This window comes from Verrucomicrobiota bacterium (assembly GCA_016871495.1).
Taxonomy (GTDB): domain Bacteria; phylum Verrucomicrobiota; class Verrucomicrobiia; order Limisphaerales; family VHDF01; genus VHDF01.
Genome location: VHDF01000015.1, coordinates 1 through 57,671, shown reverse-complemented (window position 1 = coordinate 57,671; position 57,671 = coordinate 1). Strand labels below are relative to the sequence as shown.

The window sequence follows — 57,671 nt, the reverse complement described above, 5'->3', positions numbered from 1 at the left end:
CTGGAGGAACTCATCCATGGAGATGTCCTTGGTGAGTTGGGTCCGTGGAGCGAGGGCTTTGGCGTAAGCGGCGGCCCCGAGAGTGGCCCCGAGTGCTTTAAGCATCGAACGACGGGAAAGACCGCCGGAGCATCCGGACGAGTCGCCGCCGCACGAGCAGCCTGCGGATGGAGCGCCATCGGGTTTGGGATGGGTGGGAGGGGTCATGAGGTTCAGTGGCGTGGAGAGGGCGGTTGGACGGAGATTCGATCCCGGGGGGGGGAGCACTGGACGGACCAAAGGAAAGGCCGGCGCGTGAGGGTCGTGGCAATGGACGCAGTGGTTGCGCAGGCGCGGTCCGCGCTCCAGATCCCAATGGCCAGTCATGCCGCCGTGGGATCCGTGGTCGAAGTCACGTTTTTGGGGTCCGTGGCATTGTGCGCAAAGCGCCATGGTTTCGGCGAACGGGATGCGGCGTCCATCCGCCAGGCGGAGCGAGTCGTAATCGTCCGCATGATGACATGCTCAGGCAGCTGAGTGAACCGTGGCGGTAATGCAAGTTTTCGTGGGGGAAGCCCAATCCTTCGCTGGATTGTCGCGCCACGTTAGGGGGTTTGGGAGCGTGGCAGGTCCCGCACGCGACCGTGAGGGGTGTGCCGGAAGGCGAGCGGGCTTCCGTGTGGACCCTGGGCTGGGCGGGGCTTCCGGCCATGTCATCAAAGAGAAGGGGTGGTGGGGGGAGCGCGACGGACGGCGGCGGCGCACTTTTTGTAGTCCGGTTCCTTGGAAATGGGATCAAGATCACCCAAGGTGAGTTGGTTGCACAGCAGTCGTTCGTCAAAGAACGGGATGAACAGTGAACCCCGTGGGGGATGGCCTCGACCGGAGATCCAAAGCGGCAGTCGCAGTTCTCCCCGGCGTGTCTGCACGATCACCGATTCCCCATTGCCGAGCCCTCGATCTTTCGCGTCTTCGGGATGCATTTCCACGTACGCGTGGGGCATGGCGGCATGAAGTTGCGGCACCCGCCGGGTCATGCTGCCGGTGTGCCAGTGTTCGAGCACGCGACCGGTGCAGAGCCAGAAGGGGTATTGGGCGTCCGGGGATTCCGGTGGGGGTTCGTAAGGGGCGAACCAGATTTGAGCACGGTCATCCTTGGTGGTGGAATGGTAAAACTGGATGCCGGCGCCCTTTTTCACGTAGGGGTTGTCGAATTCGGAGAAGCGGAATTTGGTTTCGCGCCATGAACCGTCGGGCTGGCGGGTGACCGGCCAGCGCATGCCCCGGGACCTGACGTATTCATCGTAGGGCGCGAGATCCTTGTGTTTGGCGCGGGAAAACTGGCGGTATTCCTCGAAGATCGCTTTGTCCACGTTGATGTCGTAGTAGCGTTTCCAATCCCAGACGGGAACCTCCGCGCCCTGTTCATTCTTGAACGAGAAGAGGAATCGGCCCGATTTGTCCTTCATGCCGGGGAAGCCGAGATCGTGAAGGCGGCGTGCGACGGCGATGATTTGCCACGCGTCGTCCCGTGCTTCCCCCGGGGGTTGCACCATGCGGAACCATTGTTGGGTGCGGCGCTCGGAGTTTCCATAGAGGCCGTTTTTTTCCACCCACATGGAGGAAGGCAGGACCAAGTCGGCGAGTTCCGTGGTGGCGGTGGGATACACATCGGACACGATGAGGAACTTCCCGGGGATCCGCGCTTTCGGGTCGAAGAGCTTGGCGAGGTTGGGGAGGGATTGACCGGGGTTCGTGACTTGAACCCAGACGGTGGAAATGTCTCCACCCTGGTCGGCAGGCGTGCAGAACTTTTCCCAGAGCAGCGCGGTGTGGTGGCCAATCTTAGGGAGGATGTGGCCTTCGGGCAGGTTCCAGAGTTGCTCCGTTTCGCGCCGATGATCGGGGTTGAGGATCAATCGCCCGCCCGGCAGGAAGTGGCACAGCGTGCCGACTTCGCGAGCGGTGCCGCAGGCACTGGGCTGGCCGGTGAGGGAGGTGGGAGCATCACCGGGTCGTCCGAAGTGTCCGCTCAGAAGATGAACACCGTGGCAGAGCCGATTGACCGCGGTGCCGCGGGAATGCTGGTTGAATCCCATGCGCCAGGTGCTGGTGATGCGGAGGTCGCGCCGCGCGAAGAGATCCGCCAGGAACCGGATCTTTTCCGCGGGAACGCCTGAGAGTTTCTCGACGTGGGCGGGGGTGTAGGGTGCGAGGGCCGCACGGTAATCCGCCAACGTCATGTCTTCGCCGAGGAGTTGCACCGGGGTCGGCGCCGCGGGATCCCGGGGAGCTTTTCGGAACCGGCAATGGCGTTCGACGAAGGCCGCGTCGTGACGTCCTTCTTCGAGCAGGAGATGGGCGATGCCATTGAGGATGGCGAGATCCGTATGGGGTTTGAATTCGAGATAATGATCGCAATGCTCGGTGGTACGCGTGCGGCGGGTGGCCAGGTCAATGAGGGTGACCTTTTGGCCGCGAGCGCGACGATCCAGGACACGGCTGAAGAGAACCGGATGCATCTCCGCCATGTTGTTGCCCCACATGAGGAGGACATCGCAGTGGTCGAGATCGTCGTAACACCCCGCCGGTTCATCGACCCCGTACACGCTGAGGAATCCGGTCACGGCGCTGGCCATGCAGAGCCGGGCATTGGGATCGATGTGATTGTTTGAGAGCCCGCCCTTGATGAATTTATTGGCCGCGTAGCCTTCGGGGATGGTCCATTGTCCGCTGCCGTAAATGGCGAACTGGGCTGGAGCCTCCTGGATGCGCCGGGCGATGACCTCGATGGCTTCCTCCCAGGAAATAGGTTTGAGACGTCCGGACTTGCGCAACAGCGGTCGGGTCAGCCGGTCTTTGCCGTAGAGGGCCAACCCCACGTGGTAACCCTTGGCACAGAGCAGGCCTCGGTTGACGTCGGCGAGCGGGTCGCCCTCGATGGCGACGACTCTCCCTTCCTTGACCCCGACGCGGACATGGCAACCGGTGCCGCAAAATCGGCACGGGGCTTTGTCCCACTGGATCCCGCTTGCATCGGGAAGCGAGGACTTGGCGGAGGCTTGAGTGAGGCGCCATTGGACGGCTGTGCTGGCGGCGGCGAGGGCTGCCAGACGATGAAACTGGCGACGGTTCATCTGGGAATTCATGAGTTGCCGGAATCGGAGTTGGAATCGTTGAAACGAACGTGAACGACATCGACGAACGCCACACCAGGAAGGGCGGCGAGGCGGTCATGCCAATTCCGGCATGCTTCCTCGTCCAAGGCTTCAACCGCGAGGGGAAGCCAAGCATCCTGCCTGGAGCCCGTTGAACATTCCGGCCACTCCGCCAGGCGCGACGGGAGCCGGGAAATCTCTGGGTGATCCGGGTCCAAAGTCAGAACTAAGCCTAGGGTTATCATGGCGTTTCGATCCGAGGTGAGCGTAGACCCGGAAGCGAAGGATGGCGCACCCTCCCTTGGTATAGGGCGCGCAAAATTTGTTGCGCGGTGGTTTGGCGGGTGCGGGGGAGGGAATGATCAAGAAGCCCGATGGGGGAGCGGCGGCCACGATTCGCGCTCCAGCGCGAAGGAGGCCGGCAAGCGGGAGAGTTGCCGTGCCCAGGCACGCCACATCGTGCGCGCGCGGCGAGGATGCTCTCGAAAAATCCGAAGCGGTTGAATCAGGGCGTAGCGCAAAAAGAAAATCGGCCAGACGTGGGGCTGTCCATGCAGCGCATAGAGCGCGACCAGATTCTTCATTTTGTGAAACTCGAGTCCGGGGTCGAACGCGGAGGGGGGCGGATCGAAATGCTCCACCGCCGCGTGGCCCGACAATCGGACCTTGAATCCGAAGCGTTTCAGCCGCAGGGCGAGTTCCGCGTCCTCGTAATACATGAAGAAGTCCGGGTGAAAGCCGCCGCAGTCCAGGATTCGCTGACGTTCGGCGAACAGGGCCGATCCCCCGGCGAAATCGATTTCGACGGTTCCTTGCGCGACGGCCGTTTGCCAGGTTTCCCGGCCCAAGCCTTCCTGTCGGAAAACGGACCCCAGATGAAGCCGGCATCCGGCCGAGTGGATTTCGTGGGTGCCGCGCCGGAACATCACCGGCGCTGCCAGGCCGGTATCCGGATGACGTTCCATGCATTCCCGCAGGGCACTTAGGCAGCCGGGCCGGGTGATCATGTCGTCCTCCGTGAAATAGACCCAGTGTCCGGAGGCTGCGCGGAGTCCGAGGTTCATCCCGCCGGTGAACCCCAGATTTTCAGATGGCCGGATCATGCGGCAGGAGGGGAAGGAGGCGAGCACGTCATCGATTTCGGGCGAGCGCGGGCCTGGATTGTTGACCACGATCATTTCGTCGAGGGGGGGGGACTGCGCCTGCAAGGACTCGAGGGAAGCGCGCAGCATGGCTGGCCGCTCATAGCTCAGCACGACGGCGGAGGTGGTGCGGTTCATGGGGTTGACGGGTGACGCAGGCCGGTCCAGGCGCCCCATTCCCAAGCGCAGCGGTAAGCGGCCATGGCCGGGCCGAGGCGCACCGTATTCAGGAGGGCGCGCAAAGCGATGACAGGGGGAAGGAACCTCCGCTTCGCCTCAACCCCTTTTTCCCGCGCCAGGGCGACGGAAGCCCAGCGTCCGAGGGCGGCGACCTCCGCCAGCGATTCCACGTTGTAATGGGAACAAATGGCTTCACGAATCCAGAGGGCGCGGCACCCGAGTTTGGGGGCGAGGGTCTGATCGTCCAAGTAGCCGATGTCATCAAAGCCGCCCACCCGGTGAAAAGCGGCGGATTCGACGGCGCGAAACACCTGGCTTCCCTTTCGAAACTCTTCGTCGCCGATGACGAGCCGCTCGGTGAGAGGCAGACCGGCTTGCCGCTGCCAGCAGCGGCTCGAGCGGTTTTCCGGATTCGCGACATGTTCGATGGCATGCGCTGTGCCGACCGTTTCAGCGGAGAAGATGGGGGTGACGAGATGCCGGACATAATCCTGGTCGAAGATCATGTCGGCATCGAGAAAAAGCAGGGCCTTCCCGGCGGCGATGCGGGCGCCGGCGGCGAGGGCCCTGGCCTTGCCCGAGTGAAGTTGGGACAGCACACGAACCCCCGATTGAAGGGCGCGTTGCGCGGTATCATCGGTCGAGCCGTCATCGATCACGATGATTTCGATATGGGGATAGGATTGGGCAAGAAGGGACTGAAGGCATTTCTCGACGTGGCGTGATTCGTTGCGAGCTGCGATGAGCACGCTGGCAAGTTTGGCGTCGCGGGCGGAAGAGCCGTGGTCAGTTGGCATCGTGGGGGCGGAGCCCGGCGGCCAATCTAGAAAGCAGGCTTCAGGTTTAGAAGGGCGAAATCAACGGAGAGCCATCGTGAGGGATTGTTTCTTGTGGCAGCCTTGGAAGAGATCTCAGGAGTTCAAGAGCGTTGGCTTGGTTCGAAATCGACCTGGAGTCTGAGACTTGGCTTGTGCGCAAGAGTTGCGCAGTGCGGGGGTGTCGGTTGAGCATAACTTGCGCGGGGAGCAGGAGGTAGGATCGCATGGACCTGGGGTGGATGCGGTTGGGGTTCGCCACCGATTCAATCTACGAAACGATGGACTTCGACGGAATCCTGTGACGGTCATGTGCAACGTGTTTTCAACAAGGGTTTTGCATAGAGATTGATAAGGATTGGAAGGCGTGGGGGGAGAAGGTGGTTTTAAAGATTCCAATTCAAAGAGGACTTGTGGCACGGCGAATGCGAGAGGTGTAACCAAACCCGTGATGTATTCGTCACGAGGAGTAGTTCTGTGCCGGTAGTCGTTCGAATCAAAACACAATGAAGATCAAGTCTATGAAACTCTTGCATGAATTCACCACCATGGCTGCGATGATGGTCTTGGGCATCGGCCTGAGCGCTGTGCCGGTTTCGGCTCAGGACCAGCAACCACAGCGCCAGCCTGGGCAGGGTCGTGGCAATTTCGATCCCGAGCAAATGCGCCAGCGCATGATGGACCGTTATCGGGAGCAGATGGAGGTTCCGGATGACGCCGAATGGAAGTTGATTTCCGAGCGGATTGCCAAGGTTGCGGAATTGCGGATCAGCAACAGTGGCATGGGCGCGATGTTTGGGGGGCGGGGCGGTGCGCGGAGTGGCGATGGTGGCGGCGATGGGGGTGGCCGGCGATGGGGCGGTGGGAATCCCGAGTCGGATGCGCTGCGGGCCGCTCTTGAAGCCAAGGCTCCGGCTCAGGAGATCAAGAACCTGCTCGCCAAACTGCGCGAGGCAAGGAAGGCCAATGAAGCCAAGCTGGAAGCGGCGCAAGAGGAACTGAAGAAAGTTCTGAATGTGCGTCAAGAAGCGGTGGCGGTCATGAACGGATTGCTCCGTTAATCCGCCTCGTTCGCCTTTCCCATGCCTCTGCCTGACATCGAGAGTGCGGAGTTGCGAGCGCTCCTGGAGCGTTTGGTCGCCGGACGGCAGTTGACGGAGCCGGACGCGCGGGCCTTCGCCCTGAGCTCCGTGCGGTCTGGCCGGGGCCTGGCGGCGACCGAGGAAAGCGTCCTCCGCTGGCTGGCGGACGAATACGAGCTCGAGTTCACGACGCTGGAAGATGTGGAGCCGGACAAACAGGTCCTCTCCCTTTTCCCGGCCCGGCTGTTGCTGAAGGAAGAGCTGCTTCCGCTGAGGCGCGTGGATGGGTGGGTGGAGATTGCCACAAGCCGTCTGTTTGCCACCGAGGGGTTGGACGCGCTCAAGACGATGACCGGGCTTCGGCTCGAGCCGGTGCTGGCGCCGCGGGAAGCGGTGCAGCGCGAAATGAAGAAGCGCCTCGGTGTCGGGGCGGACACCATTGACACCCTGGATGTGGCCGCCGGACTCGAGGTGGTGCGCGAAGGGGAAGAAGAGGGCACGAATCTCGACAACGCTGCCGAGGACGCCTCCATCATCCGTTTCGTCAACCAGGTGTTGAAAGACGCGATTGAGTTGAGAGCGTCCGACGTTCACCTCGAACCTTTCGAGCACGAACTTCGCATTCGCTATCGCATTGACGGTGTGCTGCAGGAGGTTCCGGTGCCGGCGCAGATCAAGCGCTTCCAGCCGGCCATTGTGTCACGCGTCAAGATTCTCAGTCATCTCAACATTGCCGAGAAACGGCTCCCACAGGACGGCCGCATCAAGGTCCGCATCGACGAGGCTGAAGTGGATATTCGCGTGTCGGTGATTCCGATGCTTCATGGCGAGGCGGTGGTGATGCGTTTGTTGAGGCAGAATTCAACGCTGCGAGGCATGAATGAATTGGGGCTGGACGCGAGGCCGCTCCGGAGTTTTCGCCGTGTGTTGGGATTGCCGCACGGCATCGTGCTCGTGACGGGGCCGACGGGGAGCGGCAAGACCTCCACGCTTTACACGGCGCTGAACGAGATCAACGACGCGGTCCGGAAGATCATCACCATCGAGGATCCGATCGAGTATCAACTGCGCGGCATCAATCAGATTCAGGTCTCGGAGAAAGCGGGTCTTACTTTTGCGCGCGGGCTGAGGGCGGTCTTGCGCCACGATCCTGACGTGGTGTTGATCGGTGAAATTCGCGATCGGGAAACGGCTCAGATTGCGGTGCAAGCTTCGCTCACAGGTCATTTGGTGTTTTCGACCTTGCACACGAATGACGCACCGGGTGCGTTGACCCGGTTGGTGGACATGGGGGTCGAGCCTTACCTGGTGGCTTCGTCGCTGGAGGCGGTGCTCGCCCAGCGCCTGGTTCGCGTTTTGTGTCCGCATTGCAAGGTGGCGGACTGCTCCCCGACGACGGCGTCGTTCAAAATCTCCGCGGGTTTGGCGGCTGAGGCTGCCGTTTTCAAGGCGGTGGGTTGTCGCGAATGTCGCAACACCGGTTATCACGGGCGGCGCGCGATCTTTGAATGGATGGATGCGGGGTTCGAGGTGAGGCAATTGATTTTGAAGAACGCCTCGAGCGGCGAGATTCGGGAAGCCGCGGTGCGATCGGGCATGCGGACGCTGGCCGAGGATGGATGGCGGCTGGTGGGCCTGGGGCACACCACGCCTGAGGAGGTCCTGCGGGTTACGAAAGATCAATCCGTTGGGGACGCCTCGGGGGACACAAGCCCCATGCTGGCGGTCGCGGAATCCGAAGCGAACGCTTAGGCGCCCTCGTTATGCCGTATTTCGCCTACAAAGGACTGGCTGAGAACGGGTCCACCCGTGAAGGGGAACTGGAGGCAGGCGGACGCCAGGAGGCCTTCAAACAGCTTGAGGCGATGGGGCTGCGGCCTCTCAAGCTGGCGGAGCGATCCGCCATGGGCAAGGCTGCGGCCAAGTCGGGGGCATTGCCGGCGGGCGGGCGGGGACCCGAGAAGCGGACGGCCCCGGCTGCAGATCCGGCTCCGGCCTTGAAGCCCGGGTCGTTCAGCCTGGGAAGCCAGAAGATTACGGCGAGGGTTTTGGAGAATTTCACCCGGTTGCTTTCGAGCTTGCTGGCGGCGGGAGTGCCTTTGAGCCGGGCGTTGGTGATTTTGCAGCGCGAGGCGGCTTCACCGACTGCGGGCGCCCAGTGGAAAGAGATTCATGATTCCGTGGTGGACGGCGTCTCGCTGACCGACTCGATGGCCAAGGCGCCCGGGGTATTCCCGCGGGTTTATGTGGCGATGGTGGAGGCCGGGGAGACGGGTGGATTTTTGGACGTCGTGCTGGGGCAGATCGCGGATTTTCAAGCGCGCGAGAAGGAGATGCGCGGCAAGGTGATGACCGCCTTGTTGTATCCCACCATTTTGCTCGTGCTCGCGCTGGCGGTTTTGATCTTTCTGCTCGTCTTTTTCATTCCGCGCTTTCAGACCATCTTTGCGGGTTTTGGCGCCAAGCTGCCGTTATTGACGCAGTTGATCGTGTCCGTCAGCGAGTTCATGCGCGGCTACGGGTTGTTCATCGCTTTGGGCCTGGCCTTGGTCGGCTACCTCGTTCGCAGCTGGTTTCTTTCCGAGCGGGGGCGGCGCGTTTGGGAGGGGGCCATCTTGAGAATACCGGTGATCGGGAGTCTGGTCGCTCAGTTTGCGATGGCGCGATTTTGCCGGATGCTGGGCACGCTGCTTGGCGCCGGGGTGCCGTTGATCGGGGGGTTGAACGTGGCACGCCGGTCGATCGGGAATCAAATACTGGTCGATGCCGTCGCGGCGTCCATCGACAGTGTGAAGGAGGGGAAATCGCTCGCCGGCAGTTTGGGCCAATGCCGCGTCTTGTTCAATGGCTCGACGCTGGAAATGATTTCGGTGGCGGAGGAGAGCGCGAAGCTGGACCATGAACTGGTGAGGCTGGCCCAGGTTACGGAGGGCGATCTGGACCGGCAGTTGAAGTCGGCGGTCGCCTTGGCTGAGCCCCTCATGCTTTTTTTCATCGCGGGTTTCATCGGGATTATTTTTATCGGCATGGTGATCCCGATCTTCAGCCTGCAGGACCATGTGAAGTGAACTTTTCGATTATGCGCCTATCCTCCAAACCCCGTCTTCAGACGGACCGTGCGTCTCGCGCCGGATTCACCCTCATTGAACTGCTGCTGGTGCTTGTCATTTTGGGCGTGCTGGCGGCGATTGTGGTTCCGAAGTTTTCGGGACGCACAGAACAAGCGCGTGTCACGGCCGCGAAATCGCAGATTGCCACGTTTGGCACAGCCTTGGACGCCTTCGAGGTTGATAACGGCTATTATCCCAAGGGGAAAAACGGCTTGCAGGAGCTGGTGACGGCGCCGCGCGACGCACAAAGCTGGAAGGGGCCCTATCTCAAGAACGAAATTCCCGTGGATCCGTGGGGCGCCGCGTATGTCTATGAGTGCCCCGGCAGGAACAATCCCACTTCTTATGACTTGATGTCGCCCGGTCCGGACGGCAAGGCGGGCAGTGAAGATGACATTACCAACTGGAGCAGCTCCAAGTCGCGTTGAGCGGCGGGCGGGCGCGGCGTTCACCCTGATCGAATTGATCCTGGTGATGGCGCTGTTGACCGTGGTGACTTCGCTCGCCGCTCCGCAATTGGCCCGGTTTTTCAAGGGGCGTGGACCGGACTCCGAAGCCCGGCGGTTTCTTTCCCTCACACGTTACGCGCAGAGCCGGGCGACGGGGGAAGGAGTGCCGATGGTGCTGTGGATGGACGAAAAAGAGCGGCGCTATGGATTGACCAGGCAGAGCGGATTCGAGCGGCGCGAGGATGAGAGCGCGGTGGAATATGAATTGGGGAAGGACGTTGTGATGGAAGTCGAGCGGTTAGGTCGGAGCGGCTTCCAGGCGCCGGTAAGCCGGTCAAGCCGGGAATCGGCCCGGCCCGTGATGGGATTACTTCCGGCCATGGTATTCACGCCCGACGGATTCATTGCGATGTCGAGTCCGGAGAGCGTGGTGTTTCGCGAAGGCGAGAACAGTGAAGTGCGAATCGGGCTGACCCGCAGTAGCCTGAGTTATGAAATTCAAACCAACCAGATGCAGCGGATCCGGCTTCGGCGTTGAGAGACGAGCGAGCGCGGGATTCACGCTGGCCGAGGTGCTGGCCGCGTTGCTGTTCATGGCGATCGTCATTCCGGTCGCTGTGCAGGCCGTTCGCGTCGCCGGTCTGGCGGGCCAGGTGGGGGAGAGGCGCTCGGCGGCCGCCCGCATTGGCGACCGATTGCTTCAGGAAATGATCGCCACGCGCGAACTTTTATCCGCAACTCAGAGCGGGATGGTGCGGGAGGGCGGTCGTGAGTACCGGTGGCGATTGCGAACCGAGCCCTGGCCGTTCGAGAACTTGACCGAAGTGACCCTGCAGGTGTTTTTCGACGCCCAGGGACAGGAGTATGACGCCACGCTGACGACGCTGGTTGATCCGGAAACATTCCTGGGGGTGACGACCTCCAGCCGAGGAGGGACACTGTGAAAGCGGGGATTCGACCGCAAGCCAGCGGGCGGGGGCGGGCGGCTTTTACGCTCCTGGAATTGTTGCTGGCCCTGGCCGTGTTCGCGGTCGTGCTCGTCGCGATCAATGGCGTGTATTTTGCGACCCTGCGATTGCGGAACAAGGCGGCGGAGGCGGCCCAACGAGCGTTGCCCCTCGAACAGACGATCGCGTTGATCCGGCGAGACCTTTCCGGGTTGATGCTGCCGGGAGGCGTGTTGTCGGGCACGTTCCAAACCCTCACGACCTCGAGTGGAAGTCTGATGGACGCCGCGGGCCGCCGCGTGACGCCCGACCTTTACACCACCACGGGTTCGATCGACGAGTGGAGTCCGTACGGCGAGGTCCAGAAGGTCGCGTATTTTTTAGCGAACCCGACCCCTCCGGCACCGGGCTTTGATTTGGTGCGGGTGACCAGCAGAAACCTGCTGCCGGTGACCACGGAAGACCTGGAGACGGCGGTCTTGCTTGAGAATGTGGAGCATGCGGTCGCGCTGTTTTACAACGGATACGAATGGTCCGAGGTTTGGGACACGACGCAGAGCACCAATCTTCCCCTCGGCGTGAAAGTCAGAATCTTCCTGCGCCCCGAAGAAGAACGGGGCCGGCCGGTGGCCGAACCCATCGAGGTGGTCTCCGCCATCCTGGTGCAATCGACGACGAATACCACCAGCTCCGCGGGGGGAGGGGGATCATGAAGCGTTTGCATACTCCCTTCCAAACGATGGCGGGGGCAGGGCGGGGAAGCGCCGGGTATTCGCAGCGCGGTTCGGTGTTGATTCTAGTGCTCTGGGTTGCGTTCGGGTTGGTCAGTCTCGCGTTGTATTTCGCCCAATCGACGAGCCATGAGCTGAAGGCGGCGGATCAGCGCGTGGCGGGTCTTCAAGCCGAGTATGCGATTCAGGGCGGTTTGCGTTACCTTCAGCACTACTTGGTGCAATATGGGACGAACGGATTGCTGCCGGACCCGCGGGATTGTCGTCCGGAGGAAGTTCCGGTTGGCGATTCGTTGTTTTGGTTCATCGGGCGTGGAGATCGTCCTCGGCGCCTGGATGAGCCGGTGTTTGGGGTGGTGGATGAAGCGTCGAAGCTGAACCTGAATACCGCCACCGCGGCGATGCTGGAAGCACTGCCGGGCATGACGCCCCAGTTGGCTGGCGCGATCGTGGATTGGCGGGACGCCGATTCGGAGCCCTCGGAAAACGGGGCTGAAAACGAAGTGTATGCGCGGTTTCAGCCTCCCCGCCGGTGCAAAAATGCCCCCTTTGAATCGCTGGAGGAACTCCGCCTCGTGGCGGGAGCCGAACTGGAGGTTCTTTTTGGAGAGGACCTTAATTTGAATGGAGTCCTGGATCCCAATGAGGACGATGGGGATCAGTCGCCTCCCTACGACAATCGCGACGGAAGGCTCGACGCCGGGTTGTTCGAGTATGTGACCGTGTCTTCGAACGAGCCGCTGACCCTGCCGGATGGAAGCCGCCGCATCCATCTCAACACGGGCCGGCAGGAATTGACGCGGTTGTTGACGGAAAAGTTTGGGGAGGATCGCGGGCGTGAACTGCAAGCCGCGCTCGCCGGGGGAGGCAACTTCAATAGCGTGCTCGAATTCTACGTGCGCAGTCGCATGACCGCCGACGAATTCGCCCAGATTCAAACCAATTTAACCGTGGCGACGGGAAATGGAGCCACCGGGCTGATCAACGTGAACACGGCGAGCGAGGCCGTGTTGAGTTGCGTGCCAGGCATCGGACCCGAGAAAGCGCCCGGGTTGGTGGCCTTTCGCATGGCCAATCCGAATCGATTGAATTCCATGGCCTGGGTGACCGAGGTTTTGGATGAACAGGGCGCGATTCGAGCCGGACGCTTTTTGACCGGGGAAAGCCATCAATTCAGTGTCGATATTGCCGCCGTGGGGCGTCACGCCCGGGGATATCGAAGGATTCGTTACGTGCTCGACAACAGTGGCAGCGAGCCCAGGGTAATGTATCAGCGGGACTTGACCTCATTGGGTTGGGCGCTAGGCGTGGAGACCCGCGAACGATTGCACAACCAACGACAGGCAAGACGATGACGAAGTCGATGACAACAAGGGCCCATCCATTGCTGGGACTGGACCTGGACCACGGAAGACTCGGCGCAGTCGTGATCCGGCGGTCGGGCTCCACGCTGGAGATCCGGGAGCAAGGCGGAGGACCGCTGGCCATGGATTTGCTGAAGAACGAGCCTGAGCTGGTGGGACGGGAGATTCGCAAGGTGCTCGATGCCGCCGGGGTGAAGGAGCGCCGATGCGTGGTGAACCTGCCTGCCTCCTGGGTGCTGGCTCTGCACACTCGGGTTCCTGACATCGAGGAAGGAGACGTGGCGGAGTTCCTGGCCCTCGAGGCCGAGCGGAGCTTCGCGAGGGATGTTTCAGAACTGGTCGTGGCGTCCTCAAGGATGTCGGCAGGGCCGGGGGCCAAGTTTGCCACCCAGTTCGGTGTTCCACGAGAGTATGTCGCGAAACTGGAGGCCTGCTTGGAGGCGGCGGGGCTCAAGCCCGAGGGATTCCGACCCTCGCTCACGGCCTTGCCGGAAGTGGTCCCCGCCGACGGCAGTGGACAGATCACCATCCTGCTGCATGATCAGCGTGCGGAGGTTCTGGTGGGAGCTGCCGGCGGCATTGTCGCCCTGCGCGTTTTGGACGGGTTGGTGGATGAGGAAGGTGGCCGGCGGCGGTGGCAAGCCGAACTTCTCGCCCGGGAATTGCGGATCACCCTCCGCGCATTGCCCGAAGAATTGCGGTCTCGGCTGAACACACTTCGCTTGACGGGAAAGGCTCCGGGGGGCCGCGAACTCGCGGATGAATTGCCCGCAGCCGTTCAGTCTTTGGGACTGCGCGTCGCTTACGAGGAATTCCAGGGCGGATCCCTTCATGGGTTGAAACTCTCGTCCAGGCCGCCGATGACACCTGAGCTTGCCCTGGCCGGCCAGTATCTCGCCGGAATGGAGGGGCAACTCGAGTTTCTGCCTCCGCGGGCGACTTGGATGCAAAAGTGGGCGGCGCGCTATTCCGGCAAGCGTCTGGCGGGTGTGGGTGCGGCAGGCGCCGCCTTGTTGGTTCTCGCGCTCGTGGCTTTTGGAGCACAGTATCTGCAATGGCAGTCGCTGCAATCCGAATGGAATGCAATGAAGTCCCGCGTGGGTGGCATCGAGGAGACGCAGACCGTGATCCGCAAATTCCGTCCGTGGTTCAGCGCGCAGCCCGATCATCTGGCGGTCATGAAGAGGCTGGCGGAATCGTTTCCGGACGAGGGCAGCGTCTCCGCCAAGAGCATCGACATTCAGAATGCGCAGCGCGTGACGGTGGCCGGCACCGCGAAGGACCATGCTTCTTTGCTCAAAACGATTGAAAAACTCCGTGGCATGAAAGACGTGGCCCAGGTACAAGTCGGTCAAATTGGAGGCAAAGCACCGATGCAATTCACCTTTACCTTCCAGTGGGGGGAGGCCTCGACACCATGACTCCCTCTCAACGACAACAGTTCCTAGCCGTCGGCGCTATCGCCGTGGTCGCCCTGTTTGCGGCCGACAAGCTGGTCCTTTCGCCCCTGGCCGCGACCTGGAAGAAGCGGACGGAAGAGATCGATGGACTTCGGAAGTCCATTGCGAATGGCTCGATGCTGATCGAACGGGAGCAGGAAACGAATCGCCGTTGGAATGAAATGCGGAAGAACACGCTTCCAGCGAATGTTTCCCAAGCCGAGCAGGAGTTGCTGAAGTCCCTCTATCAGTGGTCAGATGAAACCTCCGTGGGCATCTCCCTTCACCCGCAATGGAAACGCGGAGCCTCTGAGGATTACTCGAGCTTGGAATGCCGGATCGACGCGGCGGGATCGCTTTCCTCGTTGACGAAGTTCATCCATGAGGTCGAGCGATCTCCCATGGCGTTGCGCATCGAATCGCTTGAATTGACCTCGCGTGATCCCGAAGGCAGCCAAATCGCCCTTGCCCTGGTGGTGAGCGGACTGCGCCTCGCACCTCTGGAACGAAAGCCTTGAACATGACGTTTTGCCACCCTTTGTCGAAACGGGCTCTCCCGGCCACCAGGCGATCTTCGATCCCAATTCGGGGATGCCCGATCCGGATTCTTTTGCTGCCCCTGTTGTCCATTCTTCTCGGGGGTTTGGAATCGAACGCGGCTGCCGCAGAGTCCGAGGCTCCAGGCGCACTCCAGGTCGTAGAAGCCGGGTCCACGAATCTCGAATCTGGGCGGAGATCACGAGATCGGGACCGAGACCGTGGACGCGACCGTCGAGCGGGTGCCGAGCCTTCCACCACCCATGCCGTCTCTTCCGAGGCGACCTCCGCGACGAATGGTTCTGCCGGCCTCGACGCCTTCAAGATCCTCCTTGGAAAAAATATTTTTAACGCCAATCGCGGACCCCGTGCCGGACGTTCCACGAACGGCCCCGCGCGGCGGACACCGGTCGTTGAGACGTTTTCCCTCGGGGGCACGATGAGCTACGACAAGGGTCCCGTGGCGTTTTTCGTGAGTGCCGCGTCCTCCTATCGCAAGCCCGCGAAGGTGGGCGATTCGATCGCTGGATTTAGGGTCAAAGCGATCGAGCCTTCGGGGGTCAAGTTGGAAAAGGACGGGGCCGGTTTTGAGATGAAAGTGGGTGAACAGATGAAGCGGGAAGATCAGGGGGCATGGTCCAAGCCATCCCAGGCGGAGGTGGTCCCGGTGTCCTCCGACGCTCCCGCGGCCCCCGCGTCGAGTGGGGGAGAAAACGACATTTTGAAACGGTTGCTTGAGAAACGACAAAAGGAATTGAACCCATGAAAACCACGATGCTGATGCTTGTGTGCGGACTGATGGCACTGCCGCAGGCTGTCCGAAGCCAGGAATCCGAACCGTCTGTCCGCGGCGCCCGCCCCTCGGCGGTTCGCGAGGGGGCGGCGGAGGGCAATGAAGCACGCGACCGGCGAGTGCCCAGGCGCGGTAACACCCTCGAGCCTGAGCGCGCGGGGGCCGCCGAGACCAAGGAGGCCGAGAAGGCGGAGCTTCGCCTTAATTTTCGAGGCGTTCCGCTCGACATGGTGTTGAACTATTTGAGCGAGGCCGCGGGCTTCATCATCGTGCTGGATACGCAGGTCAAGGGGAACGTGGACATCTGGAGCCATCAACCCCTGACCCGCACGGAAGCGATCGAACTCCTGGCCAAGGTGCTCGACAAGAACGGCTATGCGGTCATGCGCGAGGGGCGCACTTTGACTGTTTTGTCGAAGGACGACGCCAAGAAGAAGAATGTGCCGGTCAAGTCGGGCAGCAATCCGGACTCGATACCCAAGAACGAGGAAATGGTGACGCAAATCCTTCCGGTGCGCTACATCAGCGCCCCGCAATTGTTGCGCGACCTGCAAACTTTGATGCCGGCCACCGCGTCAGTGGCTTCCAACGAAGGCGGCAACGCGATTCTGATCACCGACACCCAGGTCAATATCCGCCGCGTCGCCGAGATCATCGCCGCGCTCGATACTTCGGTCGCAGGAGCTTCCACGATTCGAGTCTTTCCGTTGCGTTATGCCGATGCCAAGGCCCTGGCAAGCACGATTCGGGATCTGTTCCAGGACAACAGCACGACGGGCAATCGCGGCGGGGGAGCCGGAGGATTTGGCGGCTTTGGAGGTTTCGGGGGCCGGGCCGGGTTAGCTGGTTTGGCTGGTTTTGGAGGAGGAGGTGGTGCTGGTGGCGGCGGCGGGGGTGGGGGAGGCCGCGGTGGCAACAGCACGGCGCAAACGTCCGCCAAGCGGGTCGTCGCGGTCGCGGACGAACACAGCAACGCCCTCATTGTGAACGCTTCCGAGGAGTTCATGCAGACCATCGAGGAATTGATCCGGTCGGTGGACACGGATGTTCAAGACCTCACGGAGTTAAGGGTGTTCACTCTGAAGCACTCCGACCCGGCCGAAATGGCGGAACTCTTGTCGGAACTCTTTCCCGACACGGCGACCACGCAGGATACGAGAGGGGGCGGATTTACTTTCGGCGGGGGTAGGGGCGGGTTTCCGTTTGGCGGCGGTGGGGGCGGAGGTCGCGGCAACAACACCGCGTCGGGCGACAGCGAACGGAAGAAACGCCAGGGACGAGTGCTGGCCGTGGCGGACCCACGCACCTCCTCGGTGGTGGTGAGCGCGGCCAAGGAGTTGATGCCGCAGATTTCTGAGATGATCGAACAATTGGATATGAATCCGGCCCGGAAACAAAAAGTGTTCGTTTACTCGCTCGACAACGCCGATTCGACGGAAGTGGAAACGGTTCTGCGAAACCTCTTTGAGTCGCAGAATTCCCGCAACACCAGCCTGAACAGCCAGCAGAATAACGCGTTGCAGAACCGGCTGCAAAACACCAGCCGACAACAAGGGAACGCGTTCGGATCGGGATTCGGAGGCGGGGGCGGAGGCGGGTTTGGGGGGGGTGGGGGCGGCGGTGGAGGCGGGTTCCGCTGAGGGCCCGAGGAGAATGATTCGCGAAAGGATTTTTGATCATGAAGCCTAATAGCAGATCGGGGATGCGGATGGTGTTGCTGGCCGTGGTACTGGCCACGTTTACCGTCGACGCTCTTGCTCAACAACGCGCGACCACGAGAGCCACCACCGGGGGAGCACGGGCCGGGGGAGGTGGTTTAGGGGGGGCGCGAGATTATCAAAACAGCACGATGGTGGGTGACGCGATGATCACCTCGGATCCGGAGACGCGGCAGTTAATCATCGTCACCGACGACGAAACAAACGAACGCATCAAGACCGTCATCAAGAGTCTCGATCGTCCGAAGCCGCAAGTGCTCATCAAGGTGGTGTTCGCCCAGGTCACCCACGGCGACAACCTGGATTTCGGCGTGGAAGGAAGCATCACCCACAAGCCTCGATCCGGCATGACCAATAACGCGCTGTCCAACTTCGGATTGGGCGCCGCGCAGCAAGCCTTTGGAGGAGGCACTTACGGAGTTCTAAAAGACGATTTGGAAGTGGTGTTGCGCGGCCTGTCGGTCGCCGGGAAAACAGAAATTCTCTCACGCCCGTCCATCCTGGCCCGGAACAACCAGCAAGCGACGATCATCGTGGGCCAGGAGGTGCCCTTCATCACGAACTCGCGCATCACCGATCAAGGACAGACGGTCAACACCGTGCAATACCAGGACATTGGCATCATCCTCCGCGTCACCCCCTTCATCACATCCGATGGGCTGGTGGAAATGATCCTGACTCCGGAGATTTCCTCGTTGAGCGACCGCACGGTTCCGATTTCGGACACCGTCAATTCGCCCGTCATCGACAAGCGATCCGCCGACACCGTCGTCGTGACTCCGCACGGGAGCACGGTCGTCATCGGAGGATTGATTGAGAAACAGAAGACCGACCAGGATCGCAAGGTCCCTTTGATCGGCGACATCCCGCTCCTGGGCTACGCGTTCAAGCGCAAAGTGAAGGCGGACACTCGCACGGAACTGCTGATCTTCCTGACGCCCTTTGTGATTCAACATCCGTCCGAGCTCGCGAAGATGTCGCAGGTGGAGAGCTCGAATTTGAAGATGACACCGGAATCGTTCAAAGATGAGGAAGTGAACCGGTTTTTCGACGGCCAATCCCCCATTCCCGGGCAGGAAACCACGAAAGCCGCCCAGAAAGCAAAGCAGAACGCCGCAAAAAAATCCGGCAAGAACTCCGGCGGCAAGACACAGCCAACACCGCCGCAATAGCGGGTCCGGCCAGCCATGACTCCGCGCGGAAATTGGGTTTATGTGATGCTGGCCGCTGTGTGGGCGGTCGTGCTCGCCTGGCAATGGGGCGAGCACCGACGTGTCGGAGAGGGGGCGCGCCAGTCCCTGATCAGCCGCGGCCGCGACATCACCTCCACCTTGGGCATCGTGATCCGCTCCGAACGGCGTTGGGGCGGGCTTGTGTCCAAGGAGCGCATGGAATCCGCCTTGCGGGATCTTTTGCAGCGAGGCGATCTCCGCTCCATCACGCTGCTCAACACCAACGGGGAAAGCGTGGTGACTGCGGGTCGGGCCGATCTTGACGAGGCCGCGCAGCACGCGGCGGCCGGCGTGACTTGGCAGGGTGACAATCTCGTCCTCGCCAATCTGGTGGATCTCGGAGTGACTCCCGGCTCTGAAACGAATCAGCAACGGCAGGCCATCGTCGTTGCCGACTTTCCCACCGCGCCTCCATTTGGACCCGACTCCGGCACCGCGAGAGCTTCGCGGAGCCAGACGGAAGACGAGCCTGGGCGCGTGGCTGCTCCCTCGGTCACGAACGCACCCAACCCGCGGCCTTTCCGGGATCGGAATCGAGGGCGCGGCGGGCGGCCTCCGTGGATGTCCGAGGAGGAGTATCGGAATCTCATTGCCAAGCAGGGGCTGCATAGCTTCGTGATCGTGCTGCCCACGGATTCGGTGCGGGAGGCGGTCGCGGCCGATCTCCGATTGCGATTCATGATTGCGGCCTTGGCGGCCGCGGCTTGCGCCGGACTCGGACTGGCGTGGGGCAATGTGTTGCGGTCCGCCGATCTGGAGATTCGCCTGGCCAAGGCAGGCGAGATGAATTCACAGCTCAAACAACTCAATGTGGCCGCCGCCGGGCTCGCCCATGAGACGCGCAATCCCCTGAACATCATTCGAGGTCTCGCCCAGTTGATCGTCCGTGAACGCGCGGCGCCCTCGGAAATCCTCGAACGCGCCTCCGCCATCGTGGAGGAGTCGGACCGCGTGACGGCGCAGTTGAACGAGTTCATCAATTATTCGCGGCCTCGCGAAGTGCGGCTGGGTCCGGTGCGGCTTTCGGCTGTGACCGCCGATGTGGCGCGTGCTTTGGCCTTCGATATCGAGGAAAAAAAGGCCCGCTTGGCCATGGCTTGCGATGATCTCGTGGTGGAAGCGGACGAGCCGTTGCTGAGGCAGACCCTCTTCAATCTTTTGCTCAACGCCTTGCAGGCCATCGGCGAAGGCGGCGAGATCGAAGTGCGGGTGAGCCGGACGAACGGGCACGCGGCGATGGAGATTCAGGACGACGGTCCGGGTGTGCCCGACGATCGCAAGCAGGATATTTTCAGGCCCTATTTCACAACCCATCGTGAAGGGACGGGTCTAGGTCTGGCCGTGGTGAAGCAAATCGTCGCCGCCCACGGCTGGGACATCGAATGTACCGACCGCAAGCCGCGGGGCGCGATCTTCCGCATTTCACACCTGAAGGCGCTGGCACGCGGCTGAAGCTGACCTGGCTGACTACGCGAATCGCTCCTCTTTCCAAGGATCGGCGGTGTTCGAATATCCCCGCACTTCCCAGAAGCCGAGCAAGTCGCGGTCGAGGAAGACAATCTCCCGGACCCACTTCGCGCCTTTCCACGCATACCGTTTCGGAATGATCACCCGGACGGGTCCGCCATGTTCTTTGGAGATTGGTTTTTCGTTCCAGGTGTGGGCGAGGAGCACGTCGTCGTCCAGGCACACCTCAAGCGGATTGTTCGTGGAATAGCCGTCGTGGGATTTGAAGAACACGTGGGTGGCGGTCGATTTTGGCTGCACCAGTTCGGCCAGGGTGAAGAAGGAAACTCCCTTCCACGCCATGTCGAACTGGCTCCAGGTGGTGACGCAATGAAAGTCGCTGACGTCTTCGAACTGGGGCAGCGCCATGAACCGTTCCCAATCGAGGGTGACGGGCGTTTCGACGTGTCCGTGGATTCTCAATTCCCAGGATTCGGGGGGGATGACGGGATGCACCCCGAGATCGAGGACGGGGAAGTTGTGGACCTGGCGCTGTCCCGGGGGCAGGCGGTCGATGGAGCGGGGTTGCGGTTTGGCTTGGCCGCTCATTTTCCGCGCCCACCGTTCCTTGGCGGCGATGTAGCTTTCTTTCATGCGCGAGCGCCTGCGGCGGGGGCGTGAAGGTATTCGAGTTCGGCGGCGGGATCGATGGACCAGCGCCGGGCCACGGCCCGCAGGTCGTCATTGAGACACCAGCGATCGGCTTCGGCTTCACCGGTGTGGGAGAGGCTCGCGCCTTTCAGTGCCATGCAACCCTTATTGTTTCCGATCTCGGCAATGAAATCGCGCTCGGTTTCGGTCAAGGACACCTGAGGAAGGGCGGCGAATTCGTCGAGTTTCGATTCGATGGTCTTGGCGGAGCCTTCGGTCTCTTGGATGAAGGTGGGGACGACGCTCCGGACGTTGGGATGGGCGAGGTTCCACAAACAGGCCAGCTGAAGGAGGGACAAGTTGTGCCGTTGAGCGACATCGCGCATGCGCTCGATCTTGGCAGTCCCTGCCTCGACCCATCCTGCGGGGCGAAAGGCCCGGTGGTCCTGATGTCCGAACTTATGGCCGGGTTTGACGTCGTCGTGAAAGAGTCCGCCATGATCGACCACGCGCGTGAGGATGTTGATTTCATGCTGGACCGCTGCGGGCAGGCAGAGACGGCCGGGCCAGGGTTCGAGCGGGTTCAAAATAATCATGGCCCAGTCGAGGAGTGGGGCGAAGCGTTCGAAGCAGAGAATCATGTCGAGGGTGAACCCGTTGGCGGGGCCGGGAGCGATTCCCAGCATATCCGTGAGGCCGGCCTCGCGAAGCTGTTCCATCCCTTTCCAGACCGCATCGTGGCTGTAGCCGGTGGAATCAGGATTGTGGAGCAGAATGGTGTCAAAGCGGCTGGCGCGGCAGCGTTCGAGGGACTTCTCGGTGGCCATGCGCAGATAGTCCGCGTAGTCGCGCGGGGAACGCAGGCTCGGGTGGGTGAAGCGGGGGAAACCTTTGGAACCGTCCCGTTTCCCCGAGTAGAAGTCGTGTCCTACCGCCCCGACGAGGCAGTAGGAATCCCGGGGAAGGCCGTCCAGGGCTCGTCCAATCATGGCATCCGCGGCGCCGTTGCCATAGACGTCCGCGGTGACAAAAGTGCGGACCCCGCGCCGGTAGGCGTGCTGGATGACTTGGATGAAGCGTTCTTCGGAAAGCGGCTCGCCAAAGTGCATGTAGCGTCCGCCACTCCAGGTTCCGTAGGCAGTTCTGGTGATGTCCATAAGTCGTGTCGGGGCACATTCCAACCGGCAAACCCCGCGCGAAACAATCCTGGAAATTGGTTTTGATTTGGCAAGAGTTGACTTGGAAGAAATTCTCGGGAGCGGGGAAGGGGCATGGTGGCGGAGTTCCTGACCCCTGGTTGATCAGAGATTTCATTCGAAGCGGGAGGCGGTCGAAGGGTTTCTTTTTCGACCCGTGAGATTGCTTTCGCTCCCTCCGGTGTTTGCCTTGCAAAGCGCATGCGAAAACGGTCCCTTCATCTTGGGTGGGAGGGGGGGATGATGATGAATCAAACCCCGTTTCAGGCCCTTCGCGATTGGCCAATGCTGGCGAGGCGATATGCCCTCGCGCGACTGGGTTTCATGACGGTCGCGGTCCGGCGCGCTCTATATCCGATTCCTCAGAGGACGCGGCTCGTTCACCTCCCTTGTCCAGTGGCAGACGGATTACCTGCCGGTCTACGGCGTGTGGGCGGTGGTGGTGGTCTTCCTCTTTCCTCTGCTCTTTCGATACCGATGAAGTACGGGAAAAGAATTCAGCGCGATCTGGTCGTCGATTCGATCGCTACCTGCGGTTTCCTGGCGTTTGTTTCGTGAATCTCAAACAAATAACCCCGGCTCGCTTGAAGCAAGCGGCGATTCGGAAGGAATGATGGCGTGATCACGATTTCAGCGCCTCGCGGATCTGCTGGATGACCGCATTATCAGGATCTTGAGCGCCCCGCAGGTATAGAATGCTGGCGGCCAGGAAGGGGTTTCTCCATCGCGGCGCGATGTGCGGGTAGTCCTCCAAAAAGGCCGAACAGAACTTGTAATCGTGAGCGTCGGTTCCTTTGGCGAAAAGAAATCGCCGGGCTGTGGCGGCGAACGCTCCCGGGTCATGGCCGGCCTCAAGCCAGGAATGCAATCGGATGGCGGCGCCCGGCTGCCGAATCGGCCCCTCGAAGAGTTTGTGCAAGGCTTCGGGTCCGGATTCCTCGAGAGGTTCCACGGGCAACTGGTCGAGCGCGACGGTGCTCTTTTTCGGCTGCCCTCGGAAGAGCGGGATGAACGAGGCGTTTTGCAGGAGCATGAACCGGCGCGTTTCATCATGGGAAACGCGGTTCCAGGCATAGCGCGCCGCGTTGGTCGTCGTCCAGGCATGCATCGACACCAAGCCCGGCTCGCGCAGGAGAAGTTCCGCCGTGGCCGCATGCAGTCCGTCAAAAATCGAGGCCGGACTCGATCCCTGGCGCAACGACTGGATCACGATTTCGCCGAGGTCGATGGCGGACGCGTCGCGACACGCGGCAAGAATGCGGCGAGACGTGTCGTCGTTGGGCCGTCCTGCGAGCCACGGATCCGGGATGTCCTTGAGACGTTCGCGGTTGCGTCGCCCAGGCCGGTCTGCCGGCAGGTCGGATTTGGAGGGGTTCGGATCGCGGTCGGTATCGAGCAATCCGTAGACGATGCCGCGGAGCACGGGTTCGGCGTGCCGCCAGCCGATGACGTCGAGCACCCGGAAAGCGTTCGAAATGTAGATTTGTTTGTGACCGATTTCGCGGAAGTCGCGGAGCCCAAAGCGGCAAAGCAAATCGAAGATCTCGTGCGCGCCGGCGGTACGGGCCAGGGCGGTGATCGCGGCATCGGCGGCGGATTCATCCCATCGCTCCATCGCTTCGATGAAGGCGGACCTGGCGAGGTGCGAAGGGGGAAGCTTGGATTCCTCGACGGCGCCCAACGCCCAATCTCCTTCCCGCTCGTCTGCCTCCTGCGACAATTTGAATCGATGCAACGCCCAAAGGATGGGGTGCCAGCGGTCTGTTTCCCCTGATTCCAAACTGGCCAGATGGGCGGAGTTGACCACGAGCACCGCGTGGAATTTGAAGCCAATGGGGCGGGGTTGGACCTGGCGGATTCCCGCGAGGAACAGACCCGCCAGCAGATCTCGATAAGCGAGTCCGCGCCGGATGCGATGAACGGCTTCGCCCAGGATGCGTTCACGGGGAGTGTTCTCGATCCAGTGCACGACGGGTTCGAGATCGGGATGAAACCGGACCCATGCTTGGGGCAGCCGGGCTTCCTTCGCGCAGACACGCGGGAGGTTGGGCCAGAGTTTGGGATCTCCCAGAGCGGCGGCGGAGAAGGCGGTGCCAAGAAATCGGCGTCGATTCATGGGACGGGTTCGACTGCGGATGATCGACGAAGTCCTCGCCAAGGCAAGGCGAAAGGAGCCACCGCGGGGGGCGCGGTGCATCCGCAAGTTGTCGGGGCGCGCCGGAACTCACTCAAAACATGGCCATGAATCAAAAAAAGCCGCCCGGGTTGAGCCGGGCGGCTTGTTGAACTGAACAAGCGGGCGCGCGTGAACTACTTTTTCTTGGCGGGCTTGGCTTTGCGTTTTTCTTCGATCGCGGCCTGCGCCGCCGCCAGGCGGGCTACCGGAACGCGGTAAGGTGAGCAACTCACGTAAGTGAGGCCGGCCCGGTGGCAGAACTTCACGGAATCGGGATCGCCGCCATGTTCGCCGCAAATGCCGAGTTTGATGCCGGGACGGGTCGCGTTGCCCTTCTCGGCCGCGATCCGCACCAACTGGCCGACACCGGTCTGGTCGATGGAGGCGAAAGGATTCTTTTTCACAATCTCGCTCTCGGTGTAAGCGCCAAGGAACGAGCCGGAATCGTCGCGCGACATGCCCAGGCAGGTTTGCGTGAGGTCGTTCGTGCCGAAGCTGAAGAATTCCGCGGTTTGGGCGATCTCATCCGCCGTCAGGGCGCCGCGGGGGATTTCGATCATGGTGCCAACAGAGTAGGCGATTTTGACTTTCTTTTCCTTCTGCACCTGGGCGGCGACTTCGTGGACGAGGGCGACTTGCAGATCGAGCTCCTTCTTGAAGCCGACGAGCGGAATCATGATCTCCGGCTTCGCCTTGTGGCCGTCCTTGTTCGCTTGGGCGGCGGCTTCGAGAACGGCACGGGCCTGCATGCGGGTGATTTCCGGATACTTGATGCCAAGCCGGCATCCGCGGAAACCAAGCATTGGATTGAATTCGTGCAATTCGTGGACACGACTCATGATTTTTTCCACGGCAATGCCCAGTTTCTTGGCCAGGTCGAGCTGCTGCTCCTTTGAGTGGGGCAGGAATTCGTGGAGGGGCGGATCGAGGAAACGGATGGTCGCCGGGTAACCCTTCAACGCCTTGAAGATGCCGTAGAAGTCCTCCCGTTGGTAAGGGAGCAGCTTGGCCAGGGCGGTTTCGCGGGCTTCGAGCGTGTCCGCGAGGATCATCTCGCGCATGGCGTCGATGCGGTCGCCTTCAAAGAACATGTGTTCCGTGCGGGTCAGGCCGATGCCTTGGGCGCCGAACGCGATGGCTTGCGCGGTTTGTTCCGGCGTGTCGGCGTTGGTGCGAACACTCAGGCGCGTCGCTTTCTTGCACCACGCCATCAGCTGGGTGTAGTTCTTGTATTTCTCGGTGGCCTGCGAGGCTTTGTCCCCGTTGAGCAGGCCGGAGATGATCTCGGAAGGAGCCGTCTTGATTTGACCGGCATAGACCAGTCCGGAGGTGCCATCGATGGAAAGGAAGTCGCCTTCCTTGAAGGTTTTTCCATCGATCGTCGCGACCTTGCGGTCGTAGTCGATTTGGACGGCGGCTGCGCCGCAAACGCAAACTTTGCCCATCTGGCGGGCGACCAGCGCGGCGTGGGAACTGACCCCGCCGCGGGCGGTGAGGATGCCTTCGGCCGCAATCATTCCGCGAAGGTCCTCCGGCGAAGTTTCCACGCGAACCAGGAGCACCTTTTCGCTCTTGTCGGCGGCCTGGACGGCGCGCTCAGCGTTGAAGTAAATCTTGCCCGTGGCCGCGCCGGGACCGGCTGGAAGCCCGGTGGCGATGACCTTGGCTTTCTTGACTTCGGCGAGGTCGAAGATGGGCGCCAGCAACTGTTCCAGCTGGTCGGCGGGATTGCGCAGCACGGCCGTTTCCCAATCGATCAATTTTTCCCGCACCATGTCGGCGGCGAACTTGAGCGCGGCGGCGGCGGTTCGCTTGCCGTTGCGTGTCTGGAGCATGAACAACTTGCCGTCTTGAACGGTGAACTCGATGTCCTGCACGTCCTTGAAATGTTTCTCGAGGAGTTTGCGGACGTTGAGCAACTCGGCGTAGCTCTTGGGCATGACATCCCGGAGCTTGAGCACGGGTTCGGGTGTGCGCACGCCGGCGACGACGTCCTCACCCTGGGCGTTGACCAGAAACTCGCCGTAGAACTCGTTCGTGCCATTGGCGGGGTTCCGGGTGAAGGCCACGCCGGAACCGGAGGTGTCGCCGGTGTTGCCGAAGACCATGGCCTGAACGTTGACGGCGGTTCCCCATTCGGTCGGGATGTTGTATTTGCGCCGGTACACGATGGCCCGGTCGTTCATCCATGAACTAAAGACCGCGCCGGCCGCTCCTCGCAGTTGGTCCCAGGGATCGTTGGGAAAAACCTTGCCGGTGCGTTCCTTCACCAGAGCTTTGAACCGCTTGACGAGTTCCTGCTGATCGGCGGCGGTCAGTTTGGAATCCTCGATGTCCGCGTGGTAAACTTCGTGTTTGTAACCGTGGATCTCGGTTTCGAACGGCTCGTGATCTTCGCCTTCGCGTTTTTGCACGCCGAGGACGACGTCGCCGTACATTTGGATGAACCGGCGGTAACAATCCCAGGCGAAGCGCTCGTTGCCGGTCGCTTGGGCCAAAGCGAGCACGGTTTGGTCGTTCAACCCGAGATTGAGAATGGTGTCCATCATGCCCGGCATGGAATCGCGGGCGCCGGAGCGGACGGCGACGAGCAGGGGGATGCCGGTGGTCGCGCCGAAGCGGGTGCCCATGATTTTTTCCATATTGGCGACGCCTGCCTCCATTTGTTTCTGGAGTTCGGGCGGATAAGTTCGCTTGTGGGCGTAGTAGTAGGTGCAGACCTCGGTGGTGATCGTGAAGCCCGAAGGCACGGGCAGACCGATGCGGGTCATTTCGGCGAGATTGGCCCCTTTGCCGCCGAGCAAGGCTTTCATGCTGCCATCGCCATCGGCCTTTTTATTGCCCCACGTGTAAACGAATTTTGATTTTGCCATAAATTGTTCTTCTGGATCGTATTCGGGAGTGAAATGCCGCGAAAAATCGAGGCGGCAAGATAGCAACGGCGGGGGGGATGTCAACGGTTAGTCGGGTCGGTTTCGCGCGCTCAAAATACAGGCAACACGCTTGCGCTGAGACCGTTTTCAGAGCGTAATTCTTCCCGCTCCAGGGTTGGTCACGGCCCGGAGTTTGTCATGCAACGTCTCGCCCTGATCAACGTGGTGGGTTTGACCCCGCATTGTCTGGAACAACATGCTCCCAGGCTGGCCGCTTTTGCCCGAAAGGGGAGGCTGCACTCGATTCGCGCCGCTTTCCCCGCCGTCACCTGCACCGCCCAAGCCAATTACCTGACCGGGAAGCGGCCGTCCGAACATGGCATCGTCGCCAACGGATGGTACGACCGAGATCTCGCCGAGGTCCACTTTTGGAAGCAGTCCAATCACCTCGTGCAAGCTCCCAAGGTTTGGGAGATTGGACGCGGTCGCGCCGCCGGGATGACCTGCGCCAAGTTGTTTTGGTGGTACAACATGTTTTCCAGCGCCGACTGGTCCATCACGCCTCGACCCATGTATCCCGCCGACGGGCGAAAGGTGTTCGATGTTTACGCGTGGCCGGAAGCGTTGCGGTCCTCGGTCAAGGCGCAGTTGGGAGAATTTCCGTTCCCTTGTTTTTGGGGTCCGTCAGCGGGAGTGGATTCACCGGCGGGCAGAGCCGACGCGGTCTCACGCTGGATCGCGGCTTCGGCGAAGTGGGTGGAGGAAGAACATCAACCCACGCTTTCACTCATCTATCTTCCGCACCTCGATTACAACTTTCAACGCTGGGGTCCGAGGGATGCTCGCGTTGCCCGGGACATCGCGGAAATCGACGCGATGGCGGGTGATCTCATCGATTTCTTCGAGGAGCGGCAGGTGCAGCCTTTGGTGGTTTCCGAATACGGAATCACCGCGGTGGACCATCCCGTTCATCTCAATCGCGTCTTGCGCGAAAAGGGATGGCTGGTGGTGAAAGAAGAATTGGGGCTGGAACTGCTCAACACCGGTGCAAGCCGCGCTTTCGCGGTGGCGGATCATCAAGTGGCTCATGTCTACTGCAACGATCCCCGCGTGAAGGACGATGTCGCCCGGGTGTTGCGGTCCGTTCCGGGCGTGGACCAGTTGCTGGAAGGTGACGCCAAGCGCGCCTGGGGTGTTGATCATGCGCGGGCGGGAGACTTGATCGCCATCGCCGCTCCCAACGCGTGGTTTACCTATTACTATTGGATGGAGGATCGAGTCGCCCCGGATTTCGCACGCTGCGTCGATATCCACCGCAAACCCGGCTATGATCCTGTGGAGTTGTTCCTGGATCCCAAGATTCCGGCGGTGAAAGCGAGGATCGCCTGGCGGTTGCTGCAAAAGAAACTCGGTTTCCGGATGCTGATGGACGTCATTCCGTTGGATGCCGGGTTGGTGGGAGGATCCCATGGACGTCCGGTGGATGATCCGATCGACGGGCCTGTGCTGATTGTGCCGGACCGGAAGGAGGAGCGGGAGACCTTGGAATCGACGGACATTGCAGGGATTCTGTTGAAAAGGATGGACCTGTAAACCTTGGAACGGCAGTTGTCCTCATGACAACCGCAACGCGGTTGTGGCTTGACCCCGCCAAACGGAAATAAGATTTCGTCACAACCCCGTTGGGGTTGGTTTCCATGGGCGAACTGTGACCCAAGGTAGCTCGTTCCTCGCAACCTTGAGCTTCGAGACGGAATCCCTTTGGGATTCCCGGCGGGACGAGTTTGAGTCGCGTTAAGTCGGGCGGTCCGCATGAGATTTTGCGAAACGCGGCGGACAGTTTGAGCCTCCCCCTCTGTCCGGGTGGGGTTAGAATTCGGGTCTCCACCACCTTTTTCCGAGAGCTCGCGGGACAGGATTCCCGCCTTGGGCGGCCTCTGAGACCCTCTCAGCCGGGAAGACTCCAAGGATCGCCTCAAAAGGGCGTTTGTCCTGCGGCAGAGACCCGGAACGTTCAGGCTTCGCTTCCAGCCGTGAATAGCAAATTCCTATTCGTCAAATACAGAGATATGACCTCGATTTCGGTGCATCCCGATGTTGCCGGTGATGCAGGTAGGGCGCGTCCGTCCCGGCGCGCCGCCGGAGCATGATGTTTTGCATCCCGTGGGCGGCGGGCTGGGACAGGCCCGCCCTACCAACAACATCAGGATACACGGCCTCGATTTGATTGGAGTAGAATTAGCTTGCAATCGTGGGAGTTCCAATGTAGCGGCCACATGATTCCCGCAACCGTAATCAAACGTCCTATGAAAGTCCAAACCTCGAAGGCTGGCTTTACCTTGATCGAGCTGCTGGTGGTTATCGGCATTATTGCCATCCTGGCCAGCATGCTCCTACCCACACTTGGCCGGGTTAAAGAAAAGGCCCGGCTCACGGGCTGTTTGAACAATTTGAGACAATTCGGCTTGGCGGTCATTTTCTTCGCAGATGACAATGATGAACGAGTTCCGCACATGCAGAATTGGCTCGATAAGGACAACAATAGGAAACTGACAGAGGGACAACTTTTCAAGTACCTGACCACGACGAACGTTTACCTCTGCCCGACCGATAGGATTCATTTAAAGAGGCCCGGTCCATGGTCAGATCGCCGGGACTTTAGCTATGCGATCAGTGGCCCAGGCACGGACATCACCGCCTACAACGGGAAGCTTTCGGCTTGGGTTGAACCGCTCAAGTCAATGATCTTCATGGAGGAAGCCTTGGACGCTCCCCTCAACGACGGTCATGTCTGGCCCAATGAAGTGGACGTGCTGGCAACACGCCACCAGGGAAAAGGACAAGGTTGGGGGGTGTTGGGCGGACCCGGGAAGCGCGAGCAGGCCGGCCTCGGTAACATCCTCATGGGTGACTCTCGAGTTGAAACCTGGAACAAGAGGAAGTTCCTGACGTATGGCTATATGAAACCCATGAGCCGCCTTTGGAAGCCCTTCGGCGACGTAACCCAACCGAGTCCGCCTTAAGCAGAAGGCTCACGAGCCATCTCGAAGATTTGTTCCCAATGCCGGATCAGCGGATTCGAGTGGTTTGGCCCTGCCGGGATCGTTGGATCCGGTCCATCGCATTCATGTGGTTGTTGCGCGCATATGCGGAGTTGTCCACCTGGATGACGAGCGTGGAGCCGGCCTTCGGTCGCGGTGGCCGCAGCGCCACCGTATTGCTCGCGTAACACAGGCACTCGTGGAAGGCCGCGCCCGTCGCATACCATTCCCGCGCCAGCGCGTGTTCACCCGGGATGTAGGTCACGATGTGGCCCAGCCACCGGATCACGCGCGCGCGGATGCGCTCCTTGAGCCGCGTGCGTATGTTTTCGAACTGGTAAAGGTCGTCGCCCCAAGGAATCCACCAGCACTTCTTCAACAGCCACGCAATCGCATTCTCCGGCCACTTCACGATCCGGCGCTGGCGCGTCTTCGCCATGCTGCGGTCGAGCGTGATGGTGCCTTCCGTCAGGTCAACGCGGTCCCACGTCAGTCGGGTCGCCTTCAACCGCGTGGCGGTGGTGGTGACCATGTTCGCTGCCTCGATGTCCAGTTCCGCCTTCAATCCCAAAGGGATTGTGTCCTCCAGCCCAAGGTTGCGAGGAACGAGCTACCTTGGGTCGCCGTTTGAAATGAATTCAACCGCAACGCGGTTGTGGCTTTACCCCGCCAAACGGAAATAGGATTTTGTCACAACCCCGTTGGGGTTGGTTTCCATTGTCGAACTGTGACCCAAGGTAGCTCGTTCCTCGCAACCTTGGGCTTCGGGACGGAATCCCGTTGGGATTCCTGGCGGGACGAGTTTGAGTTGCGTTAAGTCGGTTGCGACGGGTTGAACTTTCGAGCGTCAGTTGCCCTTAAACCTCCCGACTTACTTAATGCTGAAGTTTCTCACCCTTCCGCACCTCGGCCCGGCGGAGTCTTTTTGCTGGAAACGGCAATGGATCCGCATCGATCTATCGCCAGATCTTGGCGTCAGACGCTTTTCTCAAGTTTCGCTGCTGAATTGCCGGTTCCAGGAAAAAGGATAGCCCTGGTGCTTCGTCGTGTCTTTCTCATCCAGGCCTTGCTGAGCTTCACCAGGTTCAACTGCCGATTTAAGGATTAAGGGTGAATTGCGGGCTGATTTCGGTGCATTCGAAAGGTTCCGCTCGGAGCGCAGCGTTCACGCCGCATTGAACGGTGCTGTGAAGACGTGCGTGAAACGACGCCGGGTGAGACTGGCCCGGAAATCTCACGGCTTCTGCGCGCCCAGAAATCCCCGGGCTATGGCTTTTCGATGAAGCCGTGGTAAAGACCCATATAGTAGGGGAGGAGGAACACCGTGCCGGAGGCGAGTTCGTGGGCCGAGCCTCCGTAATCCAGTTGCCACGGATCGGTGTTCCAATGGTTGAAGTGGCGGTTTTCCACCGGCAGAACTTTCCCGTTCCCGCGGAAACCGCGGGTGCGTTTGCGCGGTTCGTAGATGTCCACGGATCGCTGGGGTTCGAGCCATTGCAAGTCCAGGCGATGGCTGTTTTTGTGAGGCCAGTTCAGCCGGTCCAGGGGAAATCCGTACAACGTTGCCATGGAGTCTTGGTGCCATCCGTCCCAGGGCGCCAGCGGATAGGATCCAAAGGGATTGTCAATCTTGGCGCCTGCGGCATGGCCCGCGTAGGCGAAGTGGAAAAAGGGATTCATTTCCGGTTGTTCCAAAGCCCAGGAACCATAGAACGCGAAAATCAGTTTTTCCCTTAGCGCCGCGTTCTTCGAATAGCGGAACAGCGAGTAAAAAGACATGAAGGCCATTTCATCATCCGATTGATTTCCGGAACCCGTGCCCATTTGGATTTTTGGCACGACCGCGTTTTGGTCGTAGTGATGCCGCTCGATCAACATTTTCGAAGTTTCACCGTACTTGGCGTCGCCCGTCACGTGCTCGGCCACGGCCAGGTACGACAGCATGCTCAACGAATTCAGCCCCCGTTCAATCATCCAATCCTTGTTGTGATTGAGCTGTTCGGGGCTGAACACGCCCCAGCGGGTTGGTTGTCCGTCATGATCCACCAAGTTGAATCCGTGCCGGACGAGGTGATCGGTCAGGTCGCGAACCACTTCGCGAACGCGCGCTTTTTCGGATTCGGTATCGGCGCAGAAATCGTAATAGAGCGGGTAGAAGAAGTAGTGTCCGTCCAATTCGTCGCTGCTGGTGTCGCCTTTCCAGAACCATTGACCATCGGCACTGCGCGGCCAGCGGGGAGCGTATACTTTCCAGAGCCGGTCATGGCGCTGCTTCATTTCTCGATCGGCCTCAAGGCGTCCGGCATTGGGGTCGGGCAGGGAGGTCGAGCGCACGGTTCGAGCGACGTAGCCGTGTGGTGGCGCATGGGGGCCTCCCTGCGTGACCTTTTGCAGGAAGCGAAGCGCAGTGAAGGCTTTTCCGGCGCGTGCTTTGGATTGGGGATCCTTCGTCGCCGCATACGCGAAGCATTGGCCGGCGCCGTACATCGAGGTCCAAAGCCCGTCATTGTCACTGTCGTCGGGATGGGCGCTCGATTTATCGGCTGGACGTTGGAGTCTCGCTTCGGCCACGTAGCCGAGCGGGGTTCGCTTGACGTACTTCTCGATCTCGCTTTCGTAGTGCTCCGCTTTCTCGGCGAGCGTCATGGAACGCCGGGCGATGGCGCCAAGGCCGGACTCGGTGGCCATCCAGGCAGTCCCGTTCGAGTCCACGACCACCTGTCGAACGTGGTCGTGAGGAAGCCAGCGGGGACCTTGCCGGTAATGAAAACCGGATTCGTCCAGACGAATGACGCCGAGCCTGGTGGCGAACCAGGCCTCACTCGCCGGGCCGAAAGCGATTCCGGTGAACTGATTCCAGGGCAGCCCTTCAGCGGGAGTGAGAAACTCCCAGCCTTCATCGGTTGCTCGGGCGATCCCCGCCGAGGTGCAGAACCAAAGGCGTTGTTTGCCATCGAATCCCACGCCGAGCGTTTCGTCCGTGCCCCACGCGCGCTTGCCCGCATCCAGGGCGGTCATCGGTTTCCAATCCGAACCCACGCGCTTGAAGAGTCCGCGGCTGGTGGCGGCATGGAGCGTGTTGCCAGGTCCGAGGGCGATCTGGTGAAGGGTCGAAGGACCCGGCAATGGGATGAGCTCGGAACCTCCTGCTTGATGGACTTGGATCGAGTCGGCGGTGGCGATCAAGGTTGATTCGCCTTGGCGCAACAACTGGCGCACCTGTCCCCATGGGACCCCGACGGTGAGGGGTTGGTGATCGGGGCCGGGAAATCGAAAGCGATCGGGCTCGGTGTTGGCGCAGGACGCGATTTCTGACCAGCGATCCTGAGTCTGTTGCCACCAGCGTCCCGACGCGAACACACGCAGGCTCGCGGACGGCGGCGCATCGAGGCATTGGATGGGGCCGGAAGGTTTGCCAGGGTCCGGTTGATGATGCAGAGCGATCTCCTGTCGGAATCGCTGCGGAGCTGGCGAAGGTTGGGCGCCGAAAGCGTTGGTGACCCAGGAAATGTTGGCCAAACTGAGAGCCAGGGACAGCCATCCAGCCCGCATGATGCACGCTCGATTGGACGGCAACCGGATCATGCTGGAGTTGTCGCGGTACGGGCGGGGCTGATGGCGAGGGTGCATGCCGAAAGTGTTCCAGGAAACGGCAGAGGGGCAAATCTTTACTGGTGAAAACGCCGTTTGATTTCACCTCCCGGTCGATGGCCGTCGGGCACTATCGTTTTGAATGATCGAGGGTAACCGTGGATTTGGCTCGGGCGAGATCGAGCAGGCGGGCAGGCGTGACCCATCTCGACCAATTGAGAAAATCCGGGGCCTCTTTATCCTGACGAGGGGCGTGGGCGAGTTCGACGCGTTCGGCGCGAGCACCGAGGGCGATGGCGAAGCATGCGACCTCGGTCATGGCGGAGGGCGCAGCCAGGGTGACGGGGAGTCCGCGCGTATCCGCCAAAGCCTGGATCGCCTGCAGTCCGCGCCGCACATCCCACACTTGCATGCCGGCGAGTGTCTGTCCGACCAGCATGAATCGTCGCCGGGTTTGGGTGATGAATCGAGCATCCGAGGCAAGCGCCGTCATCCCGACGCCGCGAGGTGCGAGGAGCATGAGCGCCGAGTTGGATTGGCGCAGCGTGCTGGCCAGGTTGGCGAGGTTGGTCGTGGCGGTGGTTGGGGTTGGAAACCATTTTAATTCCTCTTCGCACGCACGAGGAAAGTTGGAGCCCATCGCGGCCATGCGATGGTTCCAGAGTTCGGAGTCGGCGATCTCAACGACGACGTTGTCCACCCGGCTTTGTGTCGGAAGCAGGCGATAAAGCCGCAAGGGAAGCCCGGGTTGAGAAACGAATTCATAAACGGATAATTCCAGGCCCAGCGAAGTGTGGGCAGACTGCTGCAAGAGTCTGGCTTGCGGCGGCGTGGAGTCTTCCGGCCAGCCCCCGAAAGTTTTATGGCGGAGGGTATCCACGAGCGATTCGTGGGATGAGGTTGTCGTTTCCGGGGCAAGCCGCGGGAAATGTTCGTAGCTCCGACTCGTAATCTCGTCCGACGGAATGCGGTCCAACACTTTCAATTGCTGTCCGGTAAACAGCGGCTCCCCCACGTCTTTCACCACGGGAGCACGGTGCTTCAGGAATCGATTGAACCAGCGCAGGACCGGCACTTGAAGGTCCTGGTTATCCTTGTGGGGGCCTTCGGTGATGAGGAGTCCGAGCCGGTCGGTGGCACGGTGGAGATCATAGATGCGGCGGACGCGCTCGTGGATCCGGACGACACCGTCGAGAGGAAAGATGGTGTCTTTGTCGGTGTTCCCGATGAGGAGGGGGCGGGGCGCGACCAGGGCGGCGACGCGGTCGAAGTCCCATCGGTAGGTGTTGACGTGGAACATGCAGTCGCAATGGCCTTCCACGGTGCCGTCCACGACGTGGTTTTCGAGGTCGGTCATGCCGGCGACGGGACAGGCGGCCCGGATGCGGTCATCGAGGGCGGAGATCCACCAGGAGTAGGCGCCGCCGCCGCTTCGGCCCGTAACGCCGATGCGGCGGGCATCCACTTCCGGCCGGGATTCGAGGTAGTCCAGCGCGCGGATGCAGTTCCAGGCCTCGGCGCCGGCGGAGGTGTAGCCGCGGGAGTTCCACCACCACATGCCCTCGCGATAGGTTCCGTGGTGGATGCCTTCGATTTCACCGAGTTGCACGGTATCCAGGACGAGGCAGGCGTATCCGTTGCGGGCGAAGCCGACGCCGTGGTGTTGATAGCCCACTTTGTTGCCGAAGCTGACGCCGTTGGTTTTCACGACCGAATGGCCGCAGACGTAAAGGATGGCGGGGACCGGTTGGTCGGTTGGCCGGGGGAGGTAAAGATTGGCGGTGACGTACAGCCCGGGCAGGGATTGGAAGTGAAACTTTTCGACGATGAAATCGGACTCCTCGAGCTTTCCGGTCACGGTCGCGTGAAGTGCGGTTTTGGGCGGCTGTGGATCCAGTCCGAGCATCTCGAAGAGTTGGGTCCGGTACGAGGCTTTGCGCCTTTCCCAATCTTCCAGCGATTGAATTTCGGCCAGGGAGAGTGAAGCGAGGTGTCGGGCCTCGGCGTTCAGCACTTCGTGGATGCGTTGATCGCCGGGGCCTTCAGGCCTGGGCCATTTTCCAAAGGGATTATGAAAAGCGGCTGCGTGGTGGGTTTCTGTGGCGGCGAAAACCAGAGTGGCGGCAAGCCATGGGACGGGGATTCTCACGCGGGTGCTGGGTTGGGACCTTTCTCACTGGCGGTGGAGGCCAGATTGAAGCAGAGGATGCCGGCCACGACTTTGCCGCCGTCGTGAATTGGTTGCAGGCGCAGGGAACATACGGCGTCGGGCCTGTCCTGGCATGTGAGGACCATGCCCTGGAGCGTGGTGGCCTGCCCTTTGCGCAGGGCTTGGGCGACCGGATGTGAACTCCAATCGACCGGAGCGGCTTGGTTCGCGGCGGGGCGAAGGATTGTGGCAAGCCTTCGTCCGATCCATTGTTCATGAGTGAATCCGGTCCAATGCTGCGCGGCTTGGTTGATGCGCAGAACGACTCCCGTGGCGCTGATGACCACCACGGCTTCCACGATCGAGTTGATGATGAGTTCGTTGTGGCGTTGGAACCGTTCCAGTGAGGCGAAGGCCCATTGACGTTCAAGATTCTCGACTTCCAATGCAGCATTGGACTTGGCGATTTCGGCGGTGCGTTCGAAGACTTTCCGCTCCAACTTTTCATTCATTTGTGCGAGGGAAGCAGCTTGCTCGCGCCGCAGGCGAAAATCATCGCGGATGAGCCAGAAGGCAGAGGCAAGGAGCCCGACATTCAGAACGAAACCGATGACCAGGGAGCGGCGAGTGGCGGTGGCATCGGCGTGAGCTTGCTGGTCGAGTTTCAAGAGCCGCTGGTTTTCAGCAGTGATGAGGTTGGAAATGCTGCGGCGCAGGTCGAGGATCAGTTCGAACGAGGGCGAGGCGCGGAGCCGTGCACGTGCGGGGTCGAATCCTTGCTCGACGCGCAGGGCGTGGATGAAGGCCGCCTCCTGAAGGACGGCCGAAACGAGTTGCTCGATCCGAGGCCATTGGCTGGAGGCAGGTGCGGGGGGGGGGCGCCAGGCTTCGCGCCACCTGAAGATGCTCTCGGGCACGATGGGTCTCGCGCTGCCAGCGTTCGGTGTCGGCAGACTCGCCCCCAAGAAGATGATTGCGAAGCGCAGTTTCGCTGGACTCCAGAGCGGCCAGGAGGCTGGTGACTTCGAGCACGAGCGCGTAGGTGTGGCGCACTTCATCGGCGGTGGCCCGGCTTTGGCGGGAGTTTTGGATGGCTGCCCAGCACGCCCAGGCTGAGATCGCCAGAGCGAGGAAAAAGCCGAGTGCGATGCGGCCCTCGATCGATCGACGCGGGGTGGTGAATGGAGAAGGGTTGGCGCGGGGGTCAGGGTGGTCAGCCACGTCCCGAACGGTAACAATCGCCCGCGACGAGTTCAAGGCCACGCCGAAGTTCGCCGCCGACCGGGAATTTTGGGAACCTGCATGGCTCGTGGCCTCGCACGATGAGAAAGGCGCCACTCCGCCCTGCCCGACCGTGTATCCCGATGTTGTTGGTAGGGCGGGCCTGTCCCAGCCCGCCGCCCACGGGATGCAAAACATCATGCTCCGGCGGCGCGCCGGGACGGACGCGCCCTACCTGCATCACCGGCAACATCGGGATGCACCGCCTGCCCGACGGGGGGAGTTCATCGTTGACGCTTGGGGGTCGGTAGATAACATGCCGCGCTCCGTGGAAACGGAGCCAATGAACCTGAACTCGAAATTATGTCTGTGAAAGTTGCAATCAATGGTTTCGGCCGTATCGGGCGGCTCGTTTTTCGCGCCATGGTCGAACAAGGGCTGGTCGGAAAAGGCGTGGATGTCGTGGCGGTGGGCGATATCGTCCCGGCCGACAACCTGGCCTATCTCCTCAAATATGATTCCACGCAGGGCCGCTTCAACGGCACGGTGGCCTCGAAGAAATCCGCGGCGGACAAGGCGGAAGACGATGTGCTGGTGGTGAATGGCGTGGATATTTGTGTCGTGAGCGCAAAGTCGCCCGCCGAATTGCCTTGGAAGGCCATGGGGGTTGACGTGGTGATTGAATCCACCGGTTTATTCACCGAAGCCGAGAAAGCGAAAGGCCACCTGGCTGCGGGAGCCAGGAAGGTGATCATTACCGCGCCGGCGAAAGGTGATGACCTGACGGTGGTCATGGGGGTGAATCACGAAAAGTACGACCCGAAATCACACCACATCATCTCCAATGCCAGTTGCACGACGAACTGCTTGGCTCCGCTCGTCCATGTTCTCCTCAAAGAGGGCTTTGGCATCGAGGAAGGGCTGATGACCACCGTTCATAGTTACACCGCGACGCAAAAGACGGTGGACGGCCCGAGCAAGAAGGATTGGAAAGGCGGGCGCACAGCGGCCATCAACATGATTCCCTCGACCACGGGAGCGGCACGGGCCGTGGGTTTGGTATGTCCGGAAGTGAAGGGCAAGTTGACGGGCATGGCGTTTCGCGTGCCGACCCCGACGGTTTCGGTGGTCGACTTGACGGTGCGGACCGTGAAGCCGACTTCCTACGCCGAAATCAGCGCTGCCATGAAGAGGGCGAGCGAGACCTACTTGAAGGGTATTCTGGATTACACGGCGGACGAGGTGGTGAGCACGGACTTCGTTCACTGCACGTCCTCCTCCATTTACGACGCCGGGTCCGGCATCGAACTCAACAGCCGCTTCTTCAAGCTGGTAAGTTGGTACGACAATGAATGGGGTTACAGCTATCGTGTGGGTGACCTGCTCAAATACATGATCGAGAAAGGGCTTTAATGCCCTGAACTCTCCCCGGGCGGCGCTCCTGACGAGCGCCGCCTTTTTACTGGGGATGAGCTCTCCCACCTTCAGGACTGACGATATGAAAATCGCCAAAGTCACTTATTATCTCGATGTCATATCCTCCTGGTGCCATTGGGCGGAGCCTGCTTGGTCGGCGTTGAAATCGCGGCATGCCTCGGAGGTGGAGTTTGAATAGAAGATTGCCTTGATGGACGCTTCCAGCATGCCGAACAGCCAGGCGGAGGAAGAATGGTACTACCGACGCAGCGGCACGATCATGAGGTCGCCTTATCGGCTGAACGCCCATTGGTTCGTCCCTGGATTGCAGGAATACCTGGCGCCGAATGCCGTGGCGGAAGCCGCCAGGTCGATGGGGGTCACCGATGACTCCGTGCGCATCGTGATTGCTCGGGCGGGCATGATCGAAGGGTTGAAGTTCGCCGAATGGGAGGTGGCGGTGCAGGCGGCTGTGCGGGGGTGTTCCCTGAATGCCGGCACGTTGCGATCACTCGCTCAGTCGCAGACGATTCTCGACCGCATGCGAGCCACCACCGCCGAGTTTCAGGCTTTCAAGATGACCTCGCGCCCTTCGTTCCTGCTGGAAAGCAACATTGGCGACCGGGTGGTGTTCTCGGGCCTGGCCACGATTGAGCCCTTGGAGTCAGCATTGTCCGCGCTCCTCAGGGATGCCAAGGCTTACGCCTCCTACGCGGCGCATCATGTCAGTCCGCCGGAATGACGGTCAGGGTGGTGTCCCCAAATCACCGATGAGTCCCGCCTCTCGCAGTTGTTCCAGAAAAACTCCGGTTCGCTGCGGAAAGTATTCCCGGGTCAGGCGAAGGATTTCGGGGCTCCAGTGAGTGCCTCGTTGATAGAGTTCGTAGGGGCCGGTCTTGTAGGGGTGAATGTCTCGACGATAGGCTCCCCAGCGGGCCGATTCTGCGACGATGGGCTGGCGAAGAAGGTCTGCCCAATATTGATAACGGGCGGCGGCTCGGTCGGGACGCAACGCGCCTCCCCGATTCACGAGATGATGGCGAGCCCGCTTTCCCAGGATGTCGCGAAATTCCGGGTAAGTCTTCAACCGGTGAAACAGCCGGGTGGGGCTTAAGTCGTCGTCGGACGACAGCGTGTTGTCGCGGACCTGCTCCAAAGTGCGTTCGCCGTCCCAGACGAGGAAGAGGAATTTTCCGGAAGGCTTGCGGCGAACGGCGTACCAGTTGGAAACGCGGTCCCAATCACCATTGGCGCCGTAGTAGTTCAGAAGCATGTAATCCGCGAAAGCCTGAACATCGAGCAAGCGCTCGATCTCGCTTAGCGCGGCGGGACTCGCCGGACCATTGGCCGCGGCGAAGAGGGATTTCCAGGCCTGGTCATCCCCTTCGAGCAGGTTCTCTCCATTGCGCGATTCATAGTCGCTTTTCTTCCCTCCCCAAACGCTGGCTGCGTAGGCATGGTCCGGGCGCTCCGTGAGATTGTACAGGCCCCAGTACAGTCCGTTCAGATAGAGATGGACGAAATGGCCCCGGGATGCGGCGAGTCCCATCTCACGGGCCGTGTCGCGCATCCATTGGTCGCGGATGTAATCACCGCGTGCGCGTTCCACTCCGCTCCAATGGAGCCATGTGTTGTTGCACCCGGCGCGAAGGATGAGGGAGTTGAACGTGGTGGGATTTTGGGGCCCGAACAGCGGATACTGCCACTGGGCGGGACCATACTTCGATTTGAAAAAAATACGGAAGGCGTGCTTGGGAGATTCTTCCGGACGCCGATTCCAGCCTCCCTGGATCCGAGCACCGGCCTCCACTCGCGACGGAGGGGAGCCGTTGGCGGGGAAATACTCAAGGGAACAAGGCCGTTCCCACGCTTCGCCGTATTCCATGGGATGGGCGTAGAGTCCCCGGTCGGCACCGAAAAGATCCTGAGGGTCGAACGAGAGGGAAACGGTGGGAAGACGGCGCAGGCCGTCGAGGAAATCGGCCCGGACCTCTGGATCAGCAAGAATCTCGGAGGCCAGACGATAGGACGATCGAACAGGCTGTCCATTTCTCACTCCCCAGGTGGAAGGCGATCCCGATCCGGTTTGATGCTCGACCTGGTCGAGCCGGATGTAACTGCGGGTTATCACCGGAGAAACCCTTTGTCCTTCGCGGAATACGGCGAAGCGCAGGATGGTGGTGTCCTGAAGGGTGAATGGAGAGTGATAAGGTGTCCCGTGGACGTCCGAGGGAATGCTTCCATCGCGAGTGGAGCGGATCGTCGTGCCACGCTCCGGTTCGTCCAGCGTGACGCGGATTGAATGTGTGAAGAGAGCGGACTCCGTCGCAACAGGGACTCCTGCCCTTGCCAGTGAAACGAAAACGAGCCCCAGGAACAACGACCAGGCCGACCATGCGGGTAGGGCGGGGCGGCCTCTCTGTAAAGGGGGCGACTCGGAAAAAGGACGAGTCGAACCTGAAGGAGCCAGCTTGATGAACATGCTCACGCGATCATTTCGATGCGGCTGTCCCGTCGTGAATCCATCCTCGCAGCCGATAATAGTTCCAGGAAAGGTGTTCGTGGAGCACGGTGGCCAAGAGCTGCATCTTGAGTCCGCTGGGAACGATGCGGGTGGGGGATTTCACGAGGTCTCCGCGATGGGCCTCCTGGAAATCGCAAGGGACAGGAAGGACGTTGAGTCCGGCGCTTTTGAAGACCGCCACCGCCCGTCTCATATGGGTGGCGGAAGTGATGAGCGCGATGCGTTCCGCCTTCAGTTCCGAGGCCAGAGCGGAGATCGCCCGTGCCTCTTCGAAAGTGTTCCGGCAGGGAGGTCCGAAACGGATCTCGACGCCGGGTGGCGTGACTTTCCATTGCTCCACCCATTCTTTCACCAGGGCACCTTCGGCCTTGCCTCGGCCGCGTTCGAAAGAGCCCATGAAGACGAGGGTCTTGGGCGGGTTCCGGCGGACGAATTCGATGGCCGTGAGAGCGCGATCGGCGGCCCCCGCGAGTTCGAATCCAAAAATGTCCCCGTCGGAAGCATTGAGCACACCCCCAAGCATGACGACAAGGTCCATGGGTGGAATCTGGTTCCAGTCGGGTTTGGGGGCGAAATTTTCGAGGCGACCGGCAGCCCAGTCGGGAAAGCGGCTCGCCCCGCCGACCCAGAGGAGCGCAGCCAGCAGAGCATGAAAACCCGCACCGCGGAATTGCTTTCTTTTGAGTTTCAGCGCGAATCCGAGCAGGAGAAGCATCCAGACGAACCCCAGGGGGTGGATGAGGTTTTCGATTTCCTGGAGCAGCACCTTTGGCATGGTCGGAAATGAATAGGCGTCGCTGCCGGGATCAGGCCCGAGGGGCTTACATTTTCAACCGGCCACGAATCTCCCTTGAGGAGATCATCACCAGGACGATGATCACCTTTTGCACCTGCGCTTTTCTACCCGGACTTTCATGATCTCGTTCCGGGGAAAGGCCTCCTCAACCGCGGTGCTGGGCCGGGCGAGCCGGCCCGCTTCGAGTGCCCTGAGCACTGCAGCCTGTCCGGCTTCGGTCGGTTCCCACCCAGGCGTTCCATCAGAGCCATCGCCGACCTCGGTGCTCCGCCGGGAGCTTCCTGGTCGGGCGCACTTGCCTTCGGGCACGGCCTTCGACAAGACCACCTGTCGCTTCGTGGTCACGGTCATCGTCGTCACAATCGTCAGTTTATCCCGCGGTCGGATGCGGTCAAGTTCAGCTCGCCGCCAAGTCCCGGTACAACATTGTCCTGGAGACTCGCAGTGTCTGGTCGTTGACGCCGATCGATCCCGGTCCGTGGTTGGGAGTTCGAGCGGTTCTGCGCTGACACCTGCTGCGGTCAACATTCGGCGTGGAGCCATCTGACTGCCTTGGCACCCGAGATCAGTGCGATGGGGCAGCGCGCGTTTATTGAGACCAACATGCTGGATGATGGAGTCCTTCACAGAGTATCGGAAATGGAAGGGCTTGGGCTTGCAGAGGCCGCCGCGGAGTCAACATGAGAACTGCGGTGCCTCCCGATGTTGCCGGTGATGCAGGTAGGGCGCGTCCGTCCTGGCGCGCCGCCGGAGCATGATGTTTTGCATCCAGTGGGCGGCGGGCTGGGACAGGCCCGCCCTACCAACAACATCGGGATACACGGTGAGAACTGCTGCAGTGCATCCAGAGGTTGTCGGTGACCGGGTTGTCGTGGTCACGCAGACAGCCCTGTCTGCTGTTTCGCAGGCTGCCCAGCCTGCGGGCGGCGAAGGAAATCAGGCGCGTGGAGAGCATGGAAGGGCCTCGTTCCTCACCCGCCGGGCCGACTGGCCGTCGGCGATACAGCAGGCTGGGCAGCCTGCGCCACACGAAAGACCACTTCGGGATGCACGGGGACTGCTGGGATCATCCGCATCACTATTGCGGAGTGGCGGCTTCGAGTCCATACTGTCCCATCATCATACTTTTATGACCACATCCCGCACCGCTTCCCTTGCCCTGAATCGTCGCCAAGCTTTGAAGCTTGCTGCCGCCGGGTCGCTGGCCCTGGCCTCGACGTTGGATTCCTCTGGAGCCAGTGCGTCCACCTTTGCCCTGCCTGCGCTTCCGTATCCGCACGACGCGCTCGAGCCTCACATCGACATCATGACGATGCAGATTCATCATGGGAAGCATCACCAGGCATTTCTCAACAATCTCAACAAGGCTTTCGCCGACCATCCTTCGCTCGCCGCCCGATCGGTCGAGGACTGGGTCAAGCACCTGGATCAGGCTCCCGACGCGGTTCGGACCGTCCTTCGCAACAGCGGGGGAGGTCACCTCAATCACACACAGTTTTGGACCGTCATGAAGAGGAACGGTGGAGGCAAGGTCCCCGACGCGCTGGCGCGCGCGATCGATCGCGATCTCGGGGGCATGGAGAAGTTCAAGGAGGGGTTTACGAATGCCGCCACCAAGGTGTTCGGGAGCGGTTGGGCTTGGTTGTCCATGACTCCGGAGAAGAAGCTCGTCATCGAGTCCACTCCGAATCAGGACTCACCTTGGATGAAGAATCATGCGCCTTTACTGGGACTGGATGTTTGGGAACACGCCTACTATTTGAAGTATCAAAACCGGCGTCCGGAGTACATCGCGGCGTTTTACCAAGTGATCCACTGGGAGGAAGTGGCGGCCCGGTTCGCGCGTGCCATGGGTTGAGCATGGGAATCCGGTTCGTCGCCGATTCGGAGGAACAAGTCCAGGATGGAACTCGTGGCTTTGGTGCAAGGTCCCCGAGATTGATGCGAATGCGGAGGACCAACCCGGATCAAAGTTCTCTGAGGACGCTGAAGAAAAAGGAAGGTTCAGTGGGTGGAAGCACGATCTCGAGGCCGCCGGTTTCCGCCGCGGTGATTTCGCGCACCAATTGATAAGGGCCTTCGACCTTCGCGCTGCCGAGGATCTTGAATTTCTGTCCTTGGTGGGCGGGCCAGGCCAGCTGAACGCCGCCGGAGGTCAGCGAGAGTCCATAGACTTCGAAGCGTTCCCCCAGCGTTTCTCCGCCCAGATTCCGCGCGATATCCCAGAAGGCCCCTTTATTGACGACCGTCCCGTTGGTGGAAAGCAGCCGGGTGGTCCAGGATAACTTGGTAAAATCGATGGCCAAGGATTCCGAAACACCGTCGATTGAACCGGACTGGTTGATGGAGGAAAGGCGGGCGTTCTCGAGGATAAGTTGGTAAACGACGAGCAGCGGCGCTCCACTCCGGGGTTGGGCCAGGTCGATCTTGACGGTGGCGAATGTTTCCCCGGAGGCACAAGCTTTGTGGAGCAGGGGAGAAGAACGGTCCAAAGGCTTGGACAAGGAAGCGGAGGTGGCTTGCACCCGTGGGCTTCCTTGAGGCCGGTAAAGGATGAGGCTCGAAGCGTCAAAACCGCTCCAATCGAGGTGGGTCGAGGTCTTGACTTCGCCGGCGATGGTTCCGACTCGCATGAATCCCTGCAACTGGGCGAAGAGGGGATGGCAGGAAACCCAGAGGATGCTCAGAACCGCGGCATAGCGAAACCACTGGGCTGAAGGGTGGCGCAAGCAGGGCAGGGCGCATTGTGGATTCATACGGCTGGAACCAAAGTGCATTCGAAATTCGTCCGTGATGGCGACCGGCGCGATTCGCCGACGATGCTCAAAGCGGGCGGTTTTCGGTGACATGCCAGCCCGCGCTGACGGAGTTCAAGAGTTTGCCATCCGCGCCATAGGCTTTGTAATCCCAGCGCACGACGTTGTATTTGAGTGAGAACGACTCCCGGGGCGTGCCACCACCGCTTTGGCCGGAAGAACCCACGGATTCAATCGTGACCCCTTCGAGGGTCACCACATAAATATCACGCCTGCCGGTGGCTGCACGCTCAGCCACCCGGAGGACAACACTCTTGATTGCCTTGCCGCTGGCGCCATTCAGCATCAGAGGCACCGTGGCGATATCAAGGGATTTCCCAAAAGCGAATCGGAAGGTGCCCCGAGTCTGGAAATCCAACTGATAGGAGTCCGCAACAATGTGCTTTTCATAGGACTTTTCTTTCGCGTCACCATCTACCCCGTCTATTTGGAGGAAGAGCTCCGCGGCTTTAATTGACGAAACGCTGAGGCCCGAGGTGAAGGCGAAAATCAAGATAAGTCGTTTGATCATGTAATGGAAAATGCGACCACTTGGCGAGGTGGTCAAGTGAACTCCGATCATCGACCGTCCCTAGGAAACGGCACGAGGCTTGGACTCGGTCGAGGGGACGGCTCCCTGGTTTTTTTTTTCAATCCAAGCAACGCTCTGATCGAGCGGAGAGCACCCAGAGCGCCTCGAGTGTCGCCATGAACACAAAGGGTGTCCGCACGGATACGGATCATCGCTCCATCGAAAGTGCGGACTTGGTATTTCCTCGTGATGTCGATCGCCTGAGCGACGATATCTCTGGCGTCGTGAAGAATGGCTTTGGGTTCGGTTCGAGAGAGAAGGTGTCCGCTGGATCGATAAACACGGTCCGCAAAAGCCTCGGCCTGGAATGGATGGCCTGCGCGGCGGGCCGATTTTTCCACGCGTCCGCCTGCGAGGCCGTAGACCACGAGTCCGGGCCAGTATTTCCGCATGATTTCAATGTAATGCCGGGCGAGTGCGGGCGAATGTTCTGTGGCGAGATAGAGCGCGCCGTGCAATTTGACGTGATGCGGCCGAACCTTGAGCCGAAGTGCGAGCTGATTGAAGGCGCTCACTTGGTGGAGGAGGATCATTTCAAGTTCGGACTCCGTGACGGGCGCGGCCTGGCGTCCGAAGCCAGCGCCTTGGGCAATTCCCGGGTGGGCTCCGGCTTTGACGCCCAGTTTTCCTGCCTGGTTCAAGCAGAAGCTCATGGACTTGATGGTTCCGGCGTGGCCGCCGCTGGCGATATTGCAAGCCGTGACGAGCCGGAGCAGGGCGACCGTGCGGCGCGGGGATTCGCCTTCACCCAGATCACAATTAAGTTCCATACGTCGCTTCGATGAATCGGATGCACCGGCCAGGCCGGATTTGGGCCAGACGAGCGAGGCCCTCGTCCGTGATGACCGCGATTTTGGAATATCCACCGAGGGTGGGTCCATCTCGCATCACTACCACTGGAAGTCCGGACGTCGGGACTTGGACCGTCCCGAGCACCATGGGTTCGCTGGGAACGTTCGAAGTTGAGTTGGGGTGCGAACCCAGCAGGGGCGCGACGGGCAGAGGCTCGCCTTCGAGGCGATAGCCGACGCGATTCGATTGAGGTGAAACCCGCCAGGGGTAGTTCAACAAATGTTGGCGGGCTTGTGGCGCAAAAGAAGCCCAATCAGGACCGGGAACCACCTGGATATCGGAACATTCATGCCGATTCATCTCGTGCGTAGGAACCCGGCGTGAGGTCACGGAAACTTCCAGCCATGGCGAGGTGGGGGTACGCAGGCAAAGCACGTCCCCCGAAGTGAGATTTGTGCCGAGACCCGACCGAGTTTCGGTGCTCGCGCTGCCAAGAAAGGAGGTGACGGCCAATTCGCCCCGAACCGCGAGGTAGGCCCAGACTCCGGCCTGATTCTGGGGAAACGACAGGATCGTCCCGAGACCCAGGAGGCGGGCGGTCCAACTCGCGATCGCACAACCTTGTTCCGCCCCGGCCAGCCCGATCCAGGCGGCTTGCAGGAGCTCCAACTTGGCGCCTTGAAAAGCCATCTCGAGCACAGGATGGGTGTCGGGATTGCCGACCAACCGGTTGGCCCAGCGCGCGGCATGAGGGTCCATTGCGCCGCTGGCAGGCACGCCGAATCGTTTCCATCCAGGACGTCCCTGATCCTGCACCGTCAGACCAAGGCCGGGTTGGAGGACTCGAAGAATCGGGGTGAATTCGGAGGACACGCAGAGACGAGGTCAAGCGATCGGACGCCTTGGTGGATCCAGGTTCCGTTCACCCGGGGGATAAGACGAAGCGGACGACATCGCCCGGGTGAAACAGGAATGCTTCGTCGGGACGACCCGGATCTTGGAGGAGGTTCTTGTTGAAGACGGGGACCGTGGTGTGTCCCAGAATGTTCCATCCACCCGGCGAGTCCGACGGATAGACTCCTGCGTGAGATCCGCCGATGGCCACGGAGCCGGCGGGGATGCGTGGACGCGGGGTCTCGAGCCGCGGGGCATGCAAAGCGGCTGGGAGTCCATGAAGGTAAGCAAAGCCTGGCGAGAATCCCAAGCATTCGACTTGATAGGTGGCACCTGCATGAAGCTCGATCACTTCCTGCACGGTGCGGCCGCACCACCGGGCGACGCGTTCGAGGTCGGGTCCATCGTAGCGACAGGGGATGAGGTGCCGGGTGAGAGGACGGAGGGGCGGCTCGGCTGCAAGAGGCCGGCTGGCCCAGAGCTGTTGGGCGCGTCCCATCGGGTCTTCTGTGCCGGGAGGGAATTCCAGAAGCAGGCTTTGGAAGGAGGGAACGGCCTCGACCAATTCAGTGGCTGGCAAGCGGGAGAGAGCCTGAACCCAGCCGTCTCTTTGCCGGCACTGCGGACCCGACAGGGGTGCGGACCATCGGAGAAGAATGGCATGAGGACCGTAACGCAGCCATTGGCAATCCGGGAGCGCTTGAGCGGGCATGCCGCACCTCACGTTCAACGTTTAGGCCAGTCGAGATGACGATGGAGAAAGTCGTATGTAGCCTGGCCGTTGATGGTGTGGGGACCGTTGAAGAACTCGATTTCCGTTTTTCCCGGAAGACCGAGTTTGGCGAACAGGCGGCGGACTTTGGCGTACTCGTGGGCGACCCATTCGTCGGGAGCGACTCCATCGTCGTGTCCGCGCTCGACCATGAAGGGACGAGGCGCGATCAGTCCCGCCATTTCGGCGTAATTGAACGTGTTGCCGAGATCAAACTCCGGCATCTCGTATTCGATGGTGTAGAGGTAGCTGTAGCCCGACTCGATCGTGGCGTTCTTCTTGATCCACTCGTTGAAGTCGGCGGAGCATATGGAAAGGCAGTAGCGCTCCGCGACGGCGGGGACGCGCATGGCGGTTTTTCCTCCGTAGGACAGGCCGTAGAAGCCGATGCGTTTGGAGTCCACGAACGGCAGCGATTCAAGCCAGTCGAGGATGCGCTCGTGCTGGGCGATGATGACAGAAAAGAGGGACTTCCGGAGCGGGTTGGCCATCCGTTGCAGCACGCGAAAGCGATCCATGCCCCGATAGGGATTGTGCGGCGCAAAGACGATGAAGCCGCGTTCTGCCAGCTTGGCGGCGTAGGATTTGTAGGCGTCATAGCCGGGTTTTCCCGCCGGGTTAACGGTGTCCACCGGCACCCCTTCCAGGCCATGCTGGCAGACGACGACAGGCCGTTTTTCTCCGGGTTTGAGATCCGTGGGCAGCAGCAGCAAACCCCAGGCGAAGACGTCGGGCCAAACGTCGAGCATGACATCGTAGCTGGCCCAACGGGCGTTGGCTTCCGAGAGGCGCGAGCGAGGATTGGCGGGGAGCGATGCGGGCGGGAATTTGCCGATGACTTCGTTCCAGAATCGATCGCGATGAGGCGCCGCCTTCTCAGACCAATCGGGCTCGGCTTTGAGCTGGCTCCAGAAATTGCTTTGGCGCGTCCGCTCCGAGATGAGCAGAAGGTGTTGAGTGTGATCCACCAATTCCTCGAGGGTGCGCTGCTGGCGGTCGTAAATGATCTCGGAGGCGATGGGACGGCTTTGCGTCAGCGGTCCGGCCGGTCGCAGCGCGGGAATGCCGAGGGCGGTGAGGAATTCGCGCAGAGCCGGCTCGGTGCCGGGACGGGCGGACGATGGATCGGGTGGAATGACGAGCGTTAGCCCCCAAGGCTTGCCGCCGATTTGTGGCACAAGCGTGCTGGCGCGCTGGACCTCCGTCTGGACCTCGTTGACCGGGATGGGGGAAAGTTTGCCGGGGGCCGCGCCGCTTCGGCCCGGTCGAGCCGGCGGAGGTCCGGCAACGACAGGGCCGGGGACGGCTTCGATGATGACGTGGCGCGGGGCCGCCATGGCGGCGAGTTCCGCGTCGGGAAACTCTTCCAGCCCCCCCCAAATGTTTCGATAGATCGGCTCTTCCCAGACTTTGTTCCGGGGTCCGAAATGACCGCTGACCCCGATGACGTCGAGGCGGGGGTCGAGGGCTCCGGTGTGCAAGGCGATCAGGCCGCCTTCTCCCCAGCCCCAAACACCCAGCTTGAGATTGGCATTGCGTTTAAAGCGCTCCATCCAGTCGAGCAAAGAGCGAACTTTTTGAACTTCGTAGCCCACCGGGTGCCGTCCCATTTGGTACGCTTGCCGGTAGAGCCATTCACGATGCGGCTGGTTGGTGAATCGATGGATGGCGCGGTTGCCCGAGTGGATATCGGAACGATCGACGAGCGCGGGGACGACGACGAGGCATCCGCTTTCGGCGAGACGGCGGGCAATCTGATGTTCCAAGGGAACGGAGGAGCCGAGCCCGGCAAGGCTTTCCGGGGTTTGATCGGCGTCGGGCAGGACCACGACGGCGGCGCGAGGTGTGGTCTTGGGTTGCAGGAGAAGTCCTTCCCCGTAAACGCGGCTAAACACCTGCCATCGGACCGCGTAGATGGCGCAGCCTTCCGATTCGGCCCATTTGGAGGACAGTTCGGTGCTTCCGACATAGTCGAGCGCCATCATGGGCAGGCGTGGATCCATGGCGCCGATGTAACGGGCCAGGCGCTCGCGATTGGGGGCGATGGATTGGTCGAAAGCCTGGGCGGACGAAAGGTTTCTTTTCCAGAGCGTGGACCGACGCTCATGGCTCAGGTCGATTTCGCGCAGCAGGAACTTCCGGATGCCATCTACCATGAGTGCGGAAAGATCACCGCTGGCGGTGAGGTCGTCGGTGCCGGGGAGTTTGGGTCCGGGTTGAGCGGCATGAAGACCCAGCGTCCAGGCCATGATGAGGACGGCGAGGGACGGGCCGATCCGTCGGAAGTTGGTGTGCATGCTTCTTCTTCCCTCAAAGGCCGCCTTCGATTCAAGGCAACAATCCAGAAAGGGGCGGAGTGGATCGCGGACCCTTTCGATTCCTTGACGACCCCAGCCCGGAACATGAAACCGGCCTCTCGACGAAGCGGATCGCTCCAAGGCTGCACGCATTGCGTGCGCGCCGCGGTTTGCCCTTCCACGGGTGCGGGAGCCTGCCCGGTGATTTTGAGGAACGTATGCTTCCGCTGCGAACTCCCGGCTCCATCGTACGAATACTTGGTCTCCGTGGTTTCAGCGTCGGGGTGCGAAACCGTGGGTGGTGGATTTCCGGCGGAAGACTTTGTCCGAGGAACACGCGTAAAGATAGCTGTGACCTGCCCCAGCGAAAGCGCAGCTCACCGTTCCCTTGGCCTGCGGACGCGGCACGACGCCTCCCAAACGACCGTTGTCCTCGAAGATTTGGATGCCCAGGTGAGAGGTGACAAAAGCGCGCTGATAAACGTCCGTGATCATTCCGTCCCCCCCGCTGTCCGGCTTGCCTTCCGGGGTTTGCAATCCGCCGTGCCGATCGCCCGAAGTGATTTTGCCCGACTCATCGAGATGAAAGATCCACAGGAAAGTGCCGCCGTATTCGCTCACATAAAGTCGAGTTTCATCACGCGAGAGGGCGATGCCGTTGGGACGGTTGATGCCGCCGAAGGCGGGGCGGGGACGGGACATGCGTCGCGCTCCCGTGGGGACGGTCACGACCTGACCAGCCCCGGTGTCTGTGAAGTAGATCCAGCCCCGGCTCGAAACCGCGAGATCGTTGGGCTGGACGTCGGTGGCCAGGTCGGTGACGTGATGGGACACCGGGTCGATGCTGGAGACCCTCTTCACATTGTTGGTCCCTTGTCCTTGAACGCAGGCGTAGAGAAGTCCGTCCGCCCCGAATTTGAGTCCACTGATCTTGAGTCCGCTTTGCAGCCAGGGAAACGGGGTTCCTCCGGCGGCGGCGACTTTGTAAACGATGCCTTTGGGGAGGTCGGAAAAATAGAAGTTGCCCTGGGGATCCGAGCAGGCTGCGTCGGTGAATGCATAGCCCTGTCCGACAAGTTCCCATCCCTCGCCGGAGGCGGGGTTGGGGAAGAGGTTGGTGGCGAGAGAGGTGCCGGGTTGGGGGCGGTGCATTTCCGGGTGCCAGAGCCAGCGCAGTGAATCGGGGAGAATGACTCCGCCGTGCTTTCCGTTGTGAGCGCCATCACCGAACACCAGCTTCGTTTCGTAGCCGGCGAAGCTGAGCGAGGTGAACATCTCCTGGTTGGCCAGCGGCCAGTCTCCGTGTTGGTTGTTGAGGTCGTTCGAGCCGTCTTGGAGAAACACGCGGAGTGGCTTGCGAGCGGTTTTGCGGATGAGGGCAGGATAAACATGCCCTCCGCGAATGTTCACAAAACTGCCGATATGCGAGAGCACTTTGGAGAAGTAGTCGGGACGTTCCCAGGCGGCCGTGAAGGCGCAGATGCCGCCGCTGCTCATGCCGGAAAGGGCGCGCAACCGGGCCTCGGAAGTGAGGTTCAACTTGAACTTCGCCGTCACGTGAGGAATGAGCTCCTCGATGAGGAATCGGGCGTAGTTGCTTCCGAGGGAATCGTACTCGAGGGAACGGTTGCTGCGGGAGCGCCATCCGTCGGGCTCACCCGCTTTTTCGTGGCCCGGGTTGATGAAGATTCCGATCGTCACCGGGATTTCCCCCCGGGCGATGAGATTGTCAAAGACGATCGGCACGCGCATGAGGCCGGATTCGGAGATATAGGCGTGTCCATCCTGAAAGACCATCAGGGCTGCCGGAGTGCGCCCGTCATATTGCGCGGGGATGTAGAGCCACCCGTCCCGATGCGTTCCCGGGAAGACCTTGGATTCATTGAAGGAAAACGATTCGACGCGTCCGGCCCGGGCGAACGTGTGGCGCGACAAGGAATCGGATCCGAGCTCATAGTGGTCGGCGGCGAAGGTCGAGGTCGAAACGATGGAGGACACCGTGAGGAGTGCGGGCAGAATCAGGCGCGATTTCATGGGGTGCGGCATAGTGATCCAGAGGCGGGAGCCGAGTCAAAGGCTTACCGGGCAATGGGAAGCCGCCGGCGCGAGGGCGTGCGCCCAGGCCACCGGCGGCTCTTGAGGGCGTGTCGGTGCACGCCCTAGGTAGGAGGATAAAGGCTAGAACGAATAGGCTACGCCTGCAATCAACTTCAGATCGTTCTTTTTGCGACCCGGAGCGGGCTCATTGTCATAAGTGTCATTGAGCGTCACGCGTAGCGAGAGATTGGTGGTGATTTTGGTGTCCACACCGATTTCGGCGTTGATGATGTAGTTGTTGAGGTTATCGACCTGGGGGAGCCACTCGGCTGATTGCCAGAGTTTGGCGCGGTCGTTGATCTTGTAATCGAAGCGCTCGGCGACGCGGAGCGAAAGGTAATTCTTGGTCGTCGATCCCACTTTTTCGGAGATGAAGCCCGGACCGACTTCGCCGGAGAGCGTCATGCGGTCGTTCTTGATGAAGTAGTAACCGGCACCTGGAGAAAGAGTGAAACGATATTCCACGTCGGCGATGGAATCGTGCAGTCCGTCCGCGCGCAGGTACCCGAAGACCATGTCGGAAAACAGGCGGTTGAATTGGGTGAAGGCGTGGAACACTTCGGTGTTCTTGACGCTTTGATTTTCGCCGTAAGCACCGTCGGCGCCGAGTTGCCAGACATTCTTGTCCCACTTGCGGGTGCCTTGAATGCCGGTGCTGAAGAGCAGGGTGTCGCTGTTGCCTTTGGTCACGGTGGCGCCGATGGCCGCCGAGCTGTCCCATTTCTTCGTGGCCTCTTGGGCCATGGCCGGCACGGCCATCGCCGTCGCGAGAATGATGGATGTGAGGATGCCGGTGATGTTCATAAATGGATGCGCTAAGATCAAAGCCGATTGGACGTGTCTGGGAATCCCATTCCGGGCACAACAGGAGCCTGAGTGAGGGAACCCGACGCGGAGCCGGGGGAAAGTGGATGAGGTGCGAAAGTGGTGCAAGGGGAATTTTTCAGCTCATTCCGGTGCCCGTGCAACCACAGGTTGTCGGTGATGCGCGCGGCAGCGCCGAGGCGCGGCCTTCACCTCGACATTGCACACAAACTGAATACCTAAACACGCGAAGGGTTTTGGGTCAAAGTGAGCGCGATGAAAACATTGCGCGTTGGAGGACAAATTCTCGGGGTGGAGTTTCTCGAAGAACTCAAGCATTTCTGTGAACAGGAGCCTTCACCTTCGCGGACGAGGGTGGCCCGACATGTTTGCCAGGAACTCAACTGGCGTGGTCGGGAGGACGAGCCGAAGCTGCACCGAGCGCGAGATTTGCTGCGCAGGCTGGATCGTGCCGGCCATGTGAAACTGCCCCCGGCGCGGGGGCCTCGAGCCGGGCAACCGCGGCGGCTGGCCTCCTGCGGTGAGCCGTTGCCTGCGTTGGGGCCCGTGCCTGGCCGGGTGGATGAGGTGGAGGGGCTTTATCTGTATCGGATCGAAGGTTGGGAGGACCCCTTGAGCCCGCTGTGGAATGAGATCATCGTGCAGCAGCATCCGCTCAAGGACGCTCCGCTGGTGGGCTGTCAAATGCGCTACTTGATGGGATCGGCTCACGGCTGGCTGGGCGCGATCGGGTTTGGTCCCCCAGCCTGGCATCTGGGGCCGCGCGATCTGTGGATTGGGTGGAGCAGCCGGGCGCGGAGAGCGAATTTACAGAGCGTGATTGGACTGTCGCGGCTGTTGATTCGCCAGGAGGTGCGGTGCTCCAACCTGGCCAGCAAAGTGATGGCGCTGGCCTTGAAGCGGGTCGGCGCGGATTGGCAGGAGCGCTATGGGCACACTCCCTTGCTGGTGGAGAGTTTCATCGATCGTCATCAGTTCACGGGCCAGAGTTACCGGGCGGCCAACTGGCAGCTCATCGGCACCAGTCAAGGGCGGGGGCGCAAGGGACCCCAGGAAGCCAATCCCCACAAGGCCAAAGACATTTATGTCTACGCGCTGGATGGCCGAGCGCGCGAGCAGTTGCAAAGGGAGCCCGTCGAGAGGATCCCCGCCCGCGCGTGGCGCGAAGAACTGGAGTCCGCAGACTGGGCGGAGGCGGAGATGGCGGGGTTGGATTTGGGAGATCAACGTCTGGAGGCACGGGCGGTGAAGGTGCTGCAAGGCCGGTGGGATCATCCGGAGAAAAGCTACGCGCAAAGTTTCGGAGGGTGGAGTCAAGTTCAGGGCGCGTATCGGCTGGTCACGCACGCCTGCGGACAAATCGATTTGGACGCTTTGCTGGCGGGCCACAAGGCGCGCACGGCGGAACGGATGGCGGCGGAGCCCTTGGTGCTGCTGGCGCAGGACACCACCAGTTTGAACTACAGCGGGCTCAAACAAACCGAGGGACTCGGACCGATCAATCATGAGGGGAGCCTGGGGTTGCACTTGCACTCGACGCTGGTGATGGACCGCGCCGGCGTTCCCCTGGGGGTGGTGGATGCCCAGTGCTGGGGCCGGGAGCCTCAGGAGGAGGGCGTGGGCCGCAACGCCAAATCGCTGGATCAAAAAGAGAGCGCCCGCTGGGTCAAGAGCCTGAACCGGGCCGCCGACCTCGCCCGTCGCATGCCCCAAACCACCGTGGTGGAAATGGGAGACCGGGAGTCGGACATCTACGAACTGTTCGATCAAGCGCTCATCGGGCCGGAGAATCTGCATGTGGTGGTTCGAGCACAGCACAACCGCGCGCTCGAACCTCAAGCCCGGCTCTGGGAGCACATGGGCCGGCAACCGGTGCGCGGACACCTGCATCTGCGGGTGCCCCGCCGGGCCGGACGGCGCGCCCGCCAAGCGATGCTTGAGGTGAGGTGGGGTGAGGTCACGATCTGCGCGTCGGACGTGCGCCTGAAGAGGCATTGGCCGGGATTGAAACTCCACGCGGTTTGGGTCAGGGAAGTCGATCCCCCGGAAGGAGAAGAGCCGTTGGAGTGGATGCTGCTGACGGACCTGCCGGTCAACCACTGGGAGCAGGCGGTGGAAAAAGTGCAGTGGTATTGCCTGCGGTGGCGGATCGAAGAATGGCACCGCGTCCTCAAGACCGGCTGTCGGGTCGAAAAACGGGAGTTTGGCACAGCCTTGAATTTGCGGCGCGCTTTGGCGTTTGATCTGATCGTGGCTTGGCGAACGTTGATGTTGACGAAAATGAACCGGGAAAACCCGAACCTTCCCGCCACGACGGTGTTTTCAGAGGAAGAGCTGACGATCCTGAGCTGCTATAAAAAAAGCGGAGGACGCGACTCAGCCGGATGTAAGACAAGCGACCCATTGGCTGGCAAAGCTGGGGGGAGCGCTGCTCCGCAAAGGCGACGGTGAGCCCGGTGCCGAGGTGATCGCCCAGGGATTTGCCAACTTGGCCCTCCTGCTGGCTCACAAGCGCCGCCAGCAAAATGACCCGTGAATACTCTCCAAACGATGTGTGTAATGTTGAGGTGAACGGCGCGGTCCGGCGGAGGAGCGCGGCTGTGTCCGAAGGATCAGCCGCAGCAAGGTTGTCTTGCATAAGCTCGTCGATTGTTCCTCCCGCGTCGCAACCGCGACCCGCTGCGGCTGGCTTTCAGCACAGCCGCGGTCCGACAACTTGCGGCTGCACCGCGGAAGATGACGCAGCGGGATTTGGGCTTGTGTCCTCCCCGGGACACCCCTTTAGAATGGAAGCACCCTGTGAGACATGACGCAGGTTCCGTCTTTGCCGGGACGGTGGGTTGAGTGGCACAAAGCGAAGCACTTATGAAGAGCACGAAGATGCGAGCCGTTGGGGTGGTGCCTTCCCGCAAGGAAGTTCGCCTGATTGACCACGCCCATCCTCAAGTTCTCAGCGGCCACGAAGTCAAAGTACGCGCGTTGGAGGTGGGCATCTGCGGAACGGACCGCGAGATTTGCACCTTCGTTTACGGATCCCCTCCTCACGGCCATGATTATCTCGTGCTAGGGCATGAGTCATTGGGTTGCGTCTTGGAAGTGGGCGACCAAGTCACCCGCTTCAAGCCGGGCGATTTGGTGGTGCCGTCCGTTCGCCGGCCTTGCGAGCACATCCATTGCCTTTCGTGCCAAAATGACCGCCAGGATTTTTGCTGGACGGGGGACTTTACCGAGCGGGGCATCAAGATGACGCATGGGTTCATGACCGAGTTTTACGTCGATTATGAGAAGTACTTCACGTATGCCCCTCCGGAATTGAGGGAGGTTGCGGTTTTGGTTGAGCCTTTGACGGTGGCCGAGAAGGGCATGGAACAACTTTGGAAGGTGCAGGAACGGTTGCCTTGGCTGCCGTCGGGAGCGCCTTCATCGGCCCGGGGCCTGGGCAAGAATGCGGTGGTGCTGGGAGCCGGACCGGTGGGCATTCTCGGCGCCATGCTGTTCAAGTCGCAAGGATTCAACACCACCGTCTATTCGCGATCGAGGAAGCCGAATCGGAAGGCGGAGCTTGTGGAGTCGTTCGGTGTCCCCTACCTCTCGTCGGAGGAGGTTTCGGTGGAAGAACTGGCGGAGCGAGTCGGGAACATCGACGTGGTGTATGAAGCGGTGGGCAAGGCGGACATCTCGTTCAATGTTTTGCGGGTGTTGGGCATGAATGGGGCGTTCATTTTTACGGGAATCCCGGGGCCACACGCACCGATTCCGGTGCAGGGCGACGCCACGATGAAGAACATCGTTTTGAAAAACCAAGTGATGATTGGGACCGTCAACGCGGACCGGGCAGCCTTTGAATCCGCCATCGCGAATCTAGGGATCTTCATGAAACGGTGGCCGGATTCGGTCAGGGCGGTGATCACGGGTCGTCACGGGATCGACGATTTCGAGAAGCTCCTCCTCGGCAAAGCGGTCGGGATCAAAAACATCATCTGTTTGGACTAAGCCCCACTCAACCCCATGCGGCGAAACCTAAAATCTAAACGGGGATGGATCGACGTCACGTTTCCGGTGCGTTCCGGCATGGTGCATTGGCCGGACAATCCTCCCGTCGAGGTCGAGCGGATGCTCAGCATGGAGCAAGGCGCGGTTTGCAACGTGTCGATCATGTCGATGGGTTGCCATACCGGAACCCACATGGATGGCCCCAGGCACTTCATTCGGGACGGGCGCGGGTTGGACGCGCTGCCGTTTGAGGCGACGATGGGCCCTTGCCGGGTGATCGCCATCCACGATCCGGAGAGCATCAAACCCGGGCATTTGGCGCCCCATCGGTTGAAGAAAGGCGAACGCATCCTTTTCAAAACGGCGAACACCCGAAGGTCGTGGAAGACGGACGATTTCGACAAAGACTTCGTATACCTCTCGAAAGAAGCGGCGCAATACCTGGTGGACCGGGGGGTGAGGACCGTGGGTGTGGATTATCTTTCGGTGGGAGGATTCTACAAGGATGGCGTGGAGACGCATCAGATTCTCCTCGGCGCTGAGGTCTGGATTATCGAAGGGCTTGATCTCTCCAAGATCAATCCGGGCCGATACGATTTGATCTGCCTGCCGATGTTGATCGCGAAGAGTGACGGCGCACCGGCCCGGGCGTTGCTGCGCCCGCGAAAGGAGCGATCCTCAGCACGTGGATTGCCTCGAGCCTCCCACTGAAGCGCACACGACGCACTCCTCTAGCCTGCCTATTTCATGCACGGGACGCCCGGTGAGGACACCGGGCCATAAGCATTAACCTAATGACTTGTCCTTACCGGACTACGCTGGTAACGTTTGGCGCATGCCTAACGACGCCTTGCCAGA

The 57,671-nt window shown here is 60.9% G+C and carries 45 protein-coding genes and 2 pseudogenes (1 of these 47 running past the window's edge); 23 read left to right on the top strand and 24 right to left on the bottom strand.

From position 1 onward, the window contains the following. The 4 genes from FJ404_05320 to FJ404_05305 all read right to left on the bottom strand — a co-directional run. Positions 1-207: the start of a 4Fe-4S dicluster domain-containing protein gene (locus FJ404_05320; GenBank protein ID MBM3822307.1), read on the bottom strand. It extends 774 nt beyond the left edge of the window; 207 of the gene's 981 nt are visible here — the first part of the coding sequence; the start codon lies at positions 205-207; its stop codon lies beyond the left edge, outside the window. Between the two features lie 488 nt (positions 208-695). Next, on the bottom strand, positions 696-3,128 hold the full coding sequence (locus FJ404_05315) for a nitrate reductase (GenBank protein MBM3822306.1): 2,433 nt from the start codon (positions 3,126-3,128) through the stop codon (positions 696-698). A gap of 371 nt (positions 3,129-3,499) precedes the next feature. Then, positions 3,500-4,456: a glycosyltransferase family 2 protein gene (locus FJ404_05310; protein MBM3822305.1), complete on the bottom strand. Its 957-nt coding sequence runs from the start codon at positions 4,454-4,456 to the stop codon at positions 3,500-3,502. Continuing rightward, a complete protein-coding gene (locus FJ404_05305) occupies positions 4,414-5,256 on the bottom strand; it encodes a glycosyltransferase (GenBank protein MBM3822304.1) in 843 nt (280 codons plus the stop codon). The genes FJ404_05310 and FJ404_05305 overlap by 43 nt, the downstream gene beginning before the upstream one ends. Before the next feature lie 539 nt (positions 5,257-5,795). Between FJ404_05305 and FJ404_05300 the strand changes: the two genes are divergently transcribed. The 12 genes and pseudogenes from FJ404_05300 to FJ404_05245 all read left to right on the top strand — a co-directional run bounded on the left by FJ404_05300 (position 5,796) and on the right by FJ404_05245 (position 16,400). Next, a complete protein-coding gene (locus FJ404_05300; GenBank protein MBM3822303.1) occupies positions 5,796-6,335 on the top strand; it encodes a hypothetical protein in 540 nt (179 codons plus the stop codon). A 51-nt stretch (positions 6,336-6,386) separates the two neighbouring features. Continuing rightward, positions 6,387-8,108, top strand: a complete 1,722-nt coding sequence (locus tag FJ404_05295) for a type II/IV secretion system protein (protein MBM3822302.1) — start codon at positions 6,387-6,389, stop codon at positions 8,106-8,108. A gap of 11 nt (positions 8,109-8,119) precedes the next feature. Next, positions 8,120-9,424 carry a type II secretion system F family protein gene (locus FJ404_05290; GenBank protein ID MBM3822301.1) on the top strand — a complete coding sequence of 435 codons (1,305 nt, stop codon included), beginning with the start codon at positions 8,120-8,122 and terminating at the stop codon, positions 9,422-9,424. An 11-nt stretch (positions 9,425-9,435) separates the two neighbouring features. Next, entirely contained in the window at positions 9,436-9,894 is a 459-nt protein-coding gene (gene gspG / locus FJ404_05285; GenBank protein ID MBM3822300.1) for a type II secretion system protein GspG, read from the top strand. Next, complete coding sequence (locus FJ404_05280) at positions 9,857-10,453, top strand: prepilin-type N-terminal cleavage/methylation domain-containing protein (GenBank protein ID MBM3822299.1); 597 nt, start codon at positions 9,857-9,859, stop codon at positions 10,451-10,453. The genes gspG and FJ404_05280 overlap by 38 nt, the downstream gene beginning before the upstream one ends. Continuing rightward, positions 10,407-10,859: a hypothetical protein gene (locus FJ404_05275; GenBank protein MBM3822298.1), complete on the top strand. Its 453-nt coding sequence runs from the start codon at positions 10,407-10,409 to the stop codon at positions 10,857-10,859. The genes FJ404_05280 and FJ404_05275 overlap by 47 nt, the downstream gene beginning before the upstream one ends. Further along, complete coding sequence (locus tag FJ404_05270; GenBank protein MBM3822297.1) at positions 10,817-11,575, top strand: prepilin-type N-terminal cleavage/methylation domain-containing protein; 759 nt, start codon at positions 10,817-10,819, stop codon at positions 11,573-11,575. Before FJ404_05275 ends, FJ404_05270 begins: the two co-directional genes overlap by 43 nt. After that, entirely contained in the window at positions 11,392-12,948 is a 1,557-nt protein-coding gene (locus FJ404_05265) for a hypothetical protein (GenBank protein MBM3822296.1), read from the top strand. The genes FJ404_05270 and FJ404_05265 overlap by 184 nt, the downstream gene beginning before the upstream one ends. Next, positions 12,945-14,378: a hypothetical protein gene (locus FJ404_05260; GenBank protein ID MBM3822295.1), complete on the top strand. Its 1,434-nt coding sequence runs from the start codon at positions 12,945-12,947 to the stop codon at positions 14,376-14,378. Before FJ404_05265 ends, FJ404_05260 begins: the two co-directional genes overlap by 4 nt. Next, positions 14,375-14,914: a hypothetical protein gene (locus tag FJ404_05255; protein MBM3822294.1), complete on the top strand. Its 540-nt coding sequence runs from the start codon at positions 14,375-14,377 to the stop codon at positions 14,912-14,914. Before FJ404_05260 ends, FJ404_05255 begins: the two co-directional genes overlap by 4 nt. 458 nt (positions 14,915-15,372) lie before the next feature. After that, the gene (locus FJ404_05250) at positions 15,373-15,699 is read left to right on the top strand and encodes a hypothetical protein (protein MBM3822293.1); all 327 of its coding nucleotides are present in this window, start codon (positions 15,373-15,375) and stop codon (positions 15,697-15,699) included. Beyond that, positions 15,696-16,400 (top strand): annotated as a pseudogene (locus FJ404_05245) (hypothetical protein). Before FJ404_05250 ends, FJ404_05245 begins: the two are co-directional and overlap by 4 nt. Positions 16,401-17,281: 881 nt before the next feature. Here FJ404_05245 and FJ404_05240 read toward each other — a convergent pair. Next, positions 17,282-17,356: pseudogene (locus FJ404_05240) on the bottom strand (DUF2497 domain-containing protein). 48 nt (positions 17,357-17,404) lie between these two features. Here FJ404_05240 and FJ404_05235 point away from each other — a divergent pair. Next, positions 17,405-18,616 carry a type II secretion system protein GspD gene (locus tag FJ404_05235; GenBank protein MBM3822292.1) on the top strand — a complete coding sequence of 404 codons (1,212 nt, stop codon included), beginning with the start codon at positions 17,405-17,407 and terminating at the stop codon, positions 18,614-18,616. Positions 18,617-18,631: 15 nt separating this feature from the next. Then, on the top strand, positions 18,632-20,128 hold the full coding sequence (locus FJ404_05230; protein ID MBM3822291.1) for a hypothetical protein: 1,497 nt from the start codon (positions 18,632-18,634) through the stop codon (positions 20,126-20,128). Positions 20,129-20,143: 15 nt separating this feature from the next. Here FJ404_05230 and FJ404_05225 read toward each other — a convergent pair whose 3' ends face one another. The 4 genes from FJ404_05225 to FJ404_05210 all read right to left on the bottom strand — a co-directional run bounded on the left by FJ404_05225 (position 20,144) and on the right by FJ404_05210 (position 27,018). Continuing rightward, positions 20,144-20,776 (bottom strand): sulfite oxidase-like oxidoreductase, encoded by a 633-nt coding sequence (locus FJ404_05225; protein ID MBM3822290.1) that lies wholly within the window; start codon positions 20,774-20,776, stop codon positions 20,144-20,146. Then, entirely contained in the window at positions 20,773-21,930 is a 1,158-nt protein-coding gene (locus tag FJ404_05220) for an aldo/keto reductase (GenBank protein MBM3822289.1), read from the bottom strand. The genes FJ404_05225 and FJ404_05220 overlap by 4 nt, the downstream gene beginning before the upstream one ends. Before the next feature lie 661 nt (positions 21,931-22,591). Beyond that, on the bottom strand, positions 22,592-24,085 hold the full coding sequence (locus FJ404_05215) for a hypothetical protein (GenBank protein ID MBM3822288.1): 1,494 nt from the start codon (positions 24,083-24,085) through the stop codon (positions 22,592-22,594). Positions 24,086-24,279: 194 nt separating this feature from the next. Then, on the bottom strand, positions 24,280-27,018 hold the full coding sequence (locus tag FJ404_05210) for a pyruvate, phosphate dikinase (protein ID MBM3822287.1): 2,739 nt from the start codon (positions 27,016-27,018) through the stop codon (positions 24,280-24,282). A gap of 198 nt (positions 27,019-27,216) precedes the next feature. On the opposite strand from FJ404_05210, the gene FJ404_05205 reads away from it, so the two are divergent. From FJ404_05205 to FJ404_05195, 3 genes are all read left to right on the top strand, one after another. Then, positions 27,217-28,611 carry an alkaline phosphatase family protein gene (locus FJ404_05205; GenBank protein MBM3822286.1) on the top strand — a complete coding sequence of 465 codons (1,395 nt, stop codon included), beginning with the start codon at positions 27,217-27,219 and terminating at the stop codon, positions 28,609-28,611. 501 nt (positions 28,612-29,112) lie between these two features. Then, entirely contained in the window at positions 29,113-29,298 is a 186-nt protein-coding gene (locus FJ404_05200) for a hypothetical protein (protein ID MBM3822285.1), read from the top strand. Between the two features lie 26 nt (positions 29,299-29,324). Next, on the top strand, positions 29,325-30,041 hold the full coding sequence (locus FJ404_05195; protein MBM3822284.1) for a type II secretion system protein: 717 nt from the start codon (positions 29,325-29,327) through the stop codon (positions 30,039-30,041). A gap of 46 nt (positions 30,042-30,087) precedes the next feature. Here the strand turns inward: FJ404_05195 and FJ404_05190 are convergent, their stop codons facing one another. The 5 genes from FJ404_05190 to FJ404_05170 all read right to left on the bottom strand — a co-directional run bounded on the left by FJ404_05190 (position 30,088) and on the right by FJ404_05170 (position 37,273). Beyond that, entirely contained in the window at positions 30,088-30,630 is a 543-nt protein-coding gene (locus FJ404_05190; GenBank protein ID MBM3822283.1) for a hypothetical protein, read from the bottom strand. A 695-nt stretch (positions 30,631-31,325) separates the two neighbouring features. Next, the gene (locus FJ404_05185) at positions 31,326-33,689 is read right to left on the bottom strand and encodes a hypothetical protein (GenBank protein ID MBM3822282.1); all 2,364 of its coding nucleotides are present in this window, start codon (positions 33,687-33,689) and stop codon (positions 31,326-31,328) included. Between the two features lie 91 nt (positions 33,690-33,780). Further along, on the bottom strand, positions 33,781-35,556 hold the full coding sequence (locus FJ404_05180) for an acetylxylan esterase (protein MBM3822281.1): 1,776 nt from the start codon (positions 35,554-35,556) through the stop codon (positions 33,781-33,783). Between the two features lie 239 nt (positions 35,557-35,795). Further along, positions 35,796-36,857, bottom strand: a complete 1,062-nt coding sequence (locus FJ404_05175) for a PAS domain-containing protein (GenBank protein MBM3822280.1) — start codon at positions 36,855-36,857, stop codon at positions 35,796-35,798. 155 nt (positions 36,858-37,012) lie between these two features. Beyond that, on the bottom strand, positions 37,013-37,273 hold the full coding sequence (locus FJ404_05170; GenBank protein MBM3822279.1) for a hypothetical protein: 261 nt from the start codon (positions 37,271-37,273) through the stop codon (positions 37,013-37,015). A gap of 110 nt (positions 37,274-37,383) precedes the next feature. Here FJ404_05170 and gap point away from each other — a divergent pair, with 110 nt between their 5' ends. After that, on the top strand, positions 37,384-38,433 hold the full coding sequence (gene gap / locus FJ404_05165) for a type I glyceraldehyde-3-phosphate dehydrogenase (protein MBM3822278.1): 1,050 nt from the start codon (positions 37,384-37,386) through the stop codon (positions 38,431-38,433). Between the two features lie 214 nt (positions 38,434-38,647). Continuing rightward, positions 38,648-39,178 carry a DsbA family protein gene (locus tag FJ404_05160; GenBank protein ID MBM3822277.1) on the top strand — a complete coding sequence of 177 codons (531 nt, stop codon included), beginning with the start codon at positions 38,648-38,650 and terminating at the stop codon, positions 39,176-39,178. A 3-nt stretch (positions 39,179-39,181) separates the two neighbouring features. On the opposite strand, the gene FJ404_05155 is transcribed toward FJ404_05160, so the two are convergent. After that, entirely contained in the window at positions 39,182-40,924 is a 1,743-nt protein-coding gene (locus FJ404_05155) for a hypothetical protein (GenBank protein ID MBM3822276.1), read from the bottom strand. 4 nt (positions 40,925-40,928) lie between these two features. Further along, positions 40,929-41,735, bottom strand: coding sequence for a YdcF family protein (locus tag FJ404_05150; GenBank protein MBM3822275.1), 807 nt, complete (start codon positions 41,733-41,735; stop codon positions 40,929-40,931). A gap of 1,150 nt (positions 41,736-42,885) precedes the next feature. Here FJ404_05150 and FJ404_05145 point away from each other — a divergent pair. Beyond that, entirely contained in the window at positions 42,886-43,614 is a 729-nt protein-coding gene (locus tag FJ404_05145; GenBank protein ID MBM3822274.1) for a superoxide dismutase, read from the top strand. A 109-nt stretch (positions 43,615-43,723) separates the two neighbouring features. Here FJ404_05145 and FJ404_05140 read toward each other — a convergent pair whose 3' ends face one another. The 8 genes from FJ404_05140 to FJ404_05105 form a co-directional block, all read right to left on the bottom strand. Further along, positions 43,724-44,605: a type VI secretion system tube protein Hcp gene (locus FJ404_05140; GenBank protein ID MBM3822273.1), complete on the bottom strand. Its 882-nt coding sequence runs from the start codon at positions 44,603-44,605 to the stop codon at positions 43,724-43,726. Then, positions 44,580-45,134, bottom strand: a complete 555-nt coding sequence (locus FJ404_05135) for a hypothetical protein (protein ID MBM3822272.1) — start codon at positions 45,132-45,134, stop codon at positions 44,580-44,582. The genes FJ404_05140 and FJ404_05135 overlap by 26 nt, the downstream gene beginning before the upstream one ends. Then, the gene (locus tag FJ404_05130; GenBank protein MBM3822271.1) at positions 45,131-46,024 is read right to left on the bottom strand and encodes a hypothetical protein; all 894 of its coding nucleotides are present in this window, start codon (positions 46,022-46,024) and stop codon (positions 45,131-45,133) included. The genes FJ404_05135 and FJ404_05130 overlap by 4 nt, the downstream gene beginning before the upstream one ends. Next, entirely contained in the window at positions 45,903-46,808 is a 906-nt protein-coding gene (locus tag FJ404_05125; GenBank protein ID MBM3822270.1) for a biotin-dependent carboxyltransferase family protein, read from the bottom strand. The genes FJ404_05130 and FJ404_05125 overlap by 122 nt, the downstream gene beginning before the upstream one ends. 49 nt (positions 46,809-46,857) lie before the next feature. After that, the gene (locus tag FJ404_05120) at positions 46,858-47,541 is read right to left on the bottom strand and encodes an allophanate hydrolase subunit 1 (GenBank protein ID MBM3822269.1); all 684 of its coding nucleotides are present in this window, start codon (positions 47,539-47,541) and stop codon (positions 46,858-46,860) included. 14 nt (positions 47,542-47,555) lie between these two features. After that, positions 47,556-50,051: a hypothetical protein gene (locus FJ404_05115; protein MBM3822268.1), complete on the bottom strand. Its 2,496-nt coding sequence runs from the start codon at positions 50,049-50,051 to the stop codon at positions 47,556-47,558. A 120-nt stretch (positions 50,052-50,171) separates the two neighbouring features. Continuing rightward, positions 50,172-51,944 carry a gluconolactonase gene (locus FJ404_05110; protein ID MBM3822267.1) on the bottom strand — a complete coding sequence of 591 codons (1,773 nt, stop codon included), beginning with the start codon at positions 51,942-51,944 and terminating at the stop codon, positions 50,172-50,174. A 132-nt stretch (positions 51,945-52,076) separates the two neighbouring features. Further along, positions 52,077-52,799 (bottom strand): DUF481 domain-containing protein, encoded by a 723-nt coding sequence (locus FJ404_05105; GenBank protein MBM3822266.1) that lies wholly within the window; start codon positions 52,797-52,799, stop codon positions 52,077-52,079. Positions 52,800-53,075: 276 nt separating this feature from the next. Here FJ404_05105 and FJ404_05100 point away from each other — a divergent pair, with 276 nt between their 5' ends. From FJ404_05100 to FJ404_05090, 3 genes are all read left to right on the top strand, one after another. Next, positions 53,076-55,271, top strand: coding sequence for an IS4 family transposase (locus FJ404_05100; GenBank protein MBM3822265.1), 2,196 nt, complete (start codon positions 53,076-53,078; stop codon positions 55,269-55,271). Between the two features lie 429 nt (positions 55,272-55,700). After that, positions 55,701-56,813: a zinc-binding dehydrogenase gene (locus tag FJ404_05095; protein ID MBM3822264.1), complete on the top strand. Its 1,113-nt coding sequence runs from the start codon at positions 55,701-55,703 to the stop codon at positions 56,811-56,813. Between the two features lie 15 nt (positions 56,814-56,828). Further along, positions 56,829-57,524: a cyclase family protein gene (locus tag FJ404_05090; protein ID MBM3822263.1), complete on the top strand. Its 696-nt coding sequence runs from the start codon at positions 56,829-56,831 to the stop codon at positions 57,522-57,524. The last annotated feature ends 147 nt before the right edge of the window (positions 57,525-57,671 follow it).

Excerpts from the sequence above, each read along its gene's own strand:
- FJ404_05315 (MBM3822306.1), bottom strand. The coding sequence starts at position 3,128 with ATGAATTCCCAGATGAACCGTCGCCAGTTTCATCGTCTGGCAGCCCTC.
- FJ404_05310 (MBM3822305.1), bottom strand. The coding sequence starts at position 4,456 with ATGGGGCGCCTGGACCGGCCTGCGTCACCCGTCAACCCCATGAACCGC.
- FJ404_05305 (MBM3822304.1), bottom strand. The coding sequence starts at position 5,256 with ATGCCAACTGACCACGGCTCTTCCGCCCGCGACGCCAAACTTGCCAGC.
- FJ404_05300 (MBM3822303.1), top strand. The coding sequence starts at position 5,796 with ATGAAACTCTTGCATGAATTCACCACCATGGCTGCGATGATGGTCTTG.
- FJ404_05290 (MBM3822301.1), top strand. The coding sequence starts at position 8,120 with ATGCCGTATTTCGCCTACAAAGGACTGGCTGAGAACGGGTCCACCCGT.
- gspG (MBM3822300.1), top strand. The coding sequence starts at position 9,436 with ATGCGCCTATCCTCCAAACCCCGTCTTCAGACGGACCGTGCGTCTCGC.
- FJ404_05280 (MBM3822299.1), top strand. The coding sequence starts at position 9,857 with ATGACATTACCAACTGGAGCAGCTCCAAGTCGCGTTGAGCGGCGGGCG.
- FJ404_05275 (MBM3822298.1), top strand. The coding sequence starts at position 10,407 with ATGAAATTCAAACCAACCAGATGCAGCGGATCCGGCTTCGGCGTTGAG.
- FJ404_05265 (MBM3822296.1), top strand. The coding sequence starts at position 11,392 with ATGGTCCGAGGTTTGGGACACGACGCAGAGCACCAATCTTCCCCTCGG.
- FJ404_05260 (MBM3822295.1), top strand. The coding sequence starts at position 12,945 with ATGACGAAGTCGATGACAACAAGGGCCCATCCATTGCTGGGACTGGAC.
- FJ404_05255 (MBM3822294.1), top strand. The coding sequence starts at position 14,375 with ATGACTCCCTCTCAACGACAACAGTTCCTAGCCGTCGGCGCTATCGCC.
- FJ404_05250 (MBM3822293.1), top strand. The coding sequence starts at position 15,373 with ATGAGCTACGACAAGGGTCCCGTGGCGTTTTTCGTGAGTGCCGCGTCC.
- FJ404_05235 (MBM3822292.1), top strand. The coding sequence starts at position 17,405 with ATGAAGCCTAATAGCAGATCGGGGATGCGGATGGTGTTGCTGGCCGTG.
- FJ404_05230 (MBM3822291.1), top strand. The coding sequence starts at position 18,632 with ATGACTCCGCGCGGAAATTGGGTTTATGTGATGCTGGCCGCTGTGTGG.
- FJ404_05225 (MBM3822290.1), bottom strand. The coding sequence starts at position 20,776 with ATGAAAGAAAGCTACATCGCCGCCAAGGAACGGTGGGCGCGGAAAATG.
- FJ404_05220 (MBM3822289.1), bottom strand. The coding sequence starts at position 21,930 with ATGGACATCACCAGAACTGCCTACGGAACCTGGAGTGGCGGACGCTAC.
- FJ404_05215 (MBM3822288.1), bottom strand. The coding sequence starts at position 24,085 with ATGAATCGACGCCGATTTCTTGGCACCGCCTTCTCCGCCGCCGCTCTG.
- FJ404_05210 (MBM3822287.1), bottom strand. The coding sequence starts at position 27,018 with ATGGCAAAATCAAAATTCGTTTACACGTGGGGCAATAAAAAGGCCGAT.
- FJ404_05205 (MBM3822286.1), top strand. The coding sequence starts at position 27,217 with ATGCAACGTCTCGCCCTGATCAACGTGGTGGGTTTGACCCCGCATTGT.
- FJ404_05200 (MBM3822285.1), top strand. The coding sequence starts at position 29,113 with ATGTTGCCGGTGATGCAGGTAGGGCGCGTCCGTCCCGGCGCGCCGCCG.
- FJ404_05195 (MBM3822284.1), top strand. The coding sequence starts at position 29,325 with ATGAAAGTCCAAACCTCGAAGGCTGGCTTTACCTTGATCGAGCTGCTG.
- FJ404_05185 (MBM3822282.1), bottom strand. The coding sequence starts at position 33,689 with ATGCACCCTCGCCATCAGCCCCGCCCGTACCGCGACAACTCCAGCATG.
- FJ404_05180 (MBM3822281.1), bottom strand. The coding sequence starts at position 35,556 with ATGCTCGGACTGGATCCACAGCCGCCCAAAACCGCACTTCACGCGACC.
- FJ404_05175 (MBM3822280.1), bottom strand. The coding sequence starts at position 36,857 with ATGAAGTGCGCCACACCTACGCGCTCGTGCTCGAAGTCACCAGCCTCC.
- FJ404_05170 (MBM3822279.1), bottom strand. The coding sequence starts at position 37,273 with ATGTTGCCGGTGATGCAGGTAGGGCGCGTCCGTCCCGGCGCGCCGCCG.
- gap (MBM3822278.1), top strand. The coding sequence starts at position 37,384 with ATGTCTGTGAAAGTTGCAATCAATGGTTTCGGCCGTATCGGGCGGCTC.
- FJ404_05160 (MBM3822277.1), top strand. The coding sequence starts at position 38,648 with ATGGACGCTTCCAGCATGCCGAACAGCCAGGCGGAGGAAGAATGGTAC.
- FJ404_05150 (MBM3822275.1), bottom strand. The coding sequence starts at position 41,735 with ATGCCAAAGGTGCTGCTCCAGGAAATCGAAAACCTCATCCACCCCCTG.
- FJ404_05145 (MBM3822274.1), top strand. The coding sequence starts at position 42,886 with ATGACCACATCCCGCACCGCTTCCCTTGCCCTGAATCGTCGCCAAGCT.
- FJ404_05140 (MBM3822273.1), bottom strand. The coding sequence starts at position 44,605 with ATGTCACCGAAAACCGCCCGCTTTGAGCATCGTCGGCGAATCGCGCCG.
- FJ404_05135 (MBM3822272.1), bottom strand. The coding sequence starts at position 45,134 with ATGATCGGAGTTCACTTGACCACCTCGCCAAGTGGTCGCATTTTCCAT.
- FJ404_05130 (MBM3822271.1), bottom strand. The coding sequence starts at position 46,024 with ATGGACCCACCCTCGGTGGATATTCCAAAATCGCGGTCATCACGGACG.
- FJ404_05120 (MBM3822269.1), bottom strand. The coding sequence starts at position 47,541 with ATGCCCGCTCAAGCGCTCCCGGATTGCCAATGGCTGCGTTACGGTCCT.
- FJ404_05115 (MBM3822268.1), bottom strand. The coding sequence starts at position 50,051 with ATGCGTGCAGCCTTGGAGCGATCCGCTTCGTCGAGAGGCCGGTTTCAT.
- FJ404_05110 (MBM3822267.1), bottom strand. The coding sequence starts at position 51,944 with ATGCCGCACCCCATGAAATCGCGCCTGATTCTGCCCGCACTCCTCACG.
- FJ404_05105 (MBM3822266.1), bottom strand. The coding sequence starts at position 52,799 with ATGAACATCACCGGCATCCTCACATCCATCATTCTCGCGACGGCGATG.
- FJ404_05100 (MBM3822265.1), top strand. The coding sequence starts at position 53,076 with ATGAAAACATTGCGCGTTGGAGGACAAATTCTCGGGGTGGAGTTTCTC.
- FJ404_05095 (MBM3822264.1), top strand. The coding sequence starts at position 55,701 with ATGCGAGCCGTTGGGGTGGTGCCTTCCCGCAAGGAAGTTCGCCTGATT.
- FJ404_05090 (MBM3822263.1), top strand. The coding sequence starts at position 56,829 with ATGCGGCGAAACCTAAAATCTAAACGGGGATGGATCGACGTCACGTTT.